The organism is Bacillus sp. B1-WWTP-T-0.5-Post-4, from assembly GCF_009183795.1.
Taxonomy (GTDB): domain Bacteria; phylum Bacillota; class Bacilli; order Bacillales; family Bacillaceae_G; genus Bacillus_A; species Bacillus_A cereus.
This window is the reverse complement of the sequence record NZ_WEIJ01000002.1, coordinates 230,687-288,357: the sequence shown is the minus strand read 5'-3', so window position 1 is coordinate 288,357 and position 57,671 is coordinate 230,687. Positions and strand designations below refer to the sequence as shown.

Here is a 57,671-nt window from a genome sequence, read left to right as displayed (position 1 = left end):
TAAGTTTTTTTCAGTGTCTTGCATGAGCTGTAAGACATTGGTCTCCTGTTGTTTCATTAATTCTAACCTTTGAAGGATGGTAGATTCTCCTTCCATAGACCAGTCGATAAATTGTTTTATTTTTTGAATTGGCATACTGGTGTTTTTTAAACACAAAATCATTTCTAAATATTTCAGTGCTTCTTCATCAAAAACTCGATCTCCTTTTTCGTTTCTTTGCAGAAAAGGAAACAGTCCTTGTTTATCGTAATAACGTATTTGAGAAATAGTTAAATGTTGCATTTTGGCGACTTGCCCAATTGTATAATACATATCATTCATCCTTTTATTACCAAGGTATAATGCCATCTTTGTTAAGTATTTTACCATTATAGTTTGTTTCACTTAATGCATATTTAATAATAATTTTAGCACTTTCAGTGGTTGTATGGCCACCGGGGGAATTTCCATTAAGATCCGTAGTTGTAAAACCAGGAGTTACCCCAAATACTTCTGGACCGTTAGTGGCAAATTCTTTACTAAAAGCTAATGTTAAAGCATTAATAGCTGTTTTGGAAGAATTATATCCTAGTGTATTAATTGGATGTGTTTCACCATTAGCAAACATTGTTAGTGAGGCCATGTCAGTTGTTACATTTAGTATTTTACTGTTGCTCGAATTCTTTAATAATGGTAAAAAGGCTTGCATCATTTGGAAAGTTCCAAAAAAATTAACTTCAAATCCTTGGCGTAAAGTTTCAATATTTAATTCACTAGGTAGTATATTGAAGTCTAGCGCTATGCCTGCGTTATTAATTAATAAATGTAAGTGGTCAGTCGTTTCGTAAATTTTCTTTGTTGCTTCTTGAATGGATTGTGAATTTGAAATATCTACTTGAATATAGGAAACGTTTGAAACATTTAAAGATTCTACGGCTTGTTGTCCAAGTTGTTCATTGCGAGCACCTAAAAATACGTGATAATCTTTTTCTGCTAATTGACGAACAAGTTCATATCCAATTCCTTTATTTGCACCTGTTATAAAAGCATATTTTTTCATTTTGAATTCCTCCAGTAGTGTTATAGTAGGTTACAATGGAAAGGATACAGCCTAAACTTAAGTTTAGGTCAAGAGGAATTTTTTAAAATAAATATAGAATATCTATATATAAGAGTGAGAATTCTTATCATTTAAGAGAAAGTCTGTTATTATAAGAGATGTAGGTATTATATTTTCAAGGGGATGAAAACATGGAGTACAGAATTGAAAGAGATACATTAGGAGAAATAAAAGTTCCAGCTGATAAATTATGGGCAGCACAAACACAACGTAGTAAAGAAAACTTTCCAATTGGAACAGAGCAAATGCCGCTTGAAATTGTAAAAGCATTTGCAATTTTAAAGAAGAGTGCAGCACTTACCAATCAAAAATTAGGAAAGCTATCAGAAGAAAAAGCAGAAGCAATTGTTGCAGCAGCTGACGAAGTCATTGCAGGGAAATGGAATGAACATTTTCCGCTTGTCGTATGGCAAACAGGTAGTGGTACGCAGTCAAATATGAATGTGAATGAAGTAATTGCAAATCGTGGGAATCACATTTTGAAAGAGAAGGGATCTGAGGTACATATTCATCCGAATGATGATGTGAACATGTCACAAAGTTCAAATGATACATTTCCAACGGCGCTTCATGTAGCTTGTGTAATCGCAGTAGAAAATCACGTATTACCAGCAATTACGAAATTAAAAGAAACTTTAGCAGAAAAAGTAACTGCATTTGAACATATTATAAAAATTGGTCGTACACATTTACAAGATGCAACGCCGTTAACTTTAGGGCAAGAAATTAGCGGATGGCACCGTATGCTTGAAAAAACAGAGCGTATGATTGCAGAGAGTAATACATATATGAAAGAGTTAGCAATTGGTGGAACTGCGGTTGGAACAGGTATCAATGCTCATCCTAAATTTGGTGAGATGGTATCAGAGGAAATTAGTCAATTTACAGGTAAACAATTTGTTTCTGCACCAAATAAGTTCCATGCATTAACGAGCCATGATGAAGTTGTATATACTCACGGTGCATTAAAAGCATTAGCTGCGGATTTAATGAAAATCGCTAACGATGTACGTTGGCTTGCAAGTGGTCCACGTAGTGGTCTTGGAGAAATTATTATTCCAGCAAATGAACCGGGAAGCTCTATTATGCCAGGGAAAGTAAATCCAACGCAAAGTGAAGCATTAACGATGGTTGTAGCGCAAGTGATGGGGAATGATGCAACAATCGGATTTGCTGCGAGCCAAGGTAACTTTGAGTTAAATGTATTTAAACCTGTTATTGCCTATAACTTCTTACAATCAGCTCACTTATTAGCGGATGCAATTGTTTCGTTTAATGACAATTGTGCAGTTGGTATTGAAGCAGATGAAGAAGTAATTAATGAAAATGTGAATCGTTCACTAATGCTTGTAACAGCGCTAAACCCACATATCGGATATGAAAATGCAGCGAAAATTGCGAAGCATGCTCATAAAGAAGGGTTAACTTTAAAAGAAGCAGCATTGCAATCTGGGCTACTAACAGAAGAGCAATTTGATGAAATTGTAGATCCAAAGAAAATGATTGCTCCAAAAGAGTAATAGAGAAAGCCAAGGTTCTTAGTATAGAATCTTGGCTTTTTTGATGTTCATTTTTATGTTTCATTTACTTGCAATACTACAAGCTTCAAAATATATTATTTGTTAGCAGGCGTATTCATTACTTTCATCTGTGGGCAGTTCTCTTTTAAGAGTGAAATGAATTTTTCTTCTTCTAGTGGTACGAAAGTGGTCACTGAGTCAAATAAATTGTAATGGATTTCTAATTGTTGTCTAGTCCATTTTTTTGAATGAAGTTTTTTACCAGAGTATTTAACGTGACGAATATCTTCAAATGGAATTTCAGTATGAAAAATGAAACCGTGTTTTACAACAAGAGATGATTCCGTTATGTTGTAGTGAGAGAAATAGAATGAAGAAAGATTCACGATGTTTAATAGCATCATGAGGGTGAAAAAAATAGAATTTTCATTTTGGAAGAATAGCGAAATGAAAAAAATAATTATAAATAATGTAATAAAAATGACGTGGAATGGATTTTTTTTCGCTTTAAACTTCAAGTTAGTCACCTCAGTATACTTGTCCTTTAACTAAATTAAATCATAACATTGTGATAAAACGTGTGAATATGCAGAATTGCATATTCATACATTTTATTATTCATGTAAAATTTCTTGATGGGATAAATTCAAAAGAAGTTTTGTAATAGTGGAGTGGCATAAAGTGACTTACAAGAATAGAAAGATAGCGTTAGTCATAATTAGTTGTATGATGATTATGAGTAGTTGTGCTAATAAATTTGTTGAAGATAGAAATCGAAAGCATACATTTGTACAAGCAAGTAAGGTTTTAGTAGAGACTGTAAATAGAATATATAAAGTGAAACGTTAATCAGTGGGAGGCTTACTGCCCGGTAAATAGCGGGATAAAAAGTAAAAGGTGTTTTCTTATACGGAAACATCTTTTTTGTAGTTAAAATTGAATACTGAAGTTTTGGAATGAGTGAATACCGGTTTCATATTCACTAATCGCATATGTATTCTGTGCAATTTACTTAACGGTAAACCATAGGTCTTGAAGAATATTCATGTTCTATTTTACATCCTATAAAATGAATTTGTATAAACATATTCGCTTTTCGTTGTATTAAATCCTTTCGATAGATGTTTTTATAAAAGTTTATAAAATGGGCAAACGAAACGTTGAAATGTTTGTTTGTGTTGTGATAAGATGATGAAGTGATAATAAACGATATAGTGATTTGTTTGGTTTTTAAATAAACATTTTGAAGGAGTGTTTAGTGTGAGCGATATTTCAGAGAAGTTTTGGGATGCGTCAATAGAGGAATTAAAGAAAGGGTATGTGTTTGATGAAGAAAAAGAGGGGTACATTTGCTTAGCTTGTGGTGAAACATTTATTAAAGGTGTTATTTATCAAGATAATCAAGTTTTGTATGAAGCAGAGAAGTTCGTCCAATTGCATATTCAAAATGAGCATACGTCTATGTTTGATTATTTGCTAAATATGGATAAGAAATTTACTGGATTAACGGATTTACAAAAGAAAATGGTTCAGTTTTTCTATACGGGACTGAATGATAAAGAAATTGTAAAAGAGTTGGATGGCGGGAGTACATCAACAATTCGTAATCATCGATTTACACTGCGAGAGAAAATGAAGCAAGCAAAAGTATTTTTAGCGCTAATGGAATTATCAGAAGAAAAATCAAAAGTACAAACGAAATTTGTGCCAATTCATAGAACAGCAACGATGGTGGATGATCGATACAATATTACGGAAGAAGAAAATAATGAAGTATTAAAAGCTCATTTTCCAGAAGGATTGGATGGACCTCTCTCTAAATTTCCGAAGAAACAAAAGCGTAAATTAATTATATTGCGCCATTTAGTGAAGAAGTTTGATAGTAATAAAAAGTATACTGAAAAAGAAGTAAATACAGTGATAGAAAATGTATACCCTGATTTTGTAACTTTAAGAAGATATTTAATCGAATATGGATTTTTAGATCGAACAGCCGATGGAAGTCAATATTGGGTGAAGTTATAATCATACGAAAAGAAAATGAATAGAAGCACAGTATTATAACAACTATACAAAGAGATAGAGATTGAAAATAGATTTTTAATAAAAGGAGAAATGACATTTGAAACCACCTGCAGATAACAATAAAGAAGGTGCGGAGTCACATAAGTTGGAAAGTGAGAGTAAACCGATTTGGAAATCGATGTCGATGTTTTTAGTACCGTTATTATTAAGTAATGTACTACAATCGGTTGGACAATTATTTGGTATGGTAGTAGTAGGAAGATGGCTTGGAGTTAATGATTTAGCGGCTATATCAGCATTCTTCCCATTATTTTTCTTGCTCGTTTCATTTGTAATTGGTATAGGTTCAGGAAGCTCTATTTTAATTGGTCAGGCGTTTGGTGCTAAAAACGAAGATCGTTTAAAAGCTATCGTTGGTACGACGCTGACATTTACCTTTATTATTGGAGTTGTGTTGGCGATAATAGGCAGTATTTTTGCGATGGATATTATGCGTCTAATGGGAACGCCAGAAAATATCATTGAAATAAGTGTACATTATGCACGGATTTTATTTATATCGATGCCAGTATTATTTTTATATTTCGCATATACAACATTTATGAGAGGTACAGGAGATTCTAAAACGCCATTTTACTTTTTAATTGTAAGTACAGGGCTAAATATGATTTTATTACCAGTTCTTATTTTTGGATGGTTAGGGGCTCCGAAATTAGATGTGTATGGAGCAGCCTATGCCTCTGTTATATCTACAGTTATTACGTTTATTGTCATGCTTGTGTATTTAAAGAAGAAAAATCACCCATTACAACTAGATGGAACGGTTAGAAAATACCTTCGAATGGATGGGGAGTTATTAAAGCTATTACTAAGGCTCGGTATTCCAGCGAGTATTAATATGATATTAGTTTCATTATCTGAAATTGCCGTAATCGCATTTGTAAATCGTTACGGTTCGGATGCAACAGCTGCTTACGGCGTTGTGAATCAAGTTGCAAGTTATGTACAAATGCCAGCAGTTAGCCTTGGTATTACAGTTTCTATTTTTGCGGCACAATCGATTGGTGCGAATCAATTTGATAGATTGCAAAAAGTTGTGAAGGCCGGAATTATTATGAACTACGTCATCGGTGGTGTGTTAATATCTCTTATTTACTTATTCTCAAGAGACATTTTATCACTATTTTTAACGAGTCAAACTACAATTGAAATTGCTCATAGCTTAGTTATGATTACGTTATGGAGTTATTTAATTTTCGGTCATGCACAAATTATTAGTGCGACAATGCGAGCGAGCGGTACAGTACTTTGGCCAACTGTTATTGGAGTTGTTTCAATTTGGCTTGTAGAAGTACCCGTAGCATATTATCTTTCTTACCATACAAGTCTTGGAATAGAAGGCATTTGGATCGGGTATCCAGCAGCATTTATTGTCAGCTTACTATTGCAGTATGCATATTATAAGCTTTCATGGCAAAAGAAACGAATTACACGATTAGTTAGTTAAATAGAAAAATGTCCCTAAGTTATTAGACTTAGGGACATTTTTTCGTAAGTGCAGGTTTACAAATAGCTTTTTAAAGTTATATCAAAATGTTGTCTAATGAGTGTTTTATCACTCATATAAAACTCCCATGCTTTTTCCGATTCACCGATAATCTCAAAGGATTCCTCTGTAATATATAAAGCGCAATTATCCTCCAGTGCAATTCCTTCTATATTCCCTTGATGATTTTGTAAAAAGGAATGGAAGGCGTTCATTCTGTTTAATTGATTATAATGTGGACAGAATCTTTTATTAACAATTCCCCAACCGTTACTCTCTATATAACCAGAACCCTCATAATCTGATCGGATACTAGACGTGAACCAACACATAGCACCAGCGCTATAACCAGCAATAAGTGTTCCTTGTTGCAGAGCCAATAATAATTTTTCATCGAGTCTATGTTCTTTCCATTGCGTAAGCATGTGAATATAGTTCCCGCCACCTAGATAAATTAAATCGGCTGAATGAATCATCTCGTCTATTTCATACTTAGAAGGTGAATCTGTTGTAATGCGTAAAATTTGTACTTCACAATGTAATTGTTTTTCAAACGTGTCTAAAAATAATTTTATATAGCTTTCATCATCATGACTAGCCGTTGGAATAAACAATATTTTTGGGTACTGTTTATTTGTTAATTCTATAAGGCGTTCATTAATAGGCAAGTGATTTGAATCTTGTAAATCACCGCCACCAATGACAGCTAATTTCATAGTAAAGCACCACCTAATTATTTTTGTTATATAAAAATTCGATAGAAGAGAGTTACATTCCTTCCGTAATGTAATCAATAATTAGAAAATGTAGCTTAAGTATATCGGAATAGTAAAGAAACTACTGACTATATATACCAATGCATTAGAAACCATACATTGATATATAATATTTCGTACTAATGTTTCAAAATATGGAAAAAATATGTTTAAATAGATATAATGACGCATGGATTCATATTGAATTTATACTTATATTTTAAAAGGGTATCGGAAATAATAGCGATTTTTTAAAACAGTTTTTACTTTTAATAGGAAGTTGTATTACAATATGTTAAAATTATTTCAATATATTTATTTAATATGAAATACAAAGAAGGAGCGTGAAAAAAGTGGATTTTCGATTTGAATTTACAACGAAGCTGAAAGAATACTTAGACGATGAGAAGGATGAAAAAATAATAAAAGATGGACACAGAGATGTAATTTTTCACTATTTATATGCGTTAGAGACTGAAATTGGCGTTGTTAAAAATCCTAATTTTACTTTTTTTGCATCAGGAAGACGTTCACATATAGTGTTAGAAAACGTTGAATTTAAAACAGAAGTAAATGTAAAAAGTAATATAATTGAAATTACAAAAATAGTGGATAATGTAGCTATTCCGTTAGATACTATCGTAGCGAAAGATCGGGAATTATTTGCACTTGGACGTAATGAGAAGTTTAGTGTACAAATATTAGAGCAGTATCTTTTTGATACATTTGGAGAAAAATTAGGTTTAAAATGAATGGAATAGCCTATGTATTTATGGGTAGTTAATTTTCATATATATCATTTACGTTTGACCTTTCATTTAATTTATACTACAATTCGTAGTGTGAAAGGAGTTGTACAATGTTTACTCAAAACTATAAGTTAAATGAGCACGGGTTAAATCATTTCTTTGGACCGCTTGAAGCGAAAATTATGGAGATTGTTTGGTCTAGCGATGGTATTACTATTAAAGAAGTGCAGCAGAAATTAAGTGAAGAATCACCTGTGAATTTTAACACTGTTATGACAGTTATGAACAGGTTAGTAGAGAAATTACACTTAGAAAAACAGACTGTGAAAAGAAGTGGTATATATCGTGCTGTACAAACAAAAGAAGAATTCTTATCCAATCAAACGAAGAAAATGACACAGGAATTGATGGGGGAATTTGGAGATTTAGTTGTAAATCATATGTTAGATGAGTTAGAGCAGGCTGATCCGACTTTAATAAAAAAGTTAGAAGACAAATTGAGTCAGTTAAAAAGAGAGGATTAATGAAATGAAATGGCAAATGCGTAAAATCGTATTGTTAGCAGTAATTGTTAGTATCCTCTTTTTCAGTATGTTAGTGTATTACGTTACATATCCATTTCTGTTTCAAAATAAGATGTTCCTTCTTTCAAATTTTTGCTTGTTCCAGTTAGAAAAACATATGAAAGAATTATCGCTGATTCGTATTATAATCGCTGGATTATTATTACTTACTGTATTAATCGTGTGCAAAAGAATTTGGCGACAATTTTTCTATAGTAAAAAATTACAAAAAGTACTTATCCCTTTCGTCCGAAAAAGAAAACAAATATATATATTGCCGACTAAGGAAGTTGCGGCATTTACAATTGGGCTATTTCGTCCGAAAGTTGTCATGTCAGAAGGGTTGCTTCAAACATTTTCAAATGAAGAAATTGATGCGATTATTTTCCATGAAGAATATCATCAAAAGAATTGGGATCCGCTAAAATTATTTTGTTTTACGCTATTAGCAGAAGGAATGATGTACATACCGATATTAAAAGGGTTGTTACAGCGATATCATACGTATCAGGAGCTAGCTGCTGATAAATATGCGATGCAAAAAATGGAATCTTCATTTGAGTTAGGTAGCGCGTTATTAAAATTAATTAAAATAAAGACAATGGAAAATCGATGTGTTACAGCTTCATTTGCAAAAACAGCAATAAATTTACGAATCGAGCAAGTGTTAAATGAAAAGGTTGTTAAGCTTACTATTCCGTTACATACGAATTCGGTATATGTAACAGTAGGTTTATTCTGTATGTCGGTTGTACTTATTGTCGGAGAGTGCATATAGCCTCTTTTTTTAAGAATAAACACTACTCATTGTAGTGTTTTAGGGGGAATAAAATGAATGCAGCAGATTTAACAATTTGGCTTGTGGCTGGGGCGGGAGTATTGTCATTTATATCACCGTGCTCTTTACCGCTATATCCATCTTACTTATCATATATTACAGGTGTGTCTATTCAAGATTTAAAAGAAAATCGTGGGATTATGCAAAAATCAGCGATTATACATACAGTATTTTTTATGATCGGATTTTCGGTTATATTTTACGCGTTAGGTTTATCGGTAAGTTGGATTGGAATAACATTTTCATCTAACCAAAAATTGATTCAACAAATTGGTGGGATTTTTATTGTTTTAATGGGGCTATTTATGACGGGCTTGTTTCAGCCTAAGTGGCTTATGGCAGAGAAAAAGGTGCAGTATAGAAGTAAATCGACTGGATATATTCGCTCGATTTTAGTCGGTATGACATATGCAGCCGGTTGGACGCCATGTGTTGGACCGATATTTTCAGCTGTACTCATGCTTGGCGCGACGAATCCTGAAGGGGCGCTTCTTTATATTACAGCGTATACTCTTGGGTTTGCGGTTCCATTTTTCGTGATGGCATTCTTTATTGGGAAGGTAAAATGGATTGTTACATATGCCAATGTCATGATGAAAATTGGCGGTGGAATGATGATTGTAACAGGTATTTTATTGTATACAAATCAAATGACGAAAATTACAGCATTCTTTATTCGTCTATTCGGTGGATTTACAGGTTTTTAAAAATGAGGAGGAAGAAAAGTGAAGAAACTAATTGCTATTATACTAGTAGGTGCTCTCGCTTGGGCGGGGGTTAACTTTTATAATTCAAAGAAAGAAGAAAAGGAAAGAAAAGCAAAGCAAGCAGAGTTACAAGAGAAAGAAGTATTACCACAAGTAGGTTTTAAAGCACCTGGCATCACATTAAAAGGATTAGACGGAAAGTTGCAGTCGTTAAATGATGCCAAGGGAAAACCATATATTATTAATTTTTGGGCATCATGGTGTGGGCCGTGTGAAATGGAGGCACCTGACTTAGTTCATATGTATGATAAATATAAAAAGGATGTTGAAATTTTTGCGGTGAATGCAACTGTTAGTGACCCAGTACAAGAAGCAAGCGCATTTGCTAATCGCTATGGATTTGAGTTTCCGGTTCTACTAGATATGGACGGAGTAGCTGGACTAGATTATAAAGTATTCTCTTTACCGACGACATTTTTTGTTAATAAGGATGGAATTATAGTAGATCATGTACGAGGTGTATTGCCACCAGATCAATTAGAAAAGAAATTTAAGAAATTGATTGAGAGCTAAAAGGGGATTTCGTGATGATGGAGTGGATCGTGAGATTACAACCCGTATCTCTTATAATTGGAAGTCTATTTGGATTTATGTTGATGAAACGAAAGATGAGGCATCAAAATGTATCATATGAAAAAATGATGGATGCCGTAACAAATGCGTTTCTTATCATCGTATTTGTATGGAAGTTTGCACCAGCAATTTTAAATCCTGTATGGGCTTTTGGATCGCCAGTGCAAGCAATATTAGCTGTTGGAAGTATGCAACATATTGTAGTAGGATGCGTAATTGCTAGTGTATACATTGTTTGGAAAAGTAAAAAGGAAGAATTTTCGCTTCGTATTTTACTTGATGTACTGCCTTTTGGATTGTGTGTGAGCATTATCTTTTATTTTCTATTTCATCATGAAGTAGGTGCACAAACGACACTACCATGGGGAATGAAAATATATGAATCTAAACTATTATATCACCCTATTTTCGTATACGAGATCATCCTTGCTCTTTGTATAATGGGCTTGTTATGGATGAAAAATGAAAGGCTCGGAAATGGAAGGAATATAAGTATTTTTCTAATTGTTGAGGGGTTTGCTCATATTATTATTTCGCTTGTTAGTGAACAAAATTCGGTTCTGTTTGGTCTATCAGCACAGCAAATAATGAGCTTTTGTATTATTAGTTTAGGGATTTTGTTGGTGCCTAAAAAATAAAAAATAGCCATTAACGGATATTCCCCGTACATGGCTATTTTTTTATTACATATATTAAAAAATCGGCGGAGTAACAGAAAATAAGACTACCGCATTTTTCTCAAAATGATTCACCCATTTATGCTTTAAATAAGCAGGTATTTTTACACTGTCACCAGTTTCTAATACGTATTCTTCCTCATTTAAATATAATGTGATTTTCCCCTCTAAGACAAATGCTAATTCTTCTCCTTTATGTTCTAGCACATTTTCTGATGAAGCTGTATTAGGCGGGACGGTCATAATTGCTGTTGCTAAATTTCCAGTGAAATCAGGTGAAAGCATTTCATATGATAAATTATCGATAATCATTTTCTTTCGTTTATGGGAACGTACAATTAAATCGTCTGTATTTGTATCTTCAAGTAAAAAGCTAAATGTTGGCACATCAAGAGCTTTAGCAAGCACTTTTAATGTTTGAATAGAAGGGTTAGCGGACCCACGTTCAATTTGACTTAACATAGATGGTGTAATATTGGCCATCTTTGCTAGTTCTTTACTAGTTAAACCTTTTTCTTTTCTTTGTTTTTCAATTTTTTTACCAATATCTATATTTTCCATAATGAAAATCTCCTTAAGGGTTATTAAATTATATTTAAATAAATTAAATTAAAATTAACTAAAGTGAACGATTTGTGTTAAACTATATTAAAATTAATTTAATTATAATTTATTATATGGTGAGCTACAAGGATATAAGGAGGAAACAAAATGAAAGAAATAGGGGCATTACAAGCAGAATACCCATTAGTGAATAAACTTATTGCAACAGAAGAAGTATTTTGGATAAACCCACACATAGAAAAGTATGAAAGGGCAATAAAAGATTCACCACTTAATGAAGAGAATGTAAAAGATGCGGAAGAGAGATTAAAGCGTTTTGCACCATATATTGCGAAAGTTTTTCCTGAAACGAAAGGGACGAACGGCATAATCGAATCACCTTTAGTAAAAATACCTTCTATGAAAGAAGCTTTAGAGACAACTTACAAGCAACCTATTTTAGGAGAATTATTATTAAAATGTGATAGTCATCTTCCGATATCAGGATCAATTAAAGCTAGGGGCGGCATTTATGAAGTGTTGAAACATGCTGAACAACTAGCATTGCAGCACGGTATGTTAACAGAAGAAGATGATTATTCCATTTTAGATAGTGATACATGTAGAGAGTTTTTTGCCAAACATTCAATTGCAGTAGGTTCTACAGGGAATTTAGGACTTAGCATAGGGATTATGAGTGCGAATCTAGGTTTTAATGTAACTGTTCATATGTCAGCAGACGCAAAAGAATGGAAGAAAGATTTATTAAGAAGTAAAGGTGTAAACGTTATTGAATATGAAGATGATTATAGTAAAGCAGTAGAAGAAGGAAGAAGACAAGCGGATGCGGATCCTAGCTGTTATTTTGTAGACGATGAAAACTCACATGATTTATTTTTAGGATACGCAGTAGCAGCATCACGATTACAAAAGCAATTAGAAGAGTTAGAGGTTGTAGTAGATAAAGATCATCCTTTATTTGTTTACCTTCCGTGCGGAGTAGGAGGAGGACCGGGTGGAGTAGCATTCGGTTTAAAGTTATTGTATAAAGACAATGTTCATTGTTTCTTTGCAGAGCCTACGCACTCTCCATGTATGTTACTCGGCTTAATGACAGGCCTTCATGACAAAATTGCCGTTCAAGATATCGGAATTGATAATGTAACAGACGCGGACGGACTAGCGGTAGGAAGACCGTCTGGATTTGTCGGGAAAACGATGGAACCATTTTTGAGTGGGAATTACACAGTAAGCGATGAAGAGTTATATAGATTGTTAAAAGAACTAGCTGATACGGAGAATATTTATTTAGAGCCTTCTGCACTAGCAGGTATGATAGGGCCAGTGAAAGTATGTAAAGAAGATGAGTATTTACAAAAGCAACAGTTAACAGAGAAGGTGAAAAAAGGTACTCATATTGTGTGGGGAACGGGTGGAAGTATGGTTCCAAAAGATGTAATGAATGAATATTATAGGAAAGGTTTGGAATTAACGGTATAAGAAAAATGAGGCTAGTTGTAGCCTCATTTTTTCATGTACATAAAAATCTTTGTTATTTTCACAATAGTTCTTTATAGTATATATAAAGGATAACTAATATTGAATAAATACAACAAAAAGCTTTATTTTACATAATAAGAGGATGTGTATACGATGTCATTACAGACTAAATATATAGCGGGTATTTCGCTTGGGGTTATGGGTGTAGGCTTTGCGGCTTCTATCCCTTTTCAAGGAACGATAGCTGGAGAGATTATACAAGGGGGATTTGAAGCTGGGTTAGTTGGCGGGCTTGCAGATTGGTTCGCAGTTACAGCATTATTCCGTCACCCGATGGGAATTCCAATTCCGCATACAGCTTTGTTACCTAAAAACCGTAAACGAGTAACGAAAGGGCTCATCAATACGTTAGAAAATGAGTGGCTAACGAAAGAAAGTATTACGAATAAAGTAAAAGAAATGCAGCTAGCACAAATGGTGCTACAAATTGCAGAGAGAGAAATACAGTCTGATGCTGTGAAAAAAGGCATTGTAACGATTGCTGAGAAGGCGATTGTTTCAATCGATACAGAAAAATTAGCGGTTATTATTGAAAAAGAATTAAAGACGTATTTACATACAATTAATACAAGTAACATCTTACAAGTGCTTGTTGATCAATTAGTTGTGCAAGAATATGATGAGAAGACACTTGATTACATTTTAGTAAAAGTGAAAGATTGGACAGCGCAAGATGAAGCACGCTACCAGCTTGGAAGTTTAGGTATGAAGGCGATGGAAAATATAAAAGTAGATGGATTCTTACAGTTTACATTGAAATCGTTTATGAATATTGTAGATGAAGATAAAATTGGCGGCATTTTGCAGAAGTTTATTATTAGCAATATTAACAGCTTACAAGATGCAGATAATAGCACGAGACAACTTATATTAGCGAAAATTCGTCAAGAAATTATAAATGTAAAAGAAAATGAAGCGTTACTACAAGAATTAGAAAATTGGAAAGAAAAATGGATTGCCAATTGGAATGCTACTGACAAAATAAAAGAGATGCTAGAGCAAGTACAGCAAAGAGCAGTTGCTTTTGTAAATAATGAAGAATTTGCTGATAAATATGTTATTCCATTTTTACAAAAACAAATGAATAAAATAAAAGAAGATGAACAGACAGTTCAAAAAATAGAAGATTGGTTACAAAAACAAGTTGTAAGTCTTGTTGAGAAGAACCATTCGAAAATTGGTAAGCTTGTACAAGAAAACCTTGATAAGTTAGATGATAAGACGTTAATCGAAATGATTGAAAATAACGTCGGTAAAGATTTACAGTGGATCCGAGTAAACGGGGCTGTTTGCGGATTTATGATTGGATTAGTGTTAGAAGGAATTAAAGCGATTATATGAGAAAAACCTTCCGCAATTGCGGAAGGTTTTTTATTTTTCGAGAACACTCATATTCAAATTATAAGCTTTCTCAATATTTAACTTGTACGTCCCATTTCCAGTTTTAATCGAATTTTTATACCAATGTTCTTGGTTGTTTAATTCTGGATGTTCTTCTGAAGAAGTATTTTCGTTTTTCGTTAAATCTTCTACTTGTTCCCAAGGTGTACTTCCATGTGTTTCTTTTTGATTCGTTACTGCTGTTAAAGATATATCACTTTCTTTTGCAAGATGGACAGACACTCTTGAGCTTTCCTGTACAAACCAATTATTTTGTAATTGACCTGGATAAAGAGATAGTTCGTTATTTGAAGCGCGGATTTCCACATTTTTATTTTGCGGAAGAACAAGCGTTGGTTTCACCTGTGGTGCTGAATTAAATAACGTATGCTGAACAGGTAATGATTTTAAAGTGATATACATCGTTTCTCCAGCCGTTTGAACTGAAAGGAAATCATCTCGTTTTAAATTGAGTTTTTCATTTGCTTTCGTTGTCATTTCATAAGTTCCCAAAAGATGAATTTGATTTGTATTATTTCCCTCTATCGTTAGAGGCTGATGTCCTGCATCTACTACGATTTTTTTGATAGATTCAGGTATATCAAATTGTCCGTCTGGAATATTACTCGTTTGCCTCGTTGTGTTAATAGAGTGACGAACTTCTTCTAGTAATCCAGTTGATAATAAACAGTAAAAAGCAATTCCGACGCTTCCTAAAACGCCGATAAAGAAAATACTAAAAATATCATATTTAATAAATGATTGTTCCTTCTTAGAAAATAGAAGATATAGTAAAACTTCGGCTCCAAGTATGATAAGTAAAACTGGCCACCATGCAGTTAGTGTATCTAATACTTGAATTCCTTTTACGACTGAAAATAGTAAAAAGCATCCTAACGATATAATAGAAAGCCCCATTGAGAATGTTCCAACACGCCAAGTCCTCATTCGTTTGTCCCACCTTTGTTTTCTTTATTTCCAAGTAACAATTTAAAGCCGCCGCCAATTAAAAGGAGCGCAACGATAGATGTTTGGAAATAGCGATAATATAGTTCACTAAGATGAATATTAAATATAGTTGCAAAATAATCATTCAAAATAGGAAGGACTGTTTGATTTAATAAATAATAACCACCGAGTGTAATTAATCCGATACCGATCCATCTTTGATGATTTATAAAATAATCGATAATGGGTTCGTCTTGAACTCGTTCTTTTCCGTATTTTGCTGTTTGCTGTAACGCATCAAAAAAGCTATAGAACCAAATGATTGGTACTAAAAACAAAAATGCAGAAAGTCTTAATAAGTCGAGTAAATAAATAGATAGTAAGAAGGCTGCCATAAGCTGAAGACCACGGCGTTGTAAGCCTAAATACATATGACCTGCTCCAGGGAACATCGCTAAAATAGAAGCAAATGTTTTACTTTTCTTTCCCTGCTCTTGATGTTCTTCAAAATCTTCGAAAATAGTACGATCAATTAATTGCTCGTCGCGTTCTTTTTTCTGTAGTTGCTGAACAACGTCAAAGAAATTATAAATCCATAAAACAGGTAACGTAATAAGGAAGATAAGGAAACTTCCTTGAGATGTTAATAAAGTCACAAATATAATCATGCTGCCTAAGCCAGCGCAAGCGACTAAAAACGTAAGACCGCGTTGCATAAGTCCTAATTGGAAATGGCCAAGTCCAGGGATGATAGATAGGAGAATGATATAAAATCGTTCGCTCTCTTTAGAGGAATTTATCAATTCTCCAGCTTCTTGTTTTTTCGTTTGTTTTATAATGGTGATAACTAAATCTAGTAAGTTAATTGCCCATAGAACGGCTAGTAAAAATAGAGAAAGAAAAGCAATATCACGTTCTCTTACTACTATTGTACAAAATACTGCAAAGGAGAATAGAAATAAAGATCCTCCGCTATATAAAATAAACCGTCCTAGCTTTTTTAAGTATAAATGTCCAAGCCCAGGAATTAGCCCTAATACAAGTGCTAAAAAGGGATTTTTATTCATGCTTTGAACCTCCGTTCTTTTTGGATGTGTCTACCGATTTGTTTACAATTTGTTGTGAAATAGAAGACTCGTTATGTTTTGAAGATTTCTCGAAATTTGATGTCGCTGTAAAAATATATTGGAATAAACCACTTACCATAAAAATAATTGTAGCCGCAGTCGCAATTATGTAGTGAATGATTGTGCGCTTTAGTGAGTTTGTTTTTATATTTTTATTAGACTGTAGTGTTTCAAAATTAATTTGCGTCATAACTTCGTTCGTAAATGAATCATCATTTATCATTGGAAGGTTTTCATGTTGTTCATCAATACTTTCCATATAAAGTGCTAAACAATCATCACATTCATAAAGATGTTCTTCCATAGATTCACGTTCATTGCTTTCTATAAAATCTAATGTATAATTGCGCCAATCTTCTTTTGAATAATGCATCATAGAAACTCTTCCTCCTTCCAATGTTTTTTAATCCATTTTCGTGCCCGATACAGTTTCATTTCGACTGTTTTTACTTCGATGTTTTCCTGTAAAGCAATTTCTTGATAACTTTTTTCTTCTAAGTAATGTGCGAGAACGACGTCACGGTAATTTTCGGGAAGTTCTCTCAGTTTTTGAGCAATGAGTAATTTTTGCTCTTTCGTCAATAGTAAAGCTTCAATGTTATGAGAGGATTTTATATTTTCCTCTGTTTCTTTACATAAGGAGAGTTCTTCGTTTTCTCTAGCTTTCTTTCTCTTATAATCAATAGCGTGATTGGTGGCAATACGTGCCATCCACGTTTTTAATCCGCGAAATTGATAATTTGGGAGAGAGGTGTGAATTTTTACGAATACTTCTTGTGTAACATCTTTCGCATCTTCTTCATGTCTTAAAATAGAAAAGATAACTTGAAAAATATAATGACGATATGTTTGTACAAGGATACGAAAAGCATGCTCGCTTCCTTGCTTTGCTTTTTCAATTAATTGTTTTTCCTCAATCGGTCTCTCCCTCCTTTTTGACGCATTCTATTATATAGACGTAAAGAATGATAAGTCACCCTACACATATTGTAAAAAAAGAATAATATATTTTTTGTAGGAGAGCTAGATGAAAAAAGGTGTGAAAAAATGGTAAAGAGAAGTATATAATGAGCAAGTAGGAAATGTTACGGGAAGAAAGGATGTGAATGTTAGTAGGGGAAGGGCCATACTAACAAACATGAAAATTAAAATATTAATAGCGGATGATAACTCTTTTATTAGAGAAGGCATGAAAATTATTTTAAATACATACGAAGAGTTCGAAGTGGTAGATACTGTAAATGATGGGGAAGAAGCTGTAGCATATTGTAAAAAGCATGAAGTTGATATTGCTCTTTTAGATGTTCGTATGCCAAATATGAACGGTGTAGAGGCGACGAAGTTCATTTGTGAAGAGACGAAAACAAAACCGCTTATTTTAACGACGTTTGATGATGATGAGTATATTTTGGATGCAGTAAAAAACGGAGCGAAAGGTTATTTATTAAAAAATAACGATCCGGAGCGTATTCGTGATGCGATAAAAGGAGTATATAATGGTCAAACTGTTATGCAAGATGTTGTCCTCGATAAAATTAAGTCTAATTTAATGGAAAGTAAGGAGGAAGAATGTAAAATTGATAAGAGCCTTTTCACAGAAAGGGAGCTTAGTATTATCGCATTAATTGCAAAAGGTTTCTCAAATAAAGAAATTTCGAAACAGCTTTTTATATCTGAGGGAACAATTGCAAATTATATTACGTCAGTTTTAGGGAAAACTGGACTTGAACATCGCACACAAATTGCGATTTATTACTTAACAGGGAAAGTAGATTAATGATATGGAGTTTTGGTTAACTGTAAGTAAATTAATTGTCTTTTTATATATTGTGTTTAGTTATATTTACGCAAATGTAGCAAATTTACCATGGGTTATATTTACATTACTTATTTACCTCTCTGTAAACGTAATGATTTCTATATTTAAAAAAGATATGTATAAAAAAATATTAATCTGTATGTCCATTGGCATAGTTATGTTATTTACATGGAGGATTCATCCATTTTTTATTTTGTTTTTACCTTTGAACTTATACGAAATTACATTCCATTACATAGAAAAGAATTGGCCACGCTTTGTCGTTATGATGCTCCCAATTACGATTGCAGATGAAAGTATTCGAATGACTTATGGATTAATTGTTGCATTTTCTTTTCTCGTTTTAACTATGGCAGATCGATATATATCGCGTGTAGTAAAGCTTGAATCACAAAATGATAAGATGCGAAAAGATATGCAACGACTTACGAAAAGCTTACATGAAAATAAAGAGTACATAAGACAATCAGAATACACATTTAAGCTAGAAGAGAGAAATCGGTTATCGCAAGAAATTCATGATAAAATTGGTCACTCGATGACGGGTGCACTTATTCAAATGGAAGCAGCAAAAAGATTAATGGAAATAGATAAAGAAAAATCTGCGGAGCTATTACAAAATGCAATTCACATTTCAAAAGATGGAATTGAAAGTATTCGCATTACATTAAAAAATATGAAGCCACCAACTGAGCAAATTGGTATTCATCGTATGAAATTATTCATAGAGGAATTTGCCGGTAAGAATGATGTGAATATTCCTTTTGTATACAAAGGGAACTTAGATATGATTTCTCCCATTCAGTGGAAAATTATCGGTGAGAATGTTACAGAAGCACTAACAAATGCAATGAAATATGCTGATGCGACAGTTATTTCTATAGATATTCATGTGCTTAACAAGATGGTTAAGGTGCAAGTGAAGGATAACGGGAAAGGCGCAGCTTTTGTTAAGAAAGGTCTCGGTATTATGGGGATGGAGGAGCGAACAGCATCAGTAAACGGAAAAATTATTGTAGATGGAACAAGTGGTTTTTCAGTGACAATGTTGTTTCCGATATAAGAGAATGGGATGAAGATGAACCATCTCATATGAAAAAAGTGAATATTCTCATGTGAAAAGAATGAATTTCTGCACTGAGCAGGTTCATTCTTTTTGTTTATAATAACAGCAGAGAAACCGAAATAGGGGTGAAATGATGAATACATTAGAAATTAAAAATTTAACGAAAAAATTTGGTGATTTCATCGCAGTTGATAATATGTCTTTATCTATTAAAGAAGGAGAAATATTTGGCTTTTTAGGATCGAATGGTGCTGGTAAGAGTACGACAATTAATATGATTGCTGGTTTGTTAAGAAGTAATGAAGGTGAAATTAGCATACTAGGAAAAAATATAAAGAAACATAATCGATTTGCAAAGATGAATATTGGTATTGTTCCGCAAGATATTGCGATTTATGAAGAGTTAACTGCTTATGAAAATGTGAAGTTCTTTGCTGGATTGTACGGATTAAGAGGGGCCGAACTAAGAGCGAGAGTAGAGGAAGCACTTCAATTTGTAGGACTTAGTGATAAACAGAAAAGTTATCCGAAAAACTTTTCTGGCGGGATGAAAAGAAGATTGAATATTGCTTGTGCAATTGCACATAGACCGAAGTTAATTATTATGGATGAACCGACAGTTGGAATTGATCCACAGTCAAGAAACTATATTCTTCAGTCTGTCCGGAAGTTAAATGAAATGGGAAGCACTATTATTTATACGAGTCACTACATGGAAGAGGTAGAAGAGATTTGTACGAAAATAGCGATTGTAGATCACGGTAAAGTGATTGCAGAAGGTACGAAAGAACAGTTAAAAGCAATTATTACTGATACGAAAGATATTTGGATTGAAGTGAAGTCGGTGGAAAATTTAGACGTGGAAAAATTAAAAGAGATAAACGGTGTGAAAGCAGTTCAAATTGAAGAAAACGTAATTAAAGTGAATTCTGATGCGGGATTAAATAATTTAAATAAAATCATTCAACACTGTATCAATCATGATATTGAAATTCGTTCATTAGAGGAGCAGGCTCCCAACTTAGAAACAGTATTCCTTACATTGACGGGAAGAAACTTACGAGATAAATAAAAAGTAAATGAAGAAAAGGTAAAGGGAGGTTCATCAATTGAACATCTTCAATATTGCAATTATGCATATTAAAAGAGATTTCAGAGACGTAAGAACTTTAGTTTTTATGTTAGCATTTCCGATTGTGCTTATGCTTGTGTTAGGAACAGCGTTAACCAACGCATTTAATAGTGATAGTCATTCGATTAAAGATATACAAGTGCTATATAAAGATGAAGCGAGTAGCACGTTTTCTCAATCATTTGAAGCATTTACGAAAGAAGTGGATAAATCAGGTATTCATTTTAAAAAAGCTTCCGGCAGTATAGATGGGAAAGAAGAAGTGAAGAAAAATAAATATGCTGCTTATGTAGAGTTAAATAAAGATGGTGCAAAATTTTATGGGAGTGACAAAAGTAGTATTGAGGGAAGTATTGTGGAGGGAATGCTTACAACATTTGTTGATAAGTACAATGTAGCGGTCGAAGTTGCAAAAGTAGATCCTACTAAGGTTAGTACGGTTATTTCAAACGGAAATCATAATGATTATATAAAAGAAACATCTTTACAAGCTGCGAAAAAACCAGGTTCTATGGATTACTATGCGGTTGTAATGACAACGATGATTGCACTATATGCTGCGATGGGAGCGAGTTCTTTAATTCGAGGAGAACGAATACGTAAAACAGGAGATCGTCTCATTGCTGCACCTATAAGTAAAGCTGAAATATTCATTGGAAAAGTACTTGGTAGCCTAGTAGCAAATGCCCTGTGCATATTACTCGTCATGTTATTTAGTAAATTTGTTTTTCAAGCGAATTGGGGCGACCATCTTGGAATCATATTTCTTATTTTATTAACACAAGTCTTTCTAGCAATTAGCTTCGGTTTAGGAATCGGATATATCACGAAAACAGCTGAAGCGTCTAGGGCAATTATTATGGTTGTTGTGCAATTAGCTTCTATTTTTGGAGGTGCATATTTCGTAGTAGAAGAAAATTTCGTTACGAATTTATCGCCATTAACTTGGGCAAATACAGCTGTTATGAAAATTATTTATGCAAATGATGTAGGGGCAGCACTACCAGTCATTTCTTTAAACATTGGAATTTCAGCACTCTTTTTATTAATTGCAATTATTGCATTACGTAGACGGGAGGGGCTATAGCATGAAGGATATTTTATGGCTCATACAAAAAACGTTATCTGTGCTTTTGAAAAATAAAAAAAGTTTACTCATTATAATTAGCTTGCCGATAATAGGGACGCTCATTTCCTTTTCGATATACGGAAATGCAGGGCAAGGAACGTTAAATATCGGGATTGTAAATAAAGAAAATGAGCCAATAGCAAATGATACGATAAAGTTTTTAGAAGGATTAAATCATGTGAATGTGAGTAAGGTTAAGGAGTCTGAAGTAGAAGATAAACTCACTTCCAAAAAACTTGATGGAGTTATTACATTAGATTCTGGTTTTTCAAAAAGTGTTCGAGAAGGGAAACCAGAGCATATTGAAATTTCATCGATTAAAGGTGATCAAGTAACAGGATTTATAAAATCATATTTATATAATTATATTGATAATATAGCAGCTATTAGTAAAGTAGCAGGAACAGATCAAAGTATATTCGACAATATGTACGCAGGGTATCAAAAAAGTTCATTTAAAATGAAAACTGAGACGCTAGAAGATACTTCGAAAAATAAAGATATGACAAATCAAACGATGGGTTACCTTATTATGTTTATGCTGTTTTCAGCAGCGAACTTATCAGGTCATATTTTAAAAGAAAAAGAGAATAGAACGTACTTTAGACTATTATCAACGCCGATAGATGGGAAGAAGTTCATATTATCTAATGTCGGGGTAAATATGATAATACTAACAGTACAAATTTTGATTACAATCCTATTCCTAAAGAATGTTTTTCATACGAATATCAATATGCCTTTCATAGTGATGATGGGCGTACTAATGCTATTTGCATTAATCGCAATTGGAATATCATTAGTCCTTGTAGCTTTTTCGAAAAACTCAGCATCGGCAAATGCGATGCAAAACATGGTCATTGTACCAACATGCTTACTAGCGGGTTGTTATTTCCCATATGACATTATGCCAAGTGCAGTACAAAAAGTAGCTAATTTTCTTCCACAGCGCTGGTTGTTAGACACAGTATCGAAACTACAACAAGGAATACCATTCTCGGAGTTGTATTTAAACATTTTAATTTTATTCGCTTTCGCAATTGCATTCTTCTTAATTGCTATTTATAAGTTTGGAAGAAATAATGATGCGAGGAATTTTGTTTAATGTGAAAAGGTGTGGCTTAATGCCATACCTTTTTTTGAAATTTAGAGTATCTTTTGTAGTATAGGAATGCTTTTGTAGAGCACTTCGTTATGTGAAGCATACAAAACATATTTATTTCCCTCTAGAAGAAAAACGCTATGTAGAACAGCGTTACCGTCACCATGTTTTGTAAGTAAATCACCGACGACTTTGCCGTCTGTCCATTTCAGTTTGGAATGTGAAGGGACGACTTGTAAATATTGAATTGTTTCCTCTCCATCTCCGGCAATGAGTGTCGTTTCAATATTTCTTTTTTGTATAATAAATCTATTTTCATTTAATGTATCGAGGAAAGGGTTTTTCGTTTTCATCTTACTATAAGGAAGAAATGTAATAGAAGAGCCGGATCTTATAAATAAATAATTTCCGTAATCTTTACAAGGAATAACATCTTGTAATCCTGGAAAGTAAATGTGTATCGCCTCAACTTTATTCATTTTATGTAAGATGCTTAAGTAACAAATATATTGTTCCACATAAAAATGAACGATATTTATTTTAGAAGAGGCATGGATAGGGAGAGTACCTCCAGTCCAATAACTATAATTTGGTGAAGATCCAGCGTTTGGTGTGCAGAGTATTATAAGCTGATTTACATCATTTTTATATGTTGCACTTTGAACGTAAGAACGTCCAAGAAGGCCGCCCATACTATGACAAATTAGATTTAGTTTATCGCAACCTGTAATCTTTTTAGCATAAGCAATCGTTTGTAATAAATATTTTTGTGTAGAAAAAACAATACGCTGCCGCCAGTCATAAAAACAGATGAACAAATCTTTATTTCGTTCGTACCCCATACTTTCTAGCATCATGATGAATGGTTCGTAAACAAATGCAGAAAGTCCAAAACTCCAATTACCAGTGCCGGGAATAATAATATTGCTCATTGAACCGAAAAGACCTGGGATAAAAACAATAGGAGTTTTCCCTTTTCTCATATTCGTATCTCCTTTAACTGTTTAGTATCAATAAAAATAAGAAATACATTTCGTATGAAAACATATTTAAATGAAACACTACGAAATAGTAAGGAATATGATTGGAAGGAAACCAAAATGATTAAAAAAATATTAAGAGTTACTTCTATTATTATTGCTATTTTCGTTTTTATTTTAATTTGGATGCATATCGATGTTACCTTAGGTAGGAAAATGGAAGCCGGGAAAAACATGCCGACAGAGTATGCGCCTCATTATAGTGACTTTCAATTATATGTAGAAGGGAAGTCTTTTTATAAACAATTATTTACTGATATAAGAGAAGCGAAAAGCTCCATCTACACTTATTTCTTCATTTTGTCGGATGATAAAAGTAGTCATACTTTTTTAAACTTATTAAAAGAGAAGGCAAAAGAAGGAGTAAACGTCTATTTATCAGTTGATCGCATTAATGATTTATCATTTGAAAGAAAGGTGATAAATGAATTGCGGAAAAGTGGTGTACATTTTACATATAGTAGAAAACCTACATTGCCATTCGGATTTTATTCACTTCACCATCGTAATCATCGCCGTATTACGACGATTGATGGGGAGATTGGCTATACAGGCGGATTTAATATAGGAGATGAGTACTTAGGGAAAGATAAGCGATTTGGATATTGGCGTGATTATCATGTACGACTTAAAGGAGAAGGAGCAAAAGATTTAGAACAGCAATTCGCTTTAGACTGGAAACGAGATACGAAAGAAGAGATAAAGAGAAGTACGAATAAAGCTAGTAAAGGGAATACATTACATACTATGACTAGTTACAATGGGCATTACGTTGCTGAAAAATATATAGAGCTCATAAAACAAGCTCAGCACTCCATTGTAATTGCAACGCCGTATTTTATAGCAAAAAATAAAGAGTCCATGAATGCTTTAATCGCAGCACAAAAGCGTGGTGTTACAGTAAAAATACTTTGGTCATATAAACCAGATCTACCTCTTATAAAAGAAGCGGCGTATCCATACATACGTCAAGCTGTTAATAATGGGATTACTGTATATGGGTATAAAAAAGGAATGTTCCATGGCAAATTAATGCTTATTGATAATGAATTAACCGTTATTGGTACAACAAACTTTACTTCGCGTAGCTTCAATATAAATGATGAAATGAATTTTTATATTTATGGTGGTCCTATTGTAGGACAAGTTAATAAGGCGTTAACAGAGGATTTTCATGATTCGAAAGAAATGACGAAAGAGTTTTTTGAAAAGTTATCTTTTTGGGAGCGTTGTAAGGAGAAAGTGGCGGGATTGGTTGACTTCTATTTGTGATGATGAATTAGGAAAGGGTGCCTACAAAAGACACCCTTTTTTGGTGGGAAATCATTATTTTTCATGCACCAACATCGTAACATCATCATTAATCAACGTCCCCACATGTTCGCCTAAACATATTTTTTTCATGACTCCAGGCTCATCAAAGTTAAAGACATGTGCTGGTAAATTGTAGTCCCGGGCAAGCAGTAATGCCGCTTGATCCATAACTTGTATATTTTGTCTAACGACATCATTATAGTTTAGTTTGCTGTACATTTTTGCTGATTTGTTATGCTTCGGATCACTTGTAAAAACGCCATCGACACCCTGTTTTGCGACTAATATGGCATCACTATTCATTTCAATGGCTCTTTGTACACTTGGATAATCTGTCGTCACGAACGGTTGCCCGTTTCCGCCTCCAAAGATAACGATATAACCGTTATCTAAATGGTGGACTGCACGCAAGCGAATGTATGGTTCAGCTACTGCATTAAATGGAATGGACGTCATAACGCGTACTTCTCTATTTGTTTTACTTGTTAAAACACCGCGAAGCATTAAGCTGTTAATGATTGTACCTAACGTACCGATATTATCAGCTTCTACGCGATCGATTCCCCATTCTTCAGCTAGATGCCCCCTAAAAATGTTACCGCCACCGATGACGATGGATACTTCGATACCTAAATCAACAATGGATAAAATTTCGTTTGCGATATGTTCTAATCGTTTGGAGTTAAAGCTATTTCCAGTTTGATCGGCAAGTGCACCGCCGCTTAATTTAATTAAGACACGTTTATATGGTCTCATAACAATTCCCCCTATATAGATCGCAATAAAAAAGGAACAAAGGCGAATGCCTTTGTTCCTTTTTAAGAAAATGAAAAAGAAAAGAAGAAGATAGGACGAAGTGCTTTGTATAGTTTTTCATAACATCCACTCCTTTTCATTTTGATTTGTTTTAAGTATATATCTTTTTGATTATACGAAACAATCTGATTACTTATCAAGTTTATTTTATCGTTTTTTAACAAAATGGTGTCAATGAAAAAAAGAAGAAAAATATTTGAATTTTTTGTGACGAACTTGTAGGTTTTTGTATGATTTTGTAGGTTCGCTTATAAGATGTGTGAGTAGCTTTTATAAATTCAAATTGAAAGCGTTCGCATGAAGGGGATGAACATAAATGAAAAAATTCGGATTGGCAACACAAATTTTTGTCGCGCTTGTTTTAGGGATTGTAGTAGGGGCAGTCTTTTATGGCAATAAAACGGCGATTTCTTATATCACACCAATTGGGGATATATTTATTCACTTAATTAAGATGATTGTAGTACCAATTGTTATTTCAGCATTAATTGTTGCAGTAGCTGGTGTAGGAGATATGAAGAAGCTTGGGAAACTGGGTGGTAAGACAATTCTTTATTTCGAAATTATTACGACGATTGCTATTTTAATGGGATTACTTGCAGCGAATATATTCCAACCAGGTACTGGCGTTGATATGAGTAATTTACAGCAAAGTGATATTTCTTCTTATAAACAAACTGCAGATGCAACAGAGAAGAAAGGTTTTGCTGAGACAATTGTTCACATTGTACCGAAAAACGTATTTGAATCGATTGCACAAGGTGACCTATTACCGATTATATTCTTCTCAGTACTATTCGGCTTAGGAGTTGCAGCAATTGGAGAAAAAGGAAAGCCAGTCTTTAACTTCTTTGAAGGTGTACTCGAAGCCATGTTTTGGGTTACAAATCAAGTTATGAAATTTGCACCATTTGGTGTATTCGCATTAATTGCCGTTACGGTTGCAAAATTTGGTGTAGCAACATTACTTCCGCTAGGAAAACTAGTGCTAGCTGTATACGTAACTGTTATACTATTCGTTGTGATTGTATTAGGTATTAATGCACGAATGGTTGGAGTAAACATTTTTACATTAATGAAAATTTTAAAAGAAGAACTGATTCTTTCGTTTACGACAGCAAGTTCAGAAGCTGTTTTACCTAATATAATGAGAAAAATGGAAGAGTTCGGTTGTCCAAAGGCAGTTGCCTCTTTCGTAATTCCGACAGGTTATACATTTAACTTGACTGGATCGGCTATTTATCAAGCGTTAGCGGCATTATTTGTTGCACAAATGTACGGTGTGCACATGTCACTAACGGAGCAAATAACGTTATTATTCGTTCTCATGTTAACATCCAAAGGTATGGCGGGAGTTCCAGGTGCATCGTTCGTTGTTGTATTAGCAACGTTAGGTTCGATGGGGCTACCACTAGAAGGTATCGCGTTAATTGCGGGAATTGACCGCATTTTAGATATGATTCGCTCATCTGTCAATGTATTAGGAAATGCATTAGCGGCCATTGTTATGTCGAAGTGGGAAGGCGAATTCGATAATGAGAAAGCAAAACAATATGTAGAAACAGTCAAAGAAACAAAAGCAGCATAAGAAATCGTTAAGGAGTGAATAATCATGGCAACATTAACTGAAGTTAAAAATGGTGTTCGAATTGAAAAAGATTTTTTAGGTGAAAAAGAAGTACCAAACTATGCATACTACGGCGTACAAACAATGCGTGCAGTTGAAAACTTCCCAATTACAGGATACAAAATCCATGAAGGCTTAATTAGAGCGTTCGCAATTGTAAAAAAAGCAGCAGCGCTTGCGAATACAGATGTAGGAAGATTGGAATTAAACAAGGGCGGTGTGATCGCAGAAGCTGCTCAAGAAATTCTTGATGGAAAATGGCATGATCATTTCATCGTAGATCCAATTCAGGGCGGAGCAGGTACTTCAATGAACATGAATGCAAATGAAGTCATTGCCAATCGTGCTCTTGAATTATTAGGAATGGAAAAGGGAGACTATCATTATATTAGTCCAAATAGTCATGTAAATATGGCCCAATCAACAAATGATGCATTCCCAACGGCGATTCATATCGCAACATTAAATGCATTAGAAGGCTTATTACAAACGATGGGTTATATGCATGATGTATTTGAATTAAAAGCAGAACAGTTTGACCATGTTATTAAAATGGGTCGTACACATTTACAAGATGCGGTGCCAATCCGTCTTGGACAAGAATTTAAAGCATACTCTCGCGTACTTGAACGTGATATGAAACGAATTCAACAATCGCGTCAACATTTATATGAAGTAAATATGGGGGCAACTGCAGTTGGTACAGGCTTAAATGCAGACCCAGAATATATTGAAGCAGTTGTAAAACATTTAGCTGCAATTAGTGAATTACCGCTTGTTGGTGCAGAAGATTTAGTAGATGCGACACAAAATACGGATGCTTATACTGAAGTATCTGCAGCGCTTAAAGTATGTATGATGAATATGTCTAAAATTGCAAATGACCTTCGCTTAATGGCATCAGGTCCACGTGTTGGTTTAGCGGAAATTATGTTACCAGCTCGTCAACCAGGTTCTTCTATTATGCCAGGGAAAGTAAACCCTGTTATGCCAGAAGTTATTAATCAAATTGCGTTCCAAGTAATAGGTAATGATCATACAATTTGCCTTGCTTCAGAAGCAGGACAATTAGAATTAAACGTGATGGAACCAGTACTTGTTTTCAACTTACTGCAATCGATTAGCATTATGAATAACGGTTTCCGTGCCTTTACAGATAATTGCTTAAAAGGAATTGAAGCGAATGAAGATCGCTTAAAAGAGTATGTTGAGAAAAGTGTAGGAATTATTACAGCCGTGAACCCTCATATCGGTTATGAAGCAGCAGCTCGCGTTGCGAAAGAAGCAATTGCAACAGGCCAATCCGTTCGAGAACTTTGTGTGAAAAATGGTGTATTGTCACAAGAAGACTTAGAGTTAATTCTAGATCCATTCGAGATGACACACCCAGGGATTGCAGGAGCAACTCTTTTAAAGAAAAATTAAAAGAAGAGGGGGGACAAGCCCCTCTTTTTTGTTTACAATATAGAAATGCTATATATGAATAGAGGTAGGGATGTTATGAGCAAGTTTACAGTAGCTTCTAATGGTGCATTAGAAACAACATTAAGAGGAGCAGAAGTATTATCAACACCACTTTTAAATAAAGGGGTAGCTTTCACACAAAATGAAAGAGAAGAGTTAGGTTTAAAAGGGTTATTACCGCCAGCGGTTTTAACGTTAGAAGAACAGGCACGCCGAGCATACGAACAATTTAGTTCTCAGCCGGATGATTTATTAAAGAATGTATACTTAACTGCGTTACATGATCGAAATGAAGTATTATTTTATCGTATATTAACAGATCATTTACGTGAAATGTTACCGATTGTATATACACCAACTGTCGGTGTAGCAATTCAAAGATATAGTCATGAATATCGTAAACCACGTGGTGTTTATTTATCAATTAACGATTCATCAGGTATCGAAGAAGCATTTACCAATATCGGTGCAACAGCTGAGAACATTGATTTAGTCGTTGTAACAGATGGAGAAGGCATATTAGGAATTGGTGACTGGGGCGTTGGTGGTATTAACATCGCAATCGGAAAATTAGCTGTTTACACTGCTGCAGTTGGAATCGATCCTAGTCGTGTATTACCAGTAATTTTAGATGTAGGTACAAACCGTGAGGAGCTATTAAACAATCCATTTTATATTGGAAATCGTCACCCTCGTATAACAGGTGAAGCTTACGATGAATTTATTGATACGTTTGTACAAGCGGTAAACAAACAATTCCCGAAAGCACTTTTACATTGGGAAGACTTTAGCTCTCGTAACGCACGAAAAATTTTAGATAAATATCGTCATGATGTTTGTACATTTAATGATGATATTCAAGGTACAGGTGCAGTTTCACTTGCGGCAGTATTATCGGCAGTGAAAGCTTCTGGTGTACCGCTAAGTGAACACCGCGTTGTTGTATTTGGTGCTGGTACGGCTGGAATCGGTATCGCAGATCAAGTTAGAGATGCGATGGTCCGCGTAGGCGTATCTGAAGAAGAATCATATAAGCGTTTCTGGTGTATTGATCGTAACGGGTTAGTTACAGATAATATGGAAGATCTTCTTGATTTCCAAATTCCGTACGCAAGAAAAGAAGCAGAAGTAAGTGAGTGGAAAGAAAATGATGTGATCGGACTTGCTGAAGTTGTGAAACATGTAAAACCGACAATTTTAATTGGTACATCTACTGTTGCAGGTGCATTTAAAGAAGAGATTATTAAAGAAATGGCTTCTCACGTAGAAAGACCAATCATTTTACCAATGTCGAATCCAACGCCACTTGCTGAAGCAAAACCAGCAGATTTAATCGAGTGGACAGAAGGAAGAGCGTTAGTTGCAACAGGAAGTCCATTTGAACCAGTTACATATAACGGTGTAACGTATGTGATTGGACAATCAAATAATGCACTTATTTTCCCAGGGCTTGGTCTTGGAACAATTGTAGTACGAGCAAGCGTCATGACGGATGGAATGTTCGCAGCGGCTGCTGAAGCAGTTGCAAGTATGGTAGATACAAGTCAGCCAGGAGCACCTATTTTACCAGAGGTCGAAGAATTACGTAATATCTCAGAAATGGTTGCAATTGAAGTAGCGAAAGTTGCAGTTGCAGAAGGTGTTGCAAGAGTGAACTTAAGTGATAACGATATCAAGATGGCAGTGCAAGAAGCAATGTGGAAGCCAGAGTATCGCCAAATAAAAGCGGTAGAAAAGGTTAGAATATAGAAAAAAAGCCCGTTTATAACAATAAGCGGGCTTTCACTTTTACTACTGAAAAAAAGTATAGGAAGTGTCACCTTTGAATTGGAATCAATTATGGAAGAAAGATATGTCCCTTTTAATTATATTAATGGTCGTTGTTCCGATTGCTGGGGAGCTGAACTTTCATCCCTTTAATGATACGTTTCGAGTTAGCTTCGGTACACCGCTATTCTTCTTTTTATTATTATTTTTAAGAAGAGTACCAGCAGGAGTTGCAGGTATTCTTGTTGGTATATCTGTAGTCTTATTCCGAGTATGTCTTGACTGGATCATGCAAGGTTCATTTCATATGACAGAATCATTTTATTTGCGTTATCCTGTGTTCTTCTATTATTTTATTTATGGCAGTTTTTTTTCGCTTTGTAGGGTAAATAAGTTCCATCAGAAACCAATCATTATTGGATGCCTTGGAATTTCAATTGAAATTGTTGCAAGTATGTCAGAACTTGCGTTTTATCACATGTTAGTACTAGGTACAACAATAACGATTTCTGAAGTGAATAAACTTATTATTATTGCTATTTTTCGTAGTTTCTTTGCACTTGGTTTTTTAAATATGATGAATTTATATGAAACGAAATTAAAAGAATCGCAAGTTCGAAAAGAAAATGAAAATATGTTAATGCATCTTTCTAATTTATATGTGGAATCTGTTCATTTGAAAAAGACGTTACAAAATGCGGAGTTAATTACACAAGAAGCATATCAACTATATCGAAATTTACAAGTAAGCGCTGATTCAAGTAGTAAAACAGCATTGAAAATAGCGGGGGAAGTGCATGAAATAAAAAAGGATAATCAAAGGATATTTGCAGGATTATCTAAACTGTTATTAGATAAAAATGTGGCTGAATATGTAGAAGGACATGAGTTAGCAGAGATGATTGTTAGAATAAACGAGAAGTATGCTGAAATGCTAGAAAAGGATATACGTTTTTCTAAACATATAGAAGGTGAGCATGCTGCATACCACGTGTATACAGTGCTATCAATTTTTAATAACTTAGTTGCAAATGCAGTTGAAGCAATTGAAGATAAAGGTTTCGTTATTATTAAGCTATATAAAAGAAATCAGCATATATTTTTTGAAGTAATTGACGATGGGCCTGGTATTACACAAAAGTATAAGAAATTAGTATTTAAGCCAGGATTTACTTCCAAGTATGATCAAACGGGAACACCGTCAACTGGTATTGGGCTTTCTTACATAAATGAAATGGTAACAGAGCTAGGCGGAGAAGTGAAATTAGAAGACCGAGAAAATAAAAGAGGATGTAAGTTTATCGTTTGTTTACCAGAGGATAGTTTAAAGCAGGAAGGGGAATAGATTTGTTTTATTATATCGTAGACGATGATGAAGTTTTCCGTTCGATGCTTTCGCAAATTATTGAAGATGGAGATCTTGGAGAAGTAATTGGTGAGGCGGATGACGGAGCTTTTATTGAAGCGGATCAACTAAATTTTAAAAAAGTAGATATTTTATTTATTGATTTGTTGATGCCGATGAGGGACGGAATTGAAACAGTTCGTCACATTGCGTCAACTTTCACGGGGAAAATCATTATGATTTCTCAAGTGGAATCGAAGCAGCTTATAGGTGAGGCATATACACTTGGTGTAGAATATTATATTACAAAACCATTAAACAAAATCGAAGTTGTATCTGTTGTACGCAAAGTGATGGAGCGTATTAGATTGGAGCGTTCTATACATGATATTCAAAAATCATTGAATAACGTGTTTCAGTGGGAAAAGCCGCAATTGCGTACTGAACCAGTGCAAGAAGGAAAAAAGATAGGGGATTTAGGGCGCTTTTTACTATCAGAACTCGGTATTGCCGGAGAGAATGGAAGTAAAGATTTACTTAGTATGCTGGAATATTTATATGGTCAAGAAAAGGCACAGACATTTGAGTTTGGCTTTCCTGCGTTAAAAGAAATTTTTCATCATATTACGATAAGGAAATTAGGGGATCTAGCTTTAGAGGTGGATATTGATAAAGAGAAAAAAGCGTCTGAACAAAGAGTACGTCGAGCTATTTATCAGTCGTTAAATCATTTGGCTTCTTTAGGATTAACAGACTTTTCAAATCCAAAATTTGAAAGCTATGCTCCAAAATTTTTCGATTTTACCGTAGTTAGAAAACGGATGACAGAAATGACGAAAGATGAACTCGCATCTTCTGGTCATACGCGAATTAATACGAAGAAGTTTATTCAAGTGTTGTATTTTGAGGCGAAGAGGTTGATGGAGATAGAGTGAAGAAGATGCTTATAAATAAGCATCTTCTTTTGTTAAATCAACATTTTATATTTTCTCGTGGAGCATGTAAAATGTTAAGTAAGAGAAAATGGTTTTATATTAAGGAAGTGTCAAAGCGATGAGTTTCACATTGAATAAATTGATTATTAAAGAAGTGTGCGGAGAGACCTCATATAAAAGAGGTGAAGCCTATTATAAATCAAATAAAGTGATAATAGATCATTACGATGAAAATAAAGAAATTTGTGAGGCGACAGTAAAAGGGAACGAGGATTTCCATGTTACAGTAGCAAAAGCCAAAAAGGGTGATGTTGTTGCAAAATGTAGTTGTCCTTCATTAGCGTCTTTTCAAACGTACTGTCAACATGTTGCAGCAGTATTAATACAAATAAACTATAATCAACAAACAGGTGGAATGAGCTCCACTAGTAGCAGAAATGATCAATTGACAAGTGGTATGTTTCAGCTGTTTGCAGACAAACCACTGAGGCCAAAAAGTAAACAACACCGTTTTGATACACGTGAAATATTAGATATTGAGTTTATATGTACACCAGTTGCTACGAGAAGTGGTGGGGCTCTTCTTGGGATTCAATTGAAACTTGCCAAAGTGTATTTCATAAATCATATTAGAGAATTTCTTTCTAAGGTGGAGAAAAGAGAGTCTTTTCATTGTTCAAATGAATTTACATATACACCAGATGTACATAGTTTTAAACAAGAAACGGATGCAATTATTCAGCAGCTCATTAAAATGTATCATAACGAAAAAATGTATGAAGATACGCTAGAAGTACATGCGAAACAAGATGAAAGTATGATATTTATACCACCAGCTTCATGGAAAGATATGCTCTTTTCACTTTCTAAAGCTGAATATGTACAGCTGAAACAAAATGAACAACTGTTTCAGGGATTACAAGTTTCAAAAGGGTTGTTGCCGTTACACTTTGAATTTACGAAGGGAAATAATGGCGGATTTACACTTCACATAGATGGTTTAAATCGTGTACAAGTTATGGATATGTATAACAATGCACTTTACGATGGGAAATTATATCACTTACACATTGAAGATTGTATGCGACTTATTGAATTACAAAAGATGATGAGTCGCTCAAATAGTAATCAGTTTTATATTCCAGAAAGTAAGATGGAACATTTCGTCGCGAAAGTTGTACCAGGATTAATGAAGCTCGGAACTGTACACATTGATGAAGTAATATCGGATCGTGTTGAAACACCTTCGCTAAAAGCGAAATTGTATTTAGACCGCGTGAAAAATCGCTTATTAGCAGGTCTTGAATTTCACTATGGGAACGTCATGATTAATCCGCTAGAAGAGGATGGACAGCCGTCTGTTTTTAATCGTGATGAGAAAAAAGAAAAAGAGATTTTAGACATTATGAGTGAAAGTGCTTTTGCAAAAACAGAAGGCGGTTACTTTATGCATAATGAAGAAGCTGAGTATAACTTTTTATATCACGTCGTGCCAACATTAAAAGGTTTAGTTGATATTTATGCGACAACAGCAATCAAATTGCGAATTAGTAAAGGGGATGCAGTTCCTCTTATTAGAGTGAGAAGAAAAGAAAGAATTGATTGGTTGTCATTTCGTTTTGATATAAAAGGAATACCAGAAGCAGAAATTAAAGGTGTATTAGCGGCCCTTGAAGAGAAACGTAAATATTATCGATTGGCGAATGGTTCGTTTTTATCGCTAGAGAGTAAAGAGTTTAATGAAATTAATCAGTTTATAAAAGAATCAGGTATTCGGAAAGAATTTTTACATGGAGAAGAGGTAAATGTTCCGCTTATTCGAAGTGTAAAATGGATGAACGGACTTCATGAAGGCAATGTTTTAAGTTTGGATGATTCTGTTCAAGAGTTAGTAGAAAACATTCAAAACCCGAAAAAATTAAAGTTTGCTGTGCCAAATACTTTAAATGCAGAAATGAGAAAGTATCAAGTATATGGGTTCGAATGGATGAAAACACTTGCTCATTACCGTTTTGGCGGTATTTTAGCAGATGATATGGGACTTGGAAAAACGTTGCAAAGCATTGCTTTTATAGATTCTGTTTTGCCTGAGATTCGAGAAAAGAAACTGCCTATATTAGTCGTTTCACCATCATCTCTTGTTTATAATTGGTTTAGTGAATTGAAAAAATTCGCCCCGCATATTAGAGCAGTTATTGCAGATGGAAACCAAGCAGAGCGCCGGAAAATTTTGAAAGATATAACGGAATTTGATGTCGTAATCACGTCATATCCATTACTGAGAAGAGATATAAGATTATATGCAAGACCATTTCATACACTATTTCTTGATGAAGCACAGGCGTTTAAAAACCCTACAACGCAAACGGCAAGAGCTGTGAAAACAATTCAAGCTGAATACCGTTTCGGACTAACTGGTACACCTGTAGAAAATTCATTAGAAGAGCTATGGTCTATCTTCCATGTCGTCTTCCCGGAATTATTACCAGGAAGAAAAGAGTTCGGTGATTTAAGGCGTGAAGATATAGCGAAGCGAGTGAAACCATTCGTATTAAGACGATTAAAAGGGGACGTATTAAATGAGTTGCCAGAGAAAATAGAGCACTTACAATCATCGGAGTTATTACCCGATCAAAAGAGTCTCTATGCTGCTTATTTAGCGAAGTTAAGGGAAGAAACGTTAAAGCATTTAGACAAAGACACGTTACGTAAAAATAAAATTAGAATTTTAGCTGGTTTAACGAGATTGCGACAAATTTGTTGTCATCCCGCTTTATTTGTTGATGATTACAAAGGAAGTTCAGCTAAATTTGAACAACTGTTAGAGATTTTAGAGGAATGTAGAAGTACAGGGAAGAGAATATTAATTTTTTCTCAATTTACGAAGATGCTTTCCATTATTGGTCGTGAGTTAAATCGACAAGCAATTCCATACTTTTATTTAGACGGGAGTACACCAGCGCAGGATCGTGTAGAGCTGTGCGATCGGTTTAACGAAGGAGAAGGAGATCTATTTCTCATTTCTTTAAAAGCTGGTGGTACCGGACTTAATTTAACTGGTGCAGATACAGTAATATTATATGATTTATGGTGGAATCCAGCTGTTGAACAACAAGCGGCCGATAGGGCGTATCGAATGGGACAAAAAAATACAGTGCAAGTTATAAAGCTAGTAGCCCACGGTACAATTGAGGAGAAAATGCATGAACTGCAAGAAAGTAAGAAAAATTTAATCGCTGAAGTGATTGAGCCGGGAGAAGAGAAATTGTCCTCAATCACAGAGGAAGAAATTCGAGATATTTTAATGATTTAATATAAAAAAGCTATGCCTTCAAATTTATGAGGGCATAGCTTTTTTGTTGTAATAATTATATTTTGTTTTGTACAAAGTAAAGAAATCAAATGTTATTTAAATTACTTCTTTGTACCTTTACTTTTGTATGGTTTGGCAGCTGCCTTTTTCTTTGCACTTGATTGCCAACGGTTCCATCCTTTACTTCCTGTACCTTGTCCTACACCTTTTTTCGGTTTTGCTTTCGTTTTACTCATATGATCACTCCGTTATATAAAAATCTTATTTGATAATAGTCAATGATTTAGAAAATACTCTTTATAAATGACTATGATTGCTTTAAGTAAAAATAAACTGCTTGAATGCTATAGTATAACATGAATTTGCAAGTAAACTGAAAGGAATTATAAAGAAAATGAAAATAATAAGAAATACTGCAGATTCTATATTCCGAACGATCACATTAATTGTTGTGTATACGTTAGTTTCGGTCAGTGAAACATTTTTTGGATTGACGAGGCAGAAAAAGTAAAGATGTTAAATTAACAACAATCAATAAAGCCGTAAAATAAAGAATTGAAAAATATTTTAAAACTTTTTGTTGACTTTCTTTATTTTTTGTATAGAATAATCATTAATAAAATGTTTCAGAGATGTGACAACAAAACGACTATGAAAGGACGAGTAGTAGTAGGACGTAGTTTAAGCGAGTCAGGGGTGGTGTGAGCCTGATACGAAGCCTATTATGAAGAACCTCCTGGAGTTGCTAACCGAAATCCTTTATAGGAAAGTAGACTTAGCCGGGAACTTCGCCGTTACAAGAAGAACAGTATCGAGATATTCCATCTCCGTATTGTATAAGTGAGCAACCTCTGTTGCTAATTTGGGTGGTACCGCGGAACCAAAGCCTTTCGTCCCAGTTTTTTGGGAAAGAAGGGCTTTTTTTGTTGGCTTCTTTTCACAACATCCAAACATTTTAGGAGGAAACCACCATGTATCAATCATTAATGACAGTAAGAGAGACTCAAATTGCAATTAAGGAAGTTAAAACATTTTTCGAGGACCAATTAGCAAAACGCCTTGAACTATTCCGCGTATCTGCACCATTATTCGTAACGAAAAAATCAGGATTAAACGATCACCTAAACGGTGTAGAACGTCCAATTGAATTTGATATGTTACATTCAGGAGAAGAATTAGAAATTGTTCATTCACTAGCGAAATGGAAACGATTTGCATTACATGAATACGGATATGAAGCTGGTGAAGGTTTATATACAAACATGAACGCGATTCGTCGTGATGAAGAACTTGATGCAACGCATTCCATTTATGTTGACCAATGGGATTGGGAAAAAATCGTTCAAAAAGAATGGCGTACTGTTGAATACTTACAAAAAACCGTACAAACAATTTATGGAATATTCAAAGATTTAGAAGATCACTTATTTGAAAAATATCCGTTCCTTGGAAAGTATTTACCGGAAGAAATTGTTTTCGTTACTTCTCAAGAATTAGAAGATAAATATCCAGAATTAACACCGAAAGATCGTGAACATGCAATTGCAAAAGAACACGGTGCAGTCTTCATTATCGGAATTGGTGATGCACTTCGTTCAGGTGAAAAGCATGACGGACGCGCAGCTGATTATGACGATTGGAAATTAAACGGTGACATTTTATTCTGGCACCCAGTACTACAATCTTCATTTGAGTTATCATCAATGGGAATTCGTGTTGATAGTAAATCACTTGATGAGCAGTTAACGAAAACTGGTGAAGACTTCAAACGTGAGTATGATTTCCATAAAGGTATACTAGAAGACGTACTACCATTAACAATCGGCGGTGGCATTGGACAATCAAGAATGTGCATGTACTTCTTACGTAAAGCACATATCGGTGAAGTTCAATCTTCTGTATGGCCTGACGATTTACGTGAAGCTTGCAAGAAAGAAAACATTCATCTGTTTTAATAGAAGTAAGGGAATAGCTTAAATATAGAGCTATTCCCTCTTTTTTATAAAACATTACTTATTTATTACCGAGTTCTTCTGCTAAACCGATTAAAATTCCTTCGACTCCACGAATGTAGCAGAGACGATACGAGTTCTCGTACTGAACTACTTCGCCAACGAGCTCTGCACCATGCTTAGTGAGTCTCGATACCATTTCGTCAATATCCTCGACAGTGAACATGACGCGTAGATAACCGAGGGCGTTTACAGGAGCTGTTCGGTGATCTGCTATAGTAGGAGGGGTGAGAAATCGCGAAAGTTCAATTCGGCTGTGGCCATCTGGAGTGACCATCATAGCAATCTCTACGCACTGAGAACCGAGTCCAGTTACGCGACCAGCCCATTCACCTTCGACATTTGCTCGACCTTCGAGATTCAAGCCAATCTCCTCAAAGAAAGAGATTGCGTTATCAAGGGATTCTACAACGATGCTGACATTGTCCATTCGTAGTAATTTGTTTTTTGCCATAGTCTTATCTCCTTATGTATAAAAGTTTATTATTTAATTATCCTCATAATTATACTACTAAGTAGTTACAAATTCCTTTCAGTCAAAAACACCTTGTCACAGTATAGGAAAATGTGACAAGGTGTTTTTTAATATATCATATAGCATCTTGTTAACGAATAGCTTTTTATTTAATAGGAAGGAAGTAGATTGATATGTTTTTTTTATAAGCGTTACTAAACATATCAAATTAGCTCATTTGCACGAAAGGCTCAATTTTCGCCATAAATGATTGATGCAGCGCCTCAACGCCTGTTACTAAATGAAGGCGGTCAATAACGACAGACACTTTAATTTCTGATGTACTTACCATTTTAATATGAATATCTTCTTCTTTTAAAGTAGTGAACATATTTGCAGCGACACCTGGGTTAGATACCATGCCAGATCCTACGATTGATACTTTTGCTAAGTGATTTTCATGTTCTACAGATTCGTAGTGAAGAGTTTCTTGATTTTGTTCCAATACTTCTAATGTTTCTCTTAAATCATTCGAGTGAATGGAGAAGGAGAGATGAACAGTTCCTTCATTTGTAATACTTTGAATGATGATATCTACATTAATATGTGCCGCTGCTAATGTAGAGAAAACAGTTGAAAGTGAACCTTGTTCTAATCCTTTCACTGTGATGCGTGTAATATTATCTTCAAATGCAATACCTTTAACGATTGATTGTTGTTCCATGTTACATTCTCCTTTTACAATTGTTCCGTTTTCTTGTTCCATACTTGAGCGAACTTCTAAAACTACGTTATGATTTTTAGCAAACTCAACAGCACGCGGGTGTAATACGCCAGCACCGAGGTTTGCAAGTTCTAACATTTCGTCATAAGAAATTTCATCTAATTTATAAGCATCTTTTACAACTCGTGGATCCGTCGTATATACGCCGGTCACATCTGTGTAAATATCACATTTTTTTGCGTTTAGTGCAGCAGCTAATGCGACAGCAGTTGTATCAGAACCGCCTCGTCCAAGCGTTGTAATTTCAAAATCTTCACTGACTCCTTGGAAACCAGCTACAATAACAATCGTACCTTCAGCAAGATAAGATTGAATACGATCTGTATGAATGTCAGTAATCCGTGCACTACTATGTACAGATTCTGTCGTAATACCAGCTTGCCACCCTGTTAATGAAATTGCATGATAGCCTTTTGCTTGCAGTGCCATTGTTAATAATGAAATAGTTACTTGTTCTCCTGTAGATAGAAGCATATCCATTTCACGTTTACTTGGATTTTCTGTGATAGCGTTAGCGAGTGCGACAAGTTCATCTGTGCTTTTTCCCATTGCTGAAACGACAGAGACAATGCTATGACCTCGTTCATATTCTTCAATAATTAAATTTGCTACATGTTGAATGCGTTCGACGCTTCCGACAGAAGTGCCACCAAATTTTTGAACAATTGTTTCCATTACAAATTCCTTCTTTCGTCTATTTTTAAGAATAGATTAGGAAATATATAAATCCCCAATACTCCTGTAGTTACCAGAAAGACAAACAAAAAACACCATCTCAAATAAGTGAGGATGGTGCTGTTACAGGAAAAGGGAAACAGAAAACGGAGCTAATAAAAAAACCGCCAAAAAAGGAATATCATAAAAAATGATATCTCTTTTTTGTAGATAGCTCTTCATACGTACACGTCTGTACATATGACAGTTCTGTTTCTATTCGAAAACAGCCCCAATTGATAAATGCAGAGAAACTTATCAATTTCGGCAATACTTCCTTTCATCTAAGTTCATAGACATCTCTGTGTCTCCATTAGAATACTCATAAGTATCGCAACCTCTATCTCACGTTTTAGGCGAGAGTGTTTGATTTATGAAGTTGTTGGTAACATTTGTTTTATAATAATTTAAATTTTTCGGGGAATCAAGTGTTTTATATATATTTTAAAAATTCTTTCTTTTTTCTGAGGAAGTTTGTGAAAAATGTAGCAAAATAAATTCATTGCATGTACATTAAACTTATAGTGCATAGGAGGTGGGAGAATGAAAAGGAAACAGCCTATTTATGTTGCGACAAAAATGAACACGACGATGGGAAAATTATGGGAATATACGCAAGAACCAGCTATACATACAGAGTGGGATGCTCGCTTTACTGAAATTTCGTATTTAGAGAAAAAAGAAGGAGAACCACAGAAGTTTTTGTATAAAACAAAGATTCGATTTGGGTTTGAAATAGCTGGAGAAGGGGAATCAATAGGTGAAATAAGAAAAGATATTTTAATGCAGTTATGCAATTGGATGGAAACGAAAATGAAATTGTAGATTATTTTGGCGAACCACATTTACTCGTTTCTACACTGCATTTTCATATCGATGAGTTAGGGGCAATGCATATTTCTTCAAAGAAACAATGGTTTTATATGTTTGGAAGAAAAATGCCGTTACCAAAATTTTTGTATGGTGAAGCAAAAATTGTTGAAAGTTATGATGCAACACTACAGTGTTTTCGAATTCATGTACAAGTACGAAACCCGTTAATTGGCTCGCTTTTTTCATATAAGGGAACATTTGTGGAAAGGAAATAAACGATATGAAAAATATAATATTTGGGCTTGCTTGTTATGTTGTTTTTCTAATATATGAGTGGTCGAATATAAATCCTGTTGAAGCAATTATATTATTGTCTGTTTTATTATTTATACCAATGTCACTTTGTATTATTGATAAAAGAAAAAGAGATGGATCGTATTTATTATTTTATAAATTCGTATCGTTTTTATATCCAATCGCAGCAATTTGTGCAATGCTAGCTTTCGTCACAAATTACAATGTATTTGCGCTAGTTTGGTTTGTATATACAGGAATTGTTGCGTTATTTGGTGTAAGTAGATTGCTAGAAAGAGGATGGAAGCCGTTAGAAGAAATCGCCATAGATAGTGCGTTTATTTATTTGTTTTTAGGTGGTTTTTGGTTTTTTGCTTCAGTAGCAAAACTTTCAATTATGCATTTTAGCTCTGACATTGTTTTACTCACAGCAGCGCATTTTCATTATTCGGCGTTTCTATTGCCATTATCAGCTGGTTTAATAGGGAGAAAAAGAGAAAAGAGAAGTAAAGTATATGATGCTATTATGTTTATCATCATGATTTCACCTATGACAGTTGCAATAGGAATTACATACTCGAGAATATTTGAATTTTTTGCAGTGCTCCTATATTTATGTGCCATTTATGGATATGGATTTTACGTTTGGAGAGCAAAATTTAATGCTATCAGTGCAAAGATTCTTTTAATCGTTTTGTCTAGTACACTCATGGTTACAATTATGTTCTCACTTATATATTCATACGGAAATTTGAAGCATGTAATGACGATTACAATTGCTCAAATGGTTTGGATTCACGGTGTTGTCAACGGAATTGGAGTAGCGTTACCGGCATTTGTCGGCTGGATGATCGAAAAGAGTGTTCCGAATTATAAATACTATGGGAAACCAATGAGTAAATTAAGAGGAAGTGTGGCAATTGGTGAGGCTTTTTTATATAGCGGCAATTTAGTAGGCAGTAAGGAATACAACGGTTTAGTTGATCAAATAACTGATTTTCATAGTGAGTCATTTGACGTGACGAAGGTACCTTTAAGTATGATTCGTTTTTATGAAAATACAACAGAGTATGAGTTGCAATCAAATATTAAATGGGCTCGTTGGTTCCGCCTATTTGCATTTTGTTATGAGAAAATGAGCAAGCATGTAGGACAAATACATTTAGGGATGGGCGGCAATTGGGAAACGATGCATGGCTCTATCATTAGTGTAATAGATGAGAAAGATGGAAGAGAGAATGTAAGGGCTTGGATAAGGAAAAATGAAGCAGGTGAATCTATTTTTGTAGCTCTTTATTCAAAGCATACAAATAAGAATGAGACATATATGAATATCGCCTTACCTTTACCTTATTCGAATATGACTGGTATTTTGAAACTATATAATGATAATCATGATTTAACCATTACTAGTAAGTTAAGAGAAAATGGCCAGGGAGATGAGGGGATTTATTTACATACTCGGTTCTTAACAATCCGTTTACCGTTAGCAGAGACTTTCATCATTACAGAGGGTAAGGATAAAATGTTAACAGCTCATCATAGCATGTGGCTATTTGGACTTGAATTTTTACATATTCATTATAAGATTGAAAAAATTGCACAGAAGTAAGAAAGGCTTGGATGGGTTTCCAAGCTTTTTTATGTATGGGTAATTGTCATAGAAATTTGTTTATTTAGCTCATTATCCCAAACACGTTGAATTTCAAAAGTGCCTGTTTCAAAAAATAATGGGAATCTTTCTTTAAACCAAGTTTGCATAGGTAGCTTTAGTGCTGTATTGATTGGTATCCATAATAATTCACCCTCAGGAGGATTCAAAAGAAGTTCACCTTCAAATGAGTCTGTCCAATAGTTGAATACCATGTACCGAACATTCCCTTTCGGATTTACATATTCATCTAATCCTTTAAAAGTTAAATTGGAAACAAGTAGTCCAGTTTCTTCTTTTACTTCTCTTATAGCGGCTTGAACGATACTTTCGGGGAAATCTACTTTGCCGCCAGGAGCGATGTAGCCAGGGAAACCTCGATGGTTGGGGCGTTTTATGAGTAAAACTTCATTGTTACGTTGGATCATACACATTGTATAGATCTGGTGTTCGATGTTATGTGAATTTAGAGGCATAATGATGTATTCTCCTTTATATTTTTTTGATAATTTTACCATAACATAATTGTTTCTTATATAATTAGAAATATAATATTATAAATTTTCAGTCATATATTTTGTATTCTATAGTCATTTGAAAAGAGGGGAGAGACATGCAAGGGGAAATACAAAAGGAAAAAAGTTTAGGTTATATTGGAAAATTATTATTACCAGTTAAAGTATCAACGCACTTTAAGTTTTTATGGATTGGACAATTACTCTCGGCCTTAGGTAGTTCGATAACTATGGTCATACTTCCAGTTGTTGTGTATTCATTAACTGGTTCAACAGTTGTAATGGGGATGACGATGGCAATGTACATGCTACCTAATATTCTTGCTTTACCGTTTGCGGGTTTAATTGTAGACCGAATTGATCGGGTTAGGTTAATGTTATTTACGGATATAATCCGCTGTATATTAATGCTATTACTTGCATCGCTTATATTTATGGATTTATTAACAATTACGATTTTATATATTCTCGTTGCCATATACGGACTTATGGAAGGGATATTCCAACCAGCATATTCTGCTGTAAGGGCGAAAGTATTCGTCCCTGAAATTCGTAATGCAGCTAACGCACTCACTCAAATGAGTAATCAAGGTATACGATTAATTGGGCCAGCACTTGGTGGGTTAATCGTATCGGTTGCATCTGCAGGGATAGGTTTCGGACTAGATGCAGCAACCTACTTAGTATCATTTTTATGTTTATTATTTTTAAAAGAAATTAAGTTTAAAAAAGTAAAACCCATTGAAAAGAGTAAGCTTAATTACAAACAAGAGTTTATGGAAGGTGTTTTCGTTTTAAAAAGTCATCCGTGGCTGTGGATTACAATTTTAGTTTTTTCTTTTATAAATATTTGTTATGCCGGCATTATCGTCGTATTAATTCCATGGTTATTTAATGTTCATCATCATTTTGAAGCTTACGTGTATGGACTTGGCATGGCCTTTTCTGGTGGTGGGGCTGTAATTGCCGCATTAATATTTGGTGGGAAAGAGCTGTGGCATAAGAGAGGATTACTGGCTTATGGAGGTGTTTTGATGAGTGGCATTGCTTTATTAATTATGCCATTCATTTCTTGGGCACCCGCTTTAATATTCTTAATGGCAATTGAAGGATTTGGCATGATGATATTTGGACTCATTTGGGAAACGAGTTTACAGGAGCTTGTACCAGAAGAAGCATTCGGAAGAGTGGCAAGCCTTGATATGTTGGGTTCTTTTGCTTTATTGCCATTAGGATACGTAGTTGTAGGCTGGTTAGCTACTGTCATAGGTGGCGAGATAACTATTATAACACTAGCTAGTTTAGTAATTTTAACAATTGGAATCGCATTGTCTGTACCGAGTATTCGTCGATTTAATTGATTATATGGGAAAAGAGGGCTAGACCTATATAGAAAATAACCTAGCATATAATCAACCAGTATTAATAAAACAACTTTGTAATGAAAAGCCTTCCATACATATTTGGCGCAAAAAATTAGTATCGAAGCAAAAAAATTAGAAATCACAAAAGAAGTGACGGAAGCGATACAAGCAGGTTTCAAAAATGAAGAATAAGCCCTAAAGAAATTAGGACTTATTCTTCATTAAATACAAATGTTTGTTTCATTTTTTTACCTTCATTTACCGGATGGCCGTTATAAGAGAAATTCTTGTCTTCCCACGTGATTACAACTTTAAAATTATGACTATTAAAGTCTAATGGGAATACCATGTAGTCAAAGCTTGTATGACTTTTAGAAATATTTTCATTAGGTGTAGTAGGTTTAAAGGTAGCTTTAGAGGTAGGGTTGTTATCAAGTATTTCCACAGATACATTTGATACATCATGACCGATGTTTTTTACGAGTAAACTATACGTATCAAATATACCTTGTTTTGGCTGAATTGCTTGCTTGTTTGAGTTATGAGATTTATCAATTTCGACATACCATTGTTTAGACTTTGACGCAATCGGCAGTGACTGAAATGTGTAAGCATTAGCTTGCATTGGTAGTGCTAAACATATAAGCATAAAGAGAGTTAATATTTTTCGTTTCATTTTTTGAGAGCTCCCATTCTTTAATGGATTTACTTGTTATTATCTTCTCTTTTTGAGATAATATACCATACGATTTTAGGGGAGGATATATTGAAAGAACTCATAAGTATGGGAAGCAGTATTTTTTTACAATTATTATTTTTGTATATATTTATTTCTGGTGTTTTATTAGAACTCAATCCATGGTATGCAGTAGTTGCTTATGTAACTATTGCTATAATAAGTCTTCTTCTGGGGGTATACTCGATGATTTTCTCTATGAAGAGAAGGCCGAATACCCTTTTTCTAACACTACCAGGTGGAATTATAATAACATTATTTTCAATTTTAATTATTGGCTTTACAGTATTCGCTTATTTTTTACCAGAAGGAGGTATTCCGCCTGTCATTCGTTTGTAGTATGAGTGAATTGATGGAGTTCCTATTTTTTATTGTTAATCTTTCTAATTAAGCGACATATATATTAAAAAAAGGAAGCTGTGTAGAGATTTTTTGCATAGTCTCCTTTTTTGTTTTTGTAATTAATAATAGATGTGCTTAAGGATGCTTAAAAGTATATCAGTAATATTAATTTATCGATATAAAGAAGAGGTGCGATTGTTTGTCAAAATAAATTTGGATTTGAAAAAAATCCCAATGGATATGTTAAAATAACATTGTCATACAACAAGGGGGATTTGTTTTATGGAAAATGGACATCTTGCTAAAGTAGACTTAACGAAAAAAATTGAATCAAAATCTAAGTACAATAAGAAATTAGAAAAATATCAAAGGCGCTTATTAGCATTACAGCAAATTTTGAAAGAAGAAAAAATCGCGGTTATGCTTGTTATGGAAGGATGGGATGCGGCTGGTAAAGGTGGGGCAATTAAGCGGGTGACGGAACATCTTGACCCGCGTGGGTTCCAAGTAAATCCAATTGGAGCGCCTGCACCTCATGAAAAACGTTACCATTATTTGCAACGTTTCTGGCGCAAAATTCCACAGTACGGGCAAATCACCATTTTTGATCGCTCATGGTACGGTCGTGTGTTAGTTGAGCGTGTTGAAGGATTTGCTACAAAGGAAGAGTGGATGAGAGCATATGATGAGATTAATGATTTTGAAAAACTACTAACAGATGACCATTACATAATAGGGAAGTTCTTCTACCATATAAGTAAAGAGGAACAGTTAAAGAGATTTAAAGATAGAGAGAAAAATCCTTTGAAAAGATGGAAAATTACAGACGAAGATTGGCGTAATCGTGAAAAATGGGATGAATATGTTGAAGCAATGGAAGACATGTTTGAAAAAACAAGTAAGCCAAATGCGAAGTGGCATATTATTGAAAGTAACGATAAATTGTATGCCCGTGTGAAAACGTTAAAAATCATTATTTCATTCATTGAGGATTATTTCTTAGAACATGGTATAGAATTGCCTTCTTATTATTATGAAATGAAAGAGGATATTGAAGTTTTGCAAGATGTAGGTGTGAAAGAGTAAAAAAGAAAATGGTCCTGTGAATTGGTGAAACCAAATTATGGGGCTTTTTTATTTAGAAACATTTTACAATTAACAGAATAAGGTATATAATCAACAATTATATTAACAATGTTAATATGATTGTTGATTATATACTATGTGGGGGTTTTACTTTGAAGGGAAGAGATGTTGTTTTAGGTTTATTAATGGAAAAGGAATTGTCTGGTTACGATATTAAAATTGTGTTTGAAGACGTATTTACTCATTTTTTTGATGGAAGTTTTGGAATGATTTATCCAACGTTACGACAATTGGAGAATGAAGGGAAAATAAAAAAAGAGGTTGTCATGCAAGAGGGGAAACCGAATAAGAAAATGTACTTTATTACAGATGAAGGACGTGAAGAATTTTATCAATACATGCAGACGCCTGTAGAGAAGGATGTTTTACGTTCGGATTTTTTAATGAGAATGTATTTTGGCAACTATAGTGATGATGTGACAATAAAAAAATGGATTAAAGATGAAATTGAAAGAAAAGAAGCGTACATTGCAGATCTTCGATTGAAATATGAAAAGTGGAGAGTAGGTATTACTTTCGTCGAAGAAATTTCACTAGATGTAGGTATTGCATCGTATAGTGCACAAGTGGAGACTTTGAAGAGAAAATTAGAAGAGTTAGAGGCAAAAGAAAACAATAAAACAGAAGAATGAAAAACGCATTCACAATAAATAAAGGGGTATATAAAGATGGAGCAATCAAAGGGTATTAAGATTGTCTTTTTAATGTGTCTAGGTATCTTTCTTTGTATGATTGATACGACAATTATGAATATAGCTTTACCGGCAATACAATCGAGTGTAAATACTTCATTAGAAAAGATGTCTTGGGTATTAAATGTTTATACAATGACGATTGCAGTACTTGCCATTCCGTTAGGGCGGATAGCTGATATTTTTGGAAAAGCAAAGATGTATATTCTTGGTCTGGTGATTTTTGGTGGTGGATCGGTACTTTGCGCTTTTGCTAATACAGGTGATTTTCTTATTTTTTCTCGTTTTATACAAAGTATTGGGGCAGCGATTTTATTTCCAACAAGTATGGTAATTGGTGTATCAGCTATGCCATTAGCTAAGAGGCATGTTGCGCTTGCGATTTTAGGAGTAACACAAGGATTGTCAGCTGCTATGGGACCAGTAATAGGTGGAATTATTACGCAAAATTTAGGATGGAGATGGGTGTTCTTCGTTAATGTTCCGGTTTGTATAATAGGAATCGTGTTATGTTGCATCATGCTACAAATAAAAAATGAAGAACGTATTATCTCAAAAATAGATTGGATAGGACTACTATTAAGTAGCACAGCAATTTTTTCATTTACTCTCATATTAGTAAAAGGTAATACATGGGGATGGCAAAGTAATATTGCTTTGTCTTGTTATGCAATTAGCACTATTTCTCTTATTCTATTTGTTTTAGTAGAACGAAAGATTCATAATCCAATGGTGAATTTAAAGTTATTTCAAGATCGAATGTTTGTCGGAGCGTCTATCGTTGTTATATTAAGTAATTTATTTTTAATTGGAGTTACTGTATTGCTTCCAACGTTCTTGACGAAACTACAAGGTCGAACGGAAATTGAAGCGGCTTTTTTAGTGACACCTATTTCAGCAATGATATTTTTTGTCTCACCAGTTGCAGCAACTTTAATTAAAAAACTCGGAAAAGTAACTATTATTTTGTCAGGATTTCTTATTATGGGGCTTTCCTACTATTGGTTGCAAATGATTGATGTTCATTCAACAAATATAGAAATTATTATTCCGTGTATGATATTAGGTGTCGGATATGGCTTAGTAGTGGGGCCAATTACAGTTTTAAGTGCGTCTTCGTTTGAAGGAGAATTATTAACTGCTTCTCAAAGTGTTGTATCAATGTTACGACAGGTTGGAATTGTATTGGCGGTCGCAATATTTGTCTCTAACTTAACTCATAATTTAACTGTAAATAAAGAAAAAGTATATCGTTATGCAGAAGAAAAGGTGCGGAATATTCATGTGAATAGTACTGAGCAAACTGAAATTTTACAAATGACTAAAGAAAAAATAGAGAATCAAAGTTTAGAGTCGAATATAAATAAGAAACAAAATGCAATGACAATGGGATTAAGTAAAGAGAAAAAGGAAGAATTGATTCGCGACAAGACGGATGAAATATTAAGAAAAGTTCCAGTAGAATATAGAGATGTAAAAAGAGAAGAAGTTATGAGGCAAGTAACAAAAGAAGTTGAAAAACATGAGGAAATTATAAAGAAAGAGGTACTCACATTTTCGAATGATGTGAATCATTATGCCAAGAATCAGATGGCAATGAGTTTTACAGATTTATATAAAGCAAGTGTGCCAATTATTTTAATTTGTGCTTTCGTAAGTTTGTTGTTTTGGGAAGGAAGAGCTTTGAGTAAAAAGAGCAGGGGAAGATTAGTAGAAGATGCGTAAAGAAAAACAGACTGCTATTAGCCTGTTTTTTCATTGTTTTCTCCTTGCATATTGTGAATAGTAGTATTTTTAATATAGCATGGGATAAGTCGAGTATGATTAGAAAGTTTTTTAGAATGAAAGGGATGAATGGAAAATGCCATTGAATATGTAACGTTATACATAGTACATTAACAAGAGGGATTAATTTTAAAAGGAGGATGGGGAATTGCTAGATAAGGCAGGGGCTTTAATAGATAATCATGTGTACACAGAAGAAGAGCAACAAAAACTATACAAACGAACGTTAATAATCGTCAGCATTTCACAAATGTTTGGCGGTGCAGGACTAGCTGCTGGTATTACAGTAGGTGCACTTCTTGCGCAGCAAATGCTTGGAACAGATGCATTTGCAGGATTACCAACTGCTATGTTTACATTGGGATCGGCATTAGCAGCTTTCATAGTAGGGAAGCTTTCGCAACGATATGGACGCCGGATAGGTCTTGCAACAGGGTTTATAGTAGGCGGATTTGGAGCAATTGGTGTTGTAATGGCAGCTTTAACAAATAGTATTATTCTTTTACTTATTTCTTTACTTATATATGGTGCCGGTACAGCCACGAATCTACAAGCTCGTTATGCAGGTACAGATTTAGCAGATAAGAAGCAGAGAGCAACGGCTGTTAGTATTACGATGGTAATGACGACTTTCGGTGCAGTTGCAGGACCAAATTTAGTAGGGGTAATGGGAAGTTTTGCTCATTCAATTGGAGTTCCTAAACTTGCAGGTCCGTTCATACTATCGGCAGCAGCATTTATACTGGCGGGTCTAGTTCTTTTTGTTATGCTTCGCCCAGATCCTTTGATTATTGCTAACATAATAGAAAGATATAAACAGGAACATACATATAAAGGACAACCAATAACAGAAGAAGCGAAAGAAAATAAACGAGGTATTACAGTTGGAGCAATCGTAATGATACTTACGCAAATAGTGATGGTTGCGATTATGACGATGACGCCAGTTCATATGGGACACCATGGGCACGGTTTAAGTGCAGTAGGACTTGTGATAGGTTTTCATGTAGGTGCAATGTATCTTCCATCTCTCGTTACAGGAATGTTAATTGATAAAATTGGCCGAACTACAATGAGCATAGCTGGTGGAGTGATTTTACTTGCAGCGGGTGTCATAGCTGCGATAGCGCCAAGTGATTCTTTATTATTATTAATCGTTGCTCTGTCTTTACTTGGGCTAGGATGGAACCTCGGATTGATAAGTGGTACAGCACAAATCGTTGATTCCACAACACCGTCTACACGTGCTAAAACACAAGGGAAAATAGATGTTTTTATTGCGCTAGCTGGAGCTTCTGGTGGAGCAATGTCAGGTATGGTAGTAGCGAATTCAAGTTATGCGGCATTGTCATTGGCTGGAGGCGTGTTAGCGTTATTACTTATTCCTGTTGTGATATGGTCTCGAAAAGGGGCAAGAAATTAAATGAAAAAGAGGTTCTAGTTACTGACTAGAACCTCTTTTTATACACTTAAATTAAATTCCACTCTACAATAAGTCCTAAATGCGTAAGTCCGCCACCAAATCCGTATAGTAAAAGTGTGTCTCCGTTATTTAACCTTCCTTCTTTTATAGCTAAATTTAAAGCGAGTGGAATGGTGACTGAAGAGGTATTCCCCATATATTCCACGCTCGTTAATGTTTTTTGTATTGGAATTTGAGATTTTTCGCAAATAGATTCAATCATTCGTAAGTTAGCGCTGTGGGGTATGAACCAGTCTATATCATCTACTTGCATATTTGCGGTATGTATTAAATCTTTTATGCCTTTTGGCACTGTGCGTGTTGCCCATTTATATACTTCTCTTCCATTTTGAACGATTTTTTCATTTGTTTGCAGTGATGTGCCATTCATAGTAGTAGATAAGTTTGTTCTATATAGATGAATGCCGCCATCACCGTTTGTTCCCATGTGAGCAGCGATAAAGCTTGGGGTGTCTTCATCTCTTTCTAATAAAATAGCTCCAGCACCATCACCGAATAAAATACAGGTCGTTCTATCGCTATAATCAGTAACTTTAGATAATGTCTCTGTCGCTACGACAAGTACTTTTTCATGTGATCCAGAAGTGATTAAGCTATTACCGACGTGTAGTCCATATGTAAAACCAGCACAAGTTGCATTTAAATCAAAAGCTAGTGTATGAGGTATGTTGAAGTATTGTTGTATTTGGCAAGCAACACTAGGGAAAACGTAATCAGCAGTAGTAGTAGCGACAATGATACAGTCGACATCTTCTAAGTTTTTCTTATATGTTGTACATAAATTTTTAATTGCTTTAATGGCTAAGTTTGAGGAGTATTCTTCGTCACTAGCGATTCTTCTTTCCTTTATTCCTGTTCTTTGTACAATCCATTCATCATTCGTATGGACCATCTTTTCTAAATCGTTATTAGACAATATTTGATCTGGAACATAAGTACCAATTGCAGTAATACGAGATTTAGAATGCATAGGAACATCTCCTAACTTTTATTTTTTATAACCTGATACTAATATTAGGTTATAAAAATGTCAATAAAGATTTTTGTTGTATTAAAACGATAATACTTAACTTACTATGAAGGAATTTGGCGAGTGCTGTAAAAATAATATACGAGAAGTTTCTAAAATTGATAATGAAGGGAGTTGAGCTTCTTGAAAAGGATTTCACACATGTTTCCTGTTGTCGTCATTTGTAGCTTTATTCTTATTATTTTTCCAGAGAAATCTTATGCTTGTGATTGTATTAAAGTATCAACAGAAGATGCATTTCCAAAAAATGATGTAGTGTTTGAGGGGAAAGTAATTGAGATTGGAAGGAAAGAAGAGGTTGGCACTGAAGTGTTATTTGAGGTGAAGAAAATTTGGAAAGGGACAACTTCTTCACAAATTATTTTATATACAAATGGTGGTGATTGTATGTTTCGCTTTGTAGAAGGAGGAGAGTACTTAGTATTTTCTACTCAAAGAGGATCAGAAAAACAATTACACACAAATAGTTGTAGTGGAACGAAGAGATTGGATGAGGCAGGGGCGGACAAAGCGGCTTTAAGTCAAATTGCAAAAGTGTCTGTTCCGACGAAGAAAGTGGATTTAAAAGGTGAGATGGTGAGCGGTTTAAATTGGCGGCAAGTTGTTATTATTTCCATTGGTTTGTTATTGATGATTGTTTTTTTTATTTTTGTTGTGAGAAAAACTCGCAAAAAATGACGATTAAAGTAAAAATATAAAGATTTTCTTTCGTGTGATATAGGTTGTTAAACCTTGTGAAAGCGAATTACTTATGCTACACTTTATGTAACTTAAAATGAACGGAGGGGCTTCCTTTGATCTTAATCAGATTACGTCTCAATACTTTGTGCCAATAATTGAATAGCGCTCAAAGGCTCTGTCTGTGTACAGAGTGAACGGGATTGGTCTGCCTATTTTAAAGGAACCCTTTATTAAGCTTATATGTGAAAAAGAGGGAGGGACGAATACGCCCTCTTTTTGTTTTGCCTTTATAAATAGAATGGGATTGTATAGGTGAACGCTTATTGTGGATACGTATACAATCTTGGGACTTTTTGACTATAAAATAGGATGAAAGCATAGCTTTCTTCTATTTCTTTGGTGAACCCTTATCCGTTTACGAAAACACAGGCAGCGACCTGTGTTTTTTATTTTACGTAATCGAAATGGAGGAATAAATATATGGAAGAAGTATTACAAAGAGCAGTTTTAGTTGGAGTAAATGTAGGTAATGAAGATGATTTTGCGTATTCGATGGAAGAGTTAACAAATCTTGCGGAAGCCTGCGATGTAGAGGTAATTGGGCAAGTAACGCAAAATTTACAACGAGTAAATCCGTCGCATTATATCGGAAAAGGAAAGATTGAAGAAGTAGCAGCGTATGTACGCGAAATAGATGCGAATATGGTCATCTTTAATGATGAATTATCTCCTTCACAAATTCGAAATTTAGAAGAGGATTTAGATTGTAAGGTAATTGATCGTACCATTTTAATTTTAGATATTTTTGCGCAACGTGCGAAAACGAAAGAAGCACAGCTACAAGTAGAAGTAGCACATCTTCAGTACATGATGCCTCGTTTAATCGGTCTTCGTGAATCGTTAGGAAGACAGAGCGGCGGCGTTGGTACGAAAAATAAAGGTGTCGGTGAGAAAAAGTTAGAGTTAGATCGTCGTAAAATTGAAGAACAAATTTCAGTTTTAAATAAAGATTTAGAAGCGCTCGTTGCCCAGCGTCAAACACAGCGAAAGCAACGTAAGAAAAATGAAATACCTGTTGTAGCATTAGTAGGTTATACGAATGCAGGAAAGTCAACGACGATGAATGCAATGCTTGAAATTTATAATGGTACAGAAGAAAAGCAAGTATTTGAAAAAGATATGTTATTTGCGACGTTAGAAACATCTGTACGAAATATTGATTTGCCAGATAATAAATCATTTTTATTAACAGATACAGTTGGATTTGTAAGTAAATTACCACATCATCTTGTGAAGGCGTTCCGTTCAACGTTAGAAGAAGTAGCGGAAGCAGATTTACTTATTCACGTCGTAGATTACGCAAATCCAAATTATGAACAATTAATTGATATTACAAATGAAACGTTAAAGAAAATTGGAGTAGAAAATATTCCAACGATCTATGCTTATAACAAATCAGATATGGTGGATGTTGAAATTCCGAAAGTACAAGAAGACCGCGTGTATTTATCTGCGAAGAAACATGTTGGAATGGAAGAGCTTGTAGAAATGATTCGTTCCCATATTTATAAAGAATATACGAAATGTGAAATGTTAATTCCGTATGATCAAGGACAGGTAGTTTCGTATTTCAATAATCATGCGCACGTTTTATCAACGAGTTATGAAAATGAAGGTACGAAACTAGAAGTGGAATGTAAGACGAGCGATTACGAGAAGTATAAGCGTTTTGCAATTTAATGTAAGAGGCAACCCAGTTTGTGATTGGGTTGCCTTTTTCTATAATGTTTTACTGCTGAAAGTTACAAGGATGCAAGTCAATGATGGGAGTTAAGTTATATTTCTGGAAAAAGAAATGAAAGCAGTATAGAATAGAAATGTTTCAAAAGTCAGAATTTATTACACCTACTGTAATAAATATATTTTTTGTACAGAAAGGAGCGATTCACATATGCAGGCAGTTTCGCAAAAAAACACAGTAGAAACACCGACAATATATCGAATATTATTTGCGATTAGCTTTGGACATTTTTTAAATGATTCGATGCAAGCAGTTGTGCCGGCGTTGTTTCCTATTTTGGAAAAAACGATGAATTTATCCTATATGCAAGTAGGGTGGATTGCGTTTGCGTTAAATATGACGTCATCGATTATGCAACCGGTGTTTGGTATGTATTCAGATAAGAAGCCGTCACCATTTTTATTACCACTCGGCATGTTTTCAAGTATGCTTGGAATGATTGGACTCGCGTTTGCACCAAACTTTATTATTGTTATTATTTCTGTTTTATTTATTGGTTTAGGTTCCGCAGTCTTTCATCCAGAAGGCGCTCGTGTTGCGTATATGGCGGCAGGTGCAAAACGAGGGTTAGCGCAAGCGATTTATCAAGTTGGGGGAAACACGGGGAATTCTTTAGCTCCTATTTTTACAGCGCTAATTTTCGTTCCACTCGGTCAAATTGGTTCATTGGGTTTTACAGCATTTGCAGCAGTAGGAATTGCATTATTAATTTTCGTATCGAATTGGTACAAAAATGAATTAGCAACCGGTGCTGTAAGAAGGAAGAAGAGGGCTGCACTTGAGGCGGAAAATGCAATTGTAAGTACACACATTAAATTCGTTATTATACTTCTTGTTTTTCTTACTTTTGTACGCTCTTGGTACGGTGCTGGTATCGGGAATTTCTATCAATTTTACTTAATAGAGCATTACGGTTTATCTATAAAAAATGCCCAGTATTTCGTATTCGCATTTATGATTGCTGGTGTGTTAGGCACTTTCTTCGGAGGACCGTTAGCAGATCGATTTGGTAAGAAAAATATCATCGTATTTTCAATGTTAGGTTCAGCGCCACTTGCACTGTTATTACCACATGTCTCACTTGTGTGGGTCGTACCGTTATTTTTATGTATCGGTTTTATTAGTTCAAGTAGTTTTAGTGTAATTGTTGTATATGCACAAGAGCTTGTGCCTGGAAAAGTGGGAATGGTGTCAGGATTAATCGTAGGTCTTGCATTTGGACTTGGAGCATTAGGTGCTGTAGTTCTTGGGAAATTAGCAGATGTATATAGCCTGCAATTTATTATGCTATTATGTAGTTGTCTACCATTAATTGGACTCACTTCATGGTTACTGCCAAGTGATAAGAAAACGATAGAATAGGGGATGCGCTATGAAATTGTGTGAAAACGTTACGGAATTAATAGGAGATACACCTGTCGTCCGATTATCTAAATTTATTCCGGAAGACGCAGCAGATGTGTATGTGAAACTAGAAATGTTTAATCCATCGCGCAGTGTGAAAGACCGTGCTGCTTATAATTTACTTCACGTTGCAGAAGAGAATGGTCTCATCAAACCAGGAGATACAATTATTGAACCGACAAGCGGGAATACAGGGATTGGTTTAGCGATGAATGCAGCAGCTAAAGGGTATAAAGCGATTTTAATTATGCCAGATAATATGTCAAAAGAGCGTATTAATTTATTGAAAGCATACGGAGCAGAAGTAGTTTTAACACCAGCAGAACAAAGAATGCCAGGAGCAATTGCGAAGGCGTTAGAACTGCAAAAACAAATACCGAATAGTTTTATCCCGCAACAATTTGAAAATCCAGCTAATCCGAATATTCACCGTTATACGACTGCACTTGAAATTTACGAACAAATGGATGGAGAGCTTGATGCTTTTGTTGCAACGGCAGGAACAGGCGGAACGATTACAGGGACTGGTGAAACGTTAAAAGAGAAATTGCCAAACTTATATATTGCAGTAGTGGAACCGAAAGGATCTCCCGTTTTATCCGGTGGTGTACCAGGTCCTCATAAACTAGTAGGAACAAGCCCAGGATTTATTCCGAAAAACTTAAATACAGAAGTGTATAACGAAATTATTCAAATTGCAGATGAAGAGGCTTTAACGACAATGAGAAACTTAGCTAGACAAGAAGGATTATTAGTTGGGCCATCTTCTGGAGCATCTGTTTACGCTGCAATCATGATAGCGAAACGCCTAGGCGTTGGTAAAAAAGTTTTATGTATTGCGCCTGATACAGGTGAACGTTATTTGAGCATGGGGTTATTTGAATAAAAAGGATAGAAACACCTTAATAGTGAATAGCTGCTATTAAGGTGTTTGTTTTATGGAATGAAGAGGGGGAGAAGAACAATGAAACTATTAAAACCAATCCATGAATATAGTGAGCATATTACGGCGTATAGACGAGCGTTTTTACACTCAGGGGAACAACCACATGGAAGTAGTTCTTTACAAAACTTTGATTCTCTTGATGAATGGTTTGAAAAAGTGAGTAAACAAGAACTAGGAGAAAACTTACTAGCTAATCGAGTGTCATCTAGTCAGTTTTTAAGTTTTGAAAAAGGGGAACTTATAGGTTTTGTGAATATTAGACATAGATTAAATCCAGAATTATTACGGGAAAGTGGTCATATTGGATATAGTGTCCATCCGAATAAACGTCGCCACGGTTACGCTACGAAACAACTACAACTTGCATTAGCTGAAGCGCAAAAATTAGGATTGCAGAAAGTATTAATAACTTGCGATAAATCCAATATCGGTTCTGCTAAAACGATTCAAAAGGTTGGAGGTGTGTTAGAAAATGAAGTAGTTTC

At 34.6% G+C, this 57,671-nt stretch carries 54 protein-coding genes, 2 pseudogenes, 1 riboswitch and 1 other annotated feature (2 of these 58 running past the window's edge); of the genes and pseudogenes, 39 read left to right on the top strand and 17 right to left on the bottom strand.

From position 1 onward, the window contains the following. Positions 1-312, bottom strand: the 5' portion of a protein-coding gene (locus GBN91_RS07040) for a MerR family transcriptional regulator (RefSeq protein ID WP_016122254.1). It extends 69 nt beyond the left edge of the window; the window shows 312 of its 381 coding nt (coding positions 1-312); it begins with the start codon at positions 310-312; the stop codon falls past the left edge of the window. A gap of 16 nt (positions 313-328) precedes the next feature. Continuing rightward, a complete protein-coding gene (locus GBN91_RS07035; RefSeq protein ID WP_006923251.1) occupies positions 329-1,039 on the bottom strand; it encodes an SDR family NAD(P)-dependent oxidoreductase in 711 nt (236 codons plus the stop codon). 191 nt (positions 1,040-1,230) lie between these two features. On the opposite strand from GBN91_RS07035, the gene fumC reads away from it, so the two are divergent. Next, entirely contained in the window at positions 1,231-2,619 is a 1,389-nt protein-coding gene (gene fumC, locus GBN91_RS07030; RefSeq protein ID WP_000456633.1) for a class II fumarate hydratase, read from the top strand. A 95-nt stretch (positions 2,620-2,714) separates the two neighbouring features. On the opposite strand, the gene GBN91_RS07025 is transcribed toward fumC, so the two are convergent. Next, entirely contained in the window at positions 2,715-3,137 is a 423-nt protein-coding gene (locus GBN91_RS07025) for a PH domain-containing protein (protein ID WP_000669066.1), read from the bottom strand. A 163-nt stretch (positions 3,138-3,300) separates the two neighbouring features. Here GBN91_RS07025 and GBN91_RS28755 point away from each other — a divergent pair, with 163 nt between their 5' ends. The 3 genes from GBN91_RS28755 (at position 3,301) to GBN91_RS07015 (ending at position 6,151) form a co-directional block, all read left to right on the top strand. Then, entirely contained in the window at positions 3,301-3,468 is a 168-nt protein-coding gene (locus tag GBN91_RS28755; protein ID WP_000221433.1) for a hypothetical protein, read from the top strand. A 411-nt stretch (positions 3,469-3,879) separates the two neighbouring features. Further along, positions 3,880-4,644, top strand: coding sequence for a DUF2087 domain-containing protein (locus GBN91_RS07020; protein WP_001280279.1), 765 nt, complete (start codon positions 3,880-3,882; stop codon positions 4,642-4,644). Between the two features lie 97 nt (positions 4,645-4,741). Further along, on the top strand, positions 4,742-6,151 hold the full coding sequence (locus GBN91_RS07015; protein WP_000804129.1) for an MATE family efflux transporter: 1,410 nt from the start codon (positions 4,742-4,744) through the stop codon (positions 6,149-6,151). Positions 6,152-6,207: 56 nt separating this feature from the next. On the opposite strand, the gene GBN91_RS07010 is transcribed toward GBN91_RS07015, so the two are convergent. Then, positions 6,208-6,906, bottom strand: coding sequence for a peptidase E (locus tag GBN91_RS07010; RefSeq protein ID WP_000762111.1), 699 nt, complete (start codon positions 6,904-6,906; stop codon positions 6,208-6,210). A gap of 392 nt (positions 6,907-7,298) precedes the next feature. On the opposite strand from GBN91_RS07010, the gene GBN91_RS07005 reads away from it, so the two are divergent. The 6 genes from GBN91_RS07005 (at position 7,299) to GBN91_RS06980 (ending at position 11,073) form a co-directional block, all read left to right on the top strand. Then, complete coding sequence (locus GBN91_RS07005; protein WP_000347525.1) at positions 7,299-7,697, top strand: DUF3942 family protein; 399 nt, start codon at positions 7,299-7,301, stop codon at positions 7,695-7,697. Between the two features lie 107 nt (positions 7,698-7,804). After that, positions 7,805-8,218, top strand: a complete 414-nt coding sequence (locus GBN91_RS07000) for a BlaI/MecI/CopY family transcriptional regulator (protein WP_000495053.1) — start codon at positions 7,805-7,807, stop codon at positions 8,216-8,218. A 4-nt stretch (positions 8,219-8,222) separates the two neighbouring features. Next, positions 8,223-9,035: a M56 family metallopeptidase gene (locus tag GBN91_RS06995; protein WP_152121355.1), complete on the top strand. Its 813-nt coding sequence runs from the start codon at positions 8,223-8,225 to the stop codon at positions 9,033-9,035. 53 nt (positions 9,036-9,088) lie between these two features. After that, complete coding sequence (gene ccdA / locus GBN91_RS06990) at positions 9,089-9,802, top strand: cytochrome c-type biogenesis protein CcdA (RefSeq protein ID WP_000990443.1); 714 nt, start codon at positions 9,089-9,091, stop codon at positions 9,800-9,802. Between the two features lie 18 nt (positions 9,803-9,820). Continuing rightward, the gene (locus tag GBN91_RS06985; RefSeq protein WP_000733174.1) at positions 9,821-10,375 is read left to right on the top strand and encodes a TlpA family protein disulfide reductase; all 555 of its coding nucleotides are present in this window, start codon (positions 9,821-9,823) and stop codon (positions 10,373-10,375) included. A 17-nt stretch (positions 10,376-10,392) separates the two neighbouring features. After that, positions 10,393-11,073 (top strand): prolipoprotein diacylglyceryl transferase family protein, encoded by a 681-nt coding sequence (locus GBN91_RS06980; RefSeq protein ID WP_025689552.1) that lies wholly within the window; start codon positions 10,393-10,395, stop codon positions 11,071-11,073. 54 nt (positions 11,074-11,127) lie between these two features. Here GBN91_RS06980 and GBN91_RS06975 read toward each other — a convergent pair whose 3' ends face one another. After that, positions 11,128-11,673: a helix-turn-helix domain-containing protein gene (locus tag GBN91_RS06975; RefSeq protein WP_000427653.1), complete on the bottom strand. Its 546-nt coding sequence runs from the start codon at positions 11,671-11,673 to the stop codon at positions 11,128-11,130. Positions 11,674-11,823: 150 nt separating this feature from the next. On the opposite strand from GBN91_RS06975, the gene GBN91_RS06970 reads away from it, so the two are divergent. After that, positions 11,824-13,155, top strand: coding sequence for a D-serine ammonia-lyase (locus GBN91_RS06970; protein WP_016122258.1), 1,332 nt, complete (start codon positions 11,824-11,826; stop codon positions 13,153-13,155). A 153-nt stretch (positions 13,156-13,308) separates the two neighbouring features. Beyond that, positions 13,309-14,556 carry a DUF445 domain-containing protein gene (locus tag GBN91_RS06965; protein WP_000058294.1) on the top strand — a complete coding sequence of 416 codons (1,248 nt, stop codon included), beginning with the start codon at positions 13,309-13,311 and terminating at the stop codon, positions 14,554-14,556. A 30-nt stretch (positions 14,557-14,586) separates the two neighbouring features. Here the strand turns inward: GBN91_RS06965 and exsE are convergent, their stop codons facing one another. From exsE to GBN91_RS06945, 4 genes are read right to left on the bottom strand one after another with little or no spacing between them, the layout of a single operon-like run. Further along, on the bottom strand, positions 14,587-15,543 hold the full coding sequence (gene exsE, locus GBN91_RS06960) for an exosporium protein ExsE (RefSeq protein WP_001261426.1): 957 nt from the start codon (positions 15,541-15,543) through the stop codon (positions 14,587-14,589). Further along, positions 15,540-16,610 (bottom strand): hypothetical protein, encoded by a 1,071-nt coding sequence (locus GBN91_RS06955; protein ID WP_001039111.1) that lies wholly within the window; start codon positions 16,608-16,610, stop codon positions 15,540-15,542. Before GBN91_RS06955 ends, exsE begins: the two co-directional genes overlap by 4 nt. After that, positions 16,603-17,046, bottom strand: a complete 444-nt coding sequence (locus GBN91_RS06950) for a hypothetical protein (protein WP_000972345.1) — start codon at positions 17,044-17,046, stop codon at positions 16,603-16,605. The genes GBN91_RS06955 and GBN91_RS06950 overlap by 8 nt, the downstream gene beginning before the upstream one ends. Then, complete coding sequence (locus GBN91_RS06945; protein WP_071732568.1) at positions 17,043-17,531, bottom strand: RNA polymerase sigma factor; 489 nt, start codon at positions 17,529-17,531, stop codon at positions 17,043-17,045. The genes GBN91_RS06950 and GBN91_RS06945 overlap by 4 nt, the downstream gene beginning before the upstream one ends. Before the next feature lie 277 nt (positions 17,532-17,808). On the opposite strand from GBN91_RS06945, the gene GBN91_RS06935 reads away from it, so the two are divergent. From GBN91_RS06935 to GBN91_RS06915, 5 genes are all read left to right on the top strand, one after another. Beyond that, positions 17,809-18,447, top strand: a complete 639-nt coding sequence (locus tag GBN91_RS06935) for a response regulator transcription factor (protein WP_000694093.1) — start codon at positions 17,809-17,811, stop codon at positions 18,445-18,447. Positions 18,448-18,451: 4 nt separating this feature from the next. Then, positions 18,452-19,552: a sensor histidine kinase gene (locus tag GBN91_RS06930; protein ID WP_000397682.1), complete on the top strand. Its 1,101-nt coding sequence runs from the start codon at positions 18,452-18,454 to the stop codon at positions 19,550-19,552. Between the two features lie 136 nt (positions 19,553-19,688). Next, on the top strand, positions 19,689-20,627 hold the full coding sequence (locus GBN91_RS06925) for an ABC transporter ATP-binding protein (RefSeq protein ID WP_006915053.1): 939 nt from the start codon (positions 19,689-19,691) through the stop codon (positions 20,625-20,627). Between the two features lie 37 nt (positions 20,628-20,664). Beyond that, positions 20,665-21,774, top strand: coding sequence for an ABC transporter permease (locus tag GBN91_RS06920; RefSeq protein WP_001020154.1), 1,110 nt, complete (start codon positions 20,665-20,667; stop codon positions 21,772-21,774). Between the two features lies 1 nt (position 21,775). Next, entirely contained in the window at positions 21,776-22,921 is a 1,146-nt protein-coding gene (locus tag GBN91_RS06915) for an ABC transporter permease (RefSeq protein ID WP_152121354.1), read from the top strand. A 41-nt stretch (positions 22,922-22,962) separates the two neighbouring features. Here the strand turns inward: GBN91_RS06915 and GBN91_RS06910 are convergent, their stop codons facing one another. After that, positions 22,963-23,901 (bottom strand): esterase/lipase family protein, encoded by a 939-nt coding sequence (locus tag GBN91_RS06910; RefSeq protein WP_152121353.1) that lies wholly within the window; start codon positions 23,899-23,901, stop codon positions 22,963-22,965. A 117-nt stretch (positions 23,902-24,018) separates the two neighbouring features. Here GBN91_RS06910 and cls point away from each other — a divergent pair, with 117 nt between their 5' ends. After that, entirely contained in the window at positions 24,019-25,230 is a 1,212-nt protein-coding gene (gene cls, locus GBN91_RS06905; protein WP_016122263.1) for a cardiolipin synthase, read from the top strand. 54 nt (positions 25,231-25,284) lie between these two features. Here cls and pyrH read toward each other — a convergent pair whose 3' ends face one another. After that, positions 25,285-26,028: a UMP kinase gene (gene pyrH / locus GBN91_RS06900; protein ID WP_001248059.1), complete on the bottom strand. Its 744-nt coding sequence runs from the start codon at positions 26,026-26,028 to the stop codon at positions 25,285-25,287. A 376-nt stretch (positions 26,029-26,404) separates the two neighbouring features. On the opposite strand from pyrH, the gene GBN91_RS06895 reads away from it, so the two are divergent. The 6 genes from GBN91_RS06895 (at position 26,405) to GBN91_RS06870 (ending at position 36,539) form a co-directional block, all read left to right on the top strand. Further along, complete coding sequence (locus GBN91_RS06895) at positions 26,405-27,676, top strand: cation:dicarboxylate symporter family transporter (protein WP_000713293.1); 1,272 nt, start codon at positions 26,405-26,407, stop codon at positions 27,674-27,676. Between the two features lie 24 nt (positions 27,677-27,700). Next, a complete protein-coding gene (aspA, locus tag GBN91_RS06890; protein ID WP_000224200.1) occupies positions 27,701-29,140 on the top strand; it encodes an aspartate ammonia-lyase in 1,440 nt (479 codons plus the stop codon). Between the two features lie 75 nt (positions 29,141-29,215). Continuing rightward, positions 29,216-30,928 (top strand): oxaloacetate-decarboxylating malate dehydrogenase, encoded by a 1,713-nt coding sequence (malS, locus tag GBN91_RS06885; protein ID WP_002195357.1) that lies wholly within the window; start codon positions 29,216-29,218, stop codon positions 30,926-30,928. A gap of 64 nt (positions 30,929-30,992) precedes the next feature. Beyond that, the gene (locus GBN91_RS06880) at positions 30,993-32,291 is read left to right on the top strand and encodes a sensor histidine kinase (RefSeq protein WP_002023846.1); all 1,299 of its coding nucleotides are present in this window, start codon (positions 30,993-30,995) and stop codon (positions 32,289-32,291) included. A 2-nt stretch (positions 32,292-32,293) separates the two neighbouring features. Beyond that, positions 32,294-33,226: a response regulator gene (locus tag GBN91_RS06875; protein ID WP_152121352.1), complete on the top strand. Its 933-nt coding sequence runs from the start codon at positions 32,294-32,296 to the stop codon at positions 33,224-33,226. Positions 33,227-33,344: 118 nt separating this feature from the next. Continuing rightward, positions 33,345-36,539: a DEAD/DEAH box helicase gene (locus GBN91_RS06870; protein WP_152121351.1), complete on the top strand. Its 3,195-nt coding sequence runs from the start codon at positions 33,345-33,347 to the stop codon at positions 36,537-36,539. A 101-nt stretch (positions 36,540-36,640) separates the two neighbouring features. Here GBN91_RS06870 and GBN91_RS06865 read toward each other — a convergent pair whose 3' ends face one another. Then, positions 36,641-36,775 (bottom strand): DUF3934 domain-containing protein, encoded by a 135-nt coding sequence (locus GBN91_RS06865; RefSeq protein WP_000047588.1) that lies wholly within the window; start codon positions 36,773-36,775, stop codon positions 36,641-36,643. Positions 36,776-37,181: 406 nt separating this feature from the next. Further along, positions 37,182-37,440, top strand: a binding site (T-box leader). Between the two features lie 70 nt (positions 37,441-37,510). Here GBN91_RS06865 and asnA point away from each other — a divergent pair. After that, a complete protein-coding gene (gene asnA, locus GBN91_RS06860; RefSeq protein ID WP_000284917.1) occupies positions 37,511-38,494 on the top strand; it encodes an aspartate--ammonia ligase in 984 nt (327 codons plus the stop codon). 58 nt (positions 38,495-38,552) lie between these two features. Here asnA and GBN91_RS06855 read toward each other — a convergent pair whose 3' ends face one another. Together GBN91_RS06855 and GBN91_RS06850 are read right to left on the bottom strand one after the other, a co-directional pair. Then, entirely contained in the window at positions 38,553-39,005 is a 453-nt protein-coding gene (locus tag GBN91_RS06855) for a VOC family protein (protein ID WP_001107259.1), read from the bottom strand. 229 nt (positions 39,006-39,234) lie between these two features. Continuing rightward, positions 39,235-40,464: an aspartate kinase gene (locus GBN91_RS06850; RefSeq protein WP_000448039.1), complete on the bottom strand. Its 1,230-nt coding sequence runs from the start codon at positions 40,462-40,464 to the stop codon at positions 39,235-39,237. A 203-nt stretch (positions 40,465-40,667) separates the two neighbouring features. After that, positions 40,668-40,854, bottom strand: a riboswitch (Lysine riboswitch). Positions 40,855-41,046: 192 nt separating this feature from the next. Between GBN91_RS06850 and GBN91_RS06840 the strand changes: the two are divergent. The 3 genes and pseudogenes from GBN91_RS06840 to GBN91_RS06830 all read left to right on the top strand — a co-directional run. Next, positions 41,047-41,325: pseudogene (locus tag GBN91_RS06840) on the top strand (hypothetical protein); the annotation flags it as partial. Then, positions 41,268-41,591: pseudogene (locus GBN91_RS06835) on the top strand (DUF4166 domain-containing protein); the annotation flags it as partial. The pseudogenes GBN91_RS06840 and GBN91_RS06835, both read left to right, overlap by 58 nt. A gap of 5 nt (positions 41,592-41,596) precedes the next feature. Further along, a complete protein-coding gene (locus tag GBN91_RS06830; protein WP_152121349.1) occupies positions 41,597-43,222 on the top strand; it encodes a YndJ family protein in 1,626 nt (541 codons plus the stop codon). 29 nt (positions 43,223-43,251) lie between these two features. Here the strand turns inward: GBN91_RS06830 and GBN91_RS06825 are convergent, their stop codons facing one another. Then, on the bottom strand, positions 43,252-43,737 hold the full coding sequence (locus tag GBN91_RS06825; RefSeq protein WP_152121348.1) for an 8-oxo-dGTP diphosphatase: 486 nt from the start codon (positions 43,735-43,737) through the stop codon (positions 43,252-43,254). Positions 43,738-43,874: 137 nt separating this feature from the next. On the opposite strand from GBN91_RS06825, the gene GBN91_RS06820 reads away from it, so the two are divergent. Beyond that, a complete protein-coding gene (locus tag GBN91_RS06820) occupies positions 43,875-45,137 on the top strand; it encodes an MFS transporter (protein ID WP_016122270.1) in 1,263 nt (420 codons plus the stop codon). Between the two features lie 214 nt (positions 45,138-45,351). Here GBN91_RS06820 and GBN91_RS06815 read toward each other — a convergent pair whose 3' ends face one another. Next, positions 45,352-45,816, bottom strand: coding sequence for a hypothetical protein (locus GBN91_RS06815; protein WP_016122271.1), 465 nt, complete (start codon positions 45,814-45,816; stop codon positions 45,352-45,354). Between the two features lie 90 nt (positions 45,817-45,906). On the opposite strand from GBN91_RS06815, the gene GBN91_RS06810 reads away from it, so the two are divergent. From GBN91_RS06810 to GBN91_RS06790, 5 genes are all read left to right on the top strand, one after another. Then, positions 45,907-46,215: a hypothetical protein gene (locus GBN91_RS06810; protein ID WP_033691776.1), complete on the top strand. Its 309-nt coding sequence runs from the start codon at positions 45,907-45,909 to the stop codon at positions 46,213-46,215. A 285-nt stretch (positions 46,216-46,500) separates the two neighbouring features. Further along, positions 46,501-47,304, top strand: coding sequence for a polyphosphate kinase 2 family protein (locus GBN91_RS06805; RefSeq protein ID WP_000427319.1), 804 nt, complete (start codon positions 46,501-46,503; stop codon positions 47,302-47,304). Between the two features lie 152 nt (positions 47,305-47,456). Beyond that, the gene (locus GBN91_RS06800) at positions 47,457-47,996 is read left to right on the top strand and encodes a PadR family transcriptional regulator (RefSeq protein ID WP_006916931.1); all 540 of its coding nucleotides are present in this window, start codon (positions 47,457-47,459) and stop codon (positions 47,994-47,996) included. Positions 47,997-48,032: 36 nt separating this feature from the next. Beyond that, on the top strand, positions 48,033-49,781 hold the full coding sequence (locus tag GBN91_RS06795; RefSeq protein WP_006916929.1) for an MFS transporter: 1,749 nt from the start codon (positions 48,033-48,035) through the stop codon (positions 49,779-49,781). Between the two features lie 208 nt (positions 49,782-49,989). After that, on the top strand, positions 49,990-51,264 hold the full coding sequence (locus GBN91_RS06790) for an MFS transporter (protein WP_000884513.1): 1,275 nt from the start codon (positions 49,990-49,992) through the stop codon (positions 51,262-51,264). Between the two features lie 46 nt (positions 51,265-51,310). Here the strand turns inward: GBN91_RS06790 and GBN91_RS06785 are convergent, their stop codons facing one another. After that, entirely contained in the window at positions 51,311-52,294 is a 984-nt protein-coding gene (locus GBN91_RS06785) for a ketoacyl-ACP synthase III (RefSeq protein WP_006916927.1), read from the bottom strand. Positions 52,295-52,495: 201 nt separating this feature from the next. On the opposite strand from GBN91_RS06785, the gene GBN91_RS06780 reads away from it, so the two are divergent. The 5 genes from GBN91_RS06780 to GBN91_RS06760 all read left to right on the top strand — a co-directional run. After that, entirely contained in the window at positions 52,496-53,032 is a 537-nt protein-coding gene (locus GBN91_RS06780; protein ID WP_006916925.1) for a hypothetical protein, read from the top strand. A 483-nt stretch (positions 53,033-53,515) separates the two neighbouring features. Continuing rightward, complete coding sequence (gene hflX, locus GBN91_RS06775; protein ID WP_000393291.1) at positions 53,516-54,775, top strand: GTPase HflX; 1,260 nt, start codon at positions 53,516-53,518, stop codon at positions 54,773-54,775. A gap of 211 nt (positions 54,776-54,986) precedes the next feature. Continuing rightward, the gene (locus GBN91_RS06770; RefSeq protein WP_001149413.1) at positions 54,987-56,198 is read left to right on the top strand and encodes an MFS transporter; all 1,212 of its coding nucleotides are present in this window, start codon (positions 54,987-54,989) and stop codon (positions 56,196-56,198) included. 10 nt (positions 56,199-56,208) lie between these two features. Next, a complete protein-coding gene (gene cysK / locus GBN91_RS06765) occupies positions 56,209-57,126 on the top strand; it encodes a cysteine synthase A (protein WP_000762273.1) in 918 nt (305 codons plus the stop codon). Positions 57,127-57,204: 78 nt separating this feature from the next. After that, positions 57,205-57,671, top strand: partial view of a GNAT family N-acetyltransferase gene (locus GBN91_RS06760; protein ID WP_000771277.1) — the 5' portion only. The gene runs 46 nt beyond the window's last position; 467 of the gene's 513 nt are visible here — the first part of the coding sequence; its start codon is at positions 57,205-57,207; the stop codon falls past the right edge of the window.

Bases quoted from the DNA above. Each gene is read 5' to 3' on its own strand.
- fumC (WP_000456633.1), top strand. From the start codon at position 1,231: ATGGAGTACAGAATTGAAAGAGATACATTAGGAGAAATAAAAGTTCCA.
- GBN91_RS06965 (WP_000058294.1), top strand. From the start codon at position 13,309: ATGTCATTACAGACTAAATATATAGCGGGTATTTCGCTTGGGGTTATG.
- GBN91_RS07010 (WP_000762111.1), bottom strand. From the start codon at position 6,906: ATGAAATTAGCTGTCATTGGTGGCGGTGATTTACAAGATTCAAATCAC.
- GBN91_RS06825 (WP_152121348.1), bottom strand. From the start codon at position 43,737: ATGCCTCTAAATTCACATAACATCGAACACCAGATCTATACAATGTGT.
- GBN91_RS06855 (WP_001107259.1), bottom strand. From the start codon at position 39,005: ATGGCAAAAAACAAATTACTACGAATGGACAATGTCAGCATCGTTGTA.
- GBN91_RS06805 (WP_000427319.1), top strand. From the start codon at position 46,501: ATGGAAAATGGACATCTTGCTAAAGTAGACTTAACGAAAAAAATTGAA.
- GBN91_RS06955 (WP_001039111.1), bottom strand. From the start codon at position 16,610: ATGAATAAAAATCCCTTTTTAGCACTTGTATTAGGGCTAATTCCTGGG.
- GBN91_RS07035 (WP_006923251.1), bottom strand. From the start codon at position 1,039: ATGAAAAAATATGCTTTTATAACAGGTGCAAATAAAGGAATTGGATAT.
- exsE (WP_001261426.1), bottom strand. From the start codon at position 15,543: ATGAGGACTTGGCGTGTTGGAACATTCTCAATGGGGCTTTCTATTATA.
- GBN91_RS06925 (WP_006915053.1), top strand. From the start codon at position 19,689: ATGAATACATTAGAAATTAAAAATTTAACGAAAAAATTTGGTGATTTC.
- GBN91_RS06865 (WP_000047588.1), bottom strand. From the start codon at position 36,775: ATGAGTAAAACGAAAGCAAAACCGAAAAAAGGTGTAGGACAAGGTACA.
- GBN91_RS06915 (WP_152121354.1), top strand. From the start codon at position 21,776: ATGAAGGATATTTTATGGCTCATACAAAAAACGTTATCTGTGCTTTTG.
- GBN91_RS06910 (WP_152121353.1), bottom strand. From the start codon at position 23,901: ATGAGAAAAGGGAAAACTCCTATTGTTTTTATCCCAGGTCTTTTCGGT.
- GBN91_RS06975 (WP_000427653.1), bottom strand. From the start codon at position 11,673: ATGGAAAATATAGATATTGGTAAAAAAATTGAAAAACAAAGAAAAGAA.
- cls (WP_016122263.1), top strand. From the start codon at position 24,019: ATGATTAAAAAAATATTAAGAGTTACTTCTATTATTATTGCTATTTTC.
- GBN91_RS06995 (WP_152121355.1), top strand. From the start codon at position 8,223: ATGAAATGGCAAATGCGTAAAATCGTATTGTTAGCAGTAATTGTTAGT.
- GBN91_RS06870 (WP_152121351.1), top strand. From the start codon at position 33,345: ATGAGTTTCACATTGAATAAATTGATTATTAAAGAAGTGTGCGGAGAG.
- aspA (WP_000224200.1), top strand. From the start codon at position 27,701: ATGGCAACATTAACTGAAGTTAAAAATGGTGTTCGAATTGAAAAAGAT.
- hflX (WP_000393291.1), top strand. From the start codon at position 53,516: ATGGAAGAAGTATTACAAAGAGCAGTTTTAGTTGGAGTAAATGTAGGT.
- malS (WP_002195357.1), top strand. From the start codon at position 29,216: ATGAGCAAGTTTACAGTAGCTTCTAATGGTGCATTAGAAACAACATTA.
- GBN91_RS06780 (WP_006916925.1), top strand. From the start codon at position 52,496: ATGTTTCCTGTTGTCGTCATTTGTAGCTTTATTCTTATTATTTTTCCA.
- GBN91_RS07000 (WP_000495053.1), top strand. From the start codon at position 7,805: ATGTTTACTCAAAACTATAAGTTAAATGAGCACGGGTTAAATCATTTC.
- GBN91_RS06850 (WP_000448039.1), bottom strand. From the start codon at position 40,464: ATGGAAACAATTGTTCAAAAATTTGGTGGCACTTCTGTCGGAAGCGTC.
- GBN91_RS06970 (WP_016122258.1), top strand. From the start codon at position 11,824: ATGAAAGAAATAGGGGCATTACAAGCAGAATACCCATTAGTGAATAAA.
- GBN91_RS06980 (WP_025689552.1), top strand. From the start codon at position 10,393: ATGGAGTGGATCGTGAGATTACAACCCGTATCTCTTATAATTGGAAGT.
- GBN91_RS06795 (WP_006916929.1), top strand. From the start codon at position 48,033: ATGGAGCAATCAAAGGGTATTAAGATTGTCTTTTTAATGTGTCTAGGT.
- GBN91_RS06830 (WP_152121349.1), top strand. From the start codon at position 41,597: ATGAAAAATATAATATTTGGGCTTGCTTGTTATGTTGTTTTTCTAATA.
- ccdA (WP_000990443.1), top strand. From the start codon at position 9,089: ATGAATGCAGCAGATTTAACAATTTGGCTTGTGGCTGGGGCGGGAGTA.
- GBN91_RS06950 (WP_000972345.1), bottom strand. From the start codon at position 17,046: ATGATGCATTATTCAAAAGAAGATTGGCGCAATTATACATTAGATTTT.
- GBN91_RS06930 (WP_000397682.1), top strand. From the start codon at position 18,452: ATGGAGTTTTGGTTAACTGTAAGTAAATTAATTGTCTTTTTATATATT.
- GBN91_RS06785 (WP_006916927.1), bottom strand. From the start codon at position 52,294: ATGCATTCTAAATCTCGTATTACTGCAATTGGTACTTATGTTCCAGAT.
- asnA (WP_000284917.1), top strand. From the start codon at position 37,511: ATGTATCAATCATTAATGACAGTAAGAGAGACTCAAATTGCAATTAAG.
- GBN91_RS06815 (WP_016122271.1), bottom strand. From the start codon at position 45,816: ATGAAACGAAAAATATTAACTCTCTTTATGCTTATATGTTTAGCACTA.
- GBN91_RS06770 (WP_001149413.1), top strand. From the start codon at position 54,987: ATGCAGGCAGTTTCGCAAAAAAACACAGTAGAAACACCGACAATATAT.
- pyrH (WP_001248059.1), bottom strand. From the start codon at position 26,028: ATGAGACCATATAAACGTGTCTTAATTAAATTAAGCGGCGGTGCACTT.
- GBN91_RS06895 (WP_000713293.1), top strand. From the start codon at position 26,405: ATGAAAAAATTCGGATTGGCAACACAAATTTTTGTCGCGCTTGTTTTA.
- cysK (WP_000762273.1), top strand. From the start codon at position 56,209: ATGAAATTGTGTGAAAACGTTACGGAATTAATAGGAGATACACCTGTC.
- GBN91_RS06935 (WP_000694093.1), top strand. From the start codon at position 17,809: ATGAAAATTAAAATATTAATAGCGGATGATAACTCTTTTATTAGAGAA.
- GBN91_RS06820 (WP_016122270.1), top strand. From the start codon at position 43,875: ATGCAAGGGGAAATACAAAAGGAAAAAAGTTTAGGTTATATTGGAAAA.